The organism is Alcanivorax sp. MD8A (assembly GCF_002888555.1).
Classification (GTDB): Bacteria; Pseudomonadota; Gammaproteobacteria; order Pseudomonadales; family Alcanivoracaceae; genus Alcanivorax.
Window position 1 is genome coordinate 1 of sequence record NZ_AQOQ01000007.1, and the last position, 57,671, is coordinate 57,671.

Annotated in this window: 48 protein-coding genes; 15 read left to right on the forward strand and 33 right to left on the reverse strand. The window is 56.3% G+C overall.

From position 1 onward, the window contains the following. Nucleotides 1–273: 273 nt before the first annotated feature. Complete coding sequence (locus A15D_RS05155; protein WP_102791048.1) at nucleotides 274–1,293, reverse strand: porin; 1,020 nt, start codon at nucleotides 1,291–1,293, stop codon at nucleotides 274–276. Between the two features lie 380 nt (nucleotides 1,294–1,673). Continuing rightward, nucleotides 1,674–2,594, reverse strand: a complete 921-nt coding sequence (locus A15D_RS05160; RefSeq protein ID WP_102791049.1) for a sterol desaturase family protein — start codon at nucleotides 2,592–2,594, stop codon at nucleotides 1,674–1,676. An 89-nt stretch (nucleotides 2,595–2,683) separates the two neighbouring features. Between A15D_RS05160 and A15D_RS05165 the strand changes: the two genes are divergently transcribed. From A15D_RS05165 to A15D_RS05175, 3 genes are all read left to right on the forward strand, one after another. Next, nucleotides 2,684–3,607 carry a LysR substrate-binding domain-containing protein gene (locus A15D_RS05165; protein WP_102791050.1) on the forward strand — a complete coding sequence of 308 codons (924 nt, stop codon included), beginning with the start codon at nucleotides 2,684–2,686 and terminating at the stop codon, nucleotides 3,605–3,607. A 57-nt stretch (nucleotides 3,608–3,664) separates the two neighbouring features. After that, complete coding sequence (locus A15D_RS05170) at nucleotides 3,665–4,159, forward strand: FxsA family protein (protein WP_102791051.1); 495 nt, start codon at nucleotides 3,665–3,667, stop codon at nucleotides 4,157–4,159. Nucleotides 4,160–4,357: 198 nt separating this feature from the next. After that, a complete protein-coding gene (locus A15D_RS05175) occupies nucleotides 4,358–4,633 on the forward strand; it encodes a TonB-dependent receptor (RefSeq protein WP_369825821.1) in 276 nt (91 codons plus the stop codon). 252 nt (nucleotides 4,634–4,885) lie between these two features. Here A15D_RS05175 and A15D_RS05180 read toward each other — a convergent pair whose 3' ends face one another. The 18 genes from A15D_RS05180 to A15D_RS05260 all read right to left on the reverse strand — a co-directional run bounded on the left by A15D_RS05180 (nucleotide 4,886) and on the right by A15D_RS05260 (nucleotide 24,585). Next, nucleotides 4,886–5,800 (reverse strand): hypothetical protein, encoded by a 915-nt coding sequence (locus A15D_RS05180; protein ID WP_102791052.1) that lies wholly within the window; start codon nucleotides 5,798–5,800, stop codon nucleotides 4,886–4,888. Between the two features lie 11 nt (nucleotides 5,801–5,811). Next, complete coding sequence (locus A15D_RS05185) at nucleotides 5,812–6,573, reverse strand: TadE/TadG family type IV pilus assembly protein (RefSeq protein WP_102791053.1); 762 nt, start codon at nucleotides 6,571–6,573, stop codon at nucleotides 5,812–5,814. A 35-nt stretch (nucleotides 6,574–6,608) separates the two neighbouring features. Beyond that, a complete protein-coding gene (locus tag A15D_RS05190) occupies nucleotides 6,609–7,070 on the reverse strand; it encodes a tetratricopeptide repeat protein (RefSeq protein ID WP_158245779.1) in 462 nt (153 codons plus the stop codon). After that, entirely contained in the window at nucleotides 7,039–7,386 is a 348-nt protein-coding gene (locus tag A15D_RS05195; RefSeq protein ID WP_102791055.1) for a DUF192 domain-containing protein, read from the reverse strand. Before A15D_RS05195 ends, A15D_RS05190 begins: the two co-directional genes overlap by 32 nt. Continuing rightward, a complete protein-coding gene (locus A15D_RS05200) occupies nucleotides 7,383–8,270 on the reverse strand; it encodes a type II secretion system F family protein (protein ID WP_233192092.1) in 888 nt (295 codons plus the stop codon). The genes A15D_RS05195 and A15D_RS05200 overlap by 4 nt, the downstream gene beginning before the upstream one ends. Continuing rightward, nucleotides 8,263–9,117, reverse strand: coding sequence for a type II secretion system F family protein (locus A15D_RS05205; RefSeq protein ID WP_102791057.1), 855 nt, complete (start codon nucleotides 9,115–9,117; stop codon nucleotides 8,263–8,265). The genes A15D_RS05200 and A15D_RS05205 overlap by 8 nt, the downstream gene beginning before the upstream one ends. Then, nucleotides 9,107–10,786, reverse strand: coding sequence for an ATPase, T2SS/T4P/T4SS family (locus tag A15D_RS05210; protein ID WP_102791058.1), 1,680 nt, complete (start codon nucleotides 10,784–10,786; stop codon nucleotides 9,107–9,109). Before A15D_RS05210 ends, A15D_RS05205 begins: the two co-directional genes overlap by 11 nt. Before the next feature lie 3 nt (nucleotides 10,787–10,789). Then, nucleotides 10,790–12,103: a type II and III secretion system protein family protein gene (locus tag A15D_RS05215; protein ID WP_158245780.1), complete on the reverse strand. Its 1,314-nt coding sequence runs from the start codon at nucleotides 12,101–12,103 to the stop codon at nucleotides 10,790–10,792. Nucleotides 12,104–12,148: 45 nt separating this feature from the next. Next, nucleotides 12,149–13,051, reverse strand: coding sequence for a Flp pilus assembly protein CpaB (gene cpaB / locus A15D_RS05220; protein ID WP_102791060.1), 903 nt, complete (start codon nucleotides 13,049–13,051; stop codon nucleotides 12,149–12,151). A 49-nt stretch (nucleotides 13,052–13,100) separates the two neighbouring features. Then, nucleotides 13,101–13,307, reverse strand: a complete 207-nt coding sequence (locus tag A15D_RS17150) for a hypothetical protein (protein ID WP_146026847.1) — start codon at nucleotides 13,305–13,307, stop codon at nucleotides 13,101–13,103. 14 nt (nucleotides 13,308–13,321) lie between these two features. Next, nucleotides 13,322–14,062, reverse strand: a complete 741-nt coding sequence (locus tag A15D_RS05225; RefSeq protein ID WP_146026848.1) for a hypothetical protein — start codon at nucleotides 14,060–14,062, stop codon at nucleotides 13,322–13,324. Further along, a complete protein-coding gene (locus tag A15D_RS05230; protein ID WP_102791062.1) occupies nucleotides 14,008–14,814 on the reverse strand; it encodes a hypothetical protein in 807 nt (268 codons plus the stop codon). The genes A15D_RS05225 and A15D_RS05230 overlap by 55 nt, the downstream gene beginning before the upstream one ends. A 98-nt stretch (nucleotides 14,815–14,912) precedes the next feature. Beyond that, nucleotides 14,913–15,569, reverse strand: coding sequence for a hypothetical protein (locus A15D_RS17155; RefSeq protein WP_146026850.1), 657 nt, complete (start codon nucleotides 15,567–15,569; stop codon nucleotides 14,913–14,915). Between the two features lie 9 nt (nucleotides 15,570–15,578). Beyond that, nucleotides 15,579–20,639 (reverse strand): DUF6531 domain-containing protein, encoded by a 5,061-nt coding sequence (locus A15D_RS05240; RefSeq protein ID WP_102791064.1) that lies wholly within the window; start codon nucleotides 20,637–20,639, stop codon nucleotides 15,579–15,581. A 20-nt stretch (nucleotides 20,640–20,659) separates the two neighbouring features. After that, the gene (locus A15D_RS05245) at nucleotides 20,660–21,226 is read right to left on the reverse strand and encodes a hypothetical protein (protein WP_102791065.1); all 567 of its coding nucleotides are present in this window, start codon (nucleotides 21,224–21,226) and stop codon (nucleotides 20,660–20,662) included. A 52-nt stretch (nucleotides 21,227–21,278) separates the two neighbouring features. After that, nucleotides 21,279–22,466 (reverse strand): hypothetical protein, encoded by a 1,188-nt coding sequence (locus A15D_RS17160; RefSeq protein WP_146026851.1) that lies wholly within the window; start codon nucleotides 22,464–22,466, stop codon nucleotides 21,279–21,281. A gap of 35 nt (nucleotides 22,467–22,501) precedes the next feature. Further along, nucleotides 22,502–24,226: a pilus assembly protein TadG-related protein gene (locus A15D_RS05255; RefSeq protein ID WP_146026852.1), complete on the reverse strand. Its 1,725-nt coding sequence runs from the start codon at nucleotides 24,224–24,226 to the stop codon at nucleotides 22,502–22,504. A 104-nt stretch (nucleotides 24,227–24,330) separates the two neighbouring features. Next, nucleotides 24,331–24,585 (reverse strand): hypothetical protein, encoded by a 255-nt coding sequence (locus A15D_RS05260; protein ID WP_102791068.1) that lies wholly within the window; start codon nucleotides 24,583–24,585, stop codon nucleotides 24,331–24,333. A 298-nt stretch (nucleotides 24,586–24,883) separates the two neighbouring features. On the opposite strand from A15D_RS05260, the gene A15D_RS05265 reads away from it, so the two are divergent. Further along, nucleotides 24,884–25,459 carry a hypothetical protein gene (locus tag A15D_RS05265; protein ID WP_102791069.1) on the forward strand — a complete coding sequence of 192 codons (576 nt, stop codon included), beginning with the start codon at nucleotides 24,884–24,886 and terminating at the stop codon, nucleotides 25,457–25,459. A 341-nt stretch (nucleotides 25,460–25,800) separates the two neighbouring features. On the opposite strand, the gene A15D_RS05270 is transcribed toward A15D_RS05265, so the two are convergent. Further along, entirely contained in the window at nucleotides 25,801–27,819 is a 2,019-nt protein-coding gene (locus A15D_RS05270) for an NADPH-dependent 2,4-dienoyl-CoA reductase (RefSeq protein ID WP_102791070.1), read from the reverse strand. A 141-nt stretch (nucleotides 27,820–27,960) separates the two neighbouring features. On the opposite strand from A15D_RS05270, the gene A15D_RS05275 reads away from it, so the two are divergent. The 4 genes from A15D_RS05275 (at nucleotide 27,961) to A15D_RS05290 (ending at nucleotide 35,447) form a co-directional block, all read left to right on the forward strand. After that, the gene (locus A15D_RS05275) at nucleotides 27,961–28,554 is read left to right on the forward strand and encodes a TetR/AcrR family transcriptional regulator (RefSeq protein WP_102791071.1); all 594 of its coding nucleotides are present in this window, start codon (nucleotides 27,961–27,963) and stop codon (nucleotides 28,552–28,554) included. A 130-nt stretch (nucleotides 28,555–28,684) separates the two neighbouring features. After that, nucleotides 28,685–30,802 carry a molybdopterin-dependent oxidoreductase gene (locus tag A15D_RS05280; RefSeq protein WP_102791072.1) on the forward strand — a complete coding sequence of 706 codons (2,118 nt, stop codon included), beginning with the start codon at nucleotides 28,685–28,687 and terminating at the stop codon, nucleotides 30,800–30,802. A gap of 104 nt (nucleotides 30,803–30,906) precedes the next feature. Continuing rightward, on the forward strand, nucleotides 30,907–33,609 hold the full coding sequence (locus A15D_RS05285) for a response regulator (RefSeq protein ID WP_102791073.1): 2,703 nt from the start codon (nucleotides 30,907–30,909) through the stop codon (nucleotides 33,607–33,609). Between the two features lie 170 nt (nucleotides 33,610–33,779). Next, on the forward strand, nucleotides 33,780–35,447 hold the full coding sequence (locus A15D_RS05290) for a DEAD/DEAH box helicase (protein WP_022986190.1): 1,668 nt from the start codon (nucleotides 33,780–33,782) through the stop codon (nucleotides 35,445–35,447). Between the two features lie 139 nt (nucleotides 35,448–35,586). On the opposite strand, the gene A15D_RS05295 is transcribed toward A15D_RS05290, so the two are convergent. Next, on the reverse strand, nucleotides 35,587–35,802 hold the full coding sequence (locus A15D_RS05295; RefSeq protein ID WP_102791074.1) for a dodecin: 216 nt from the start codon (nucleotides 35,800–35,802) through the stop codon (nucleotides 35,587–35,589). Between the two features lie 175 nt (nucleotides 35,803–35,977). On the opposite strand from A15D_RS05295, the gene A15D_RS05300 reads away from it, so the two are divergent. Together A15D_RS05300 and A15D_RS05305 are read left to right on the forward strand one after the other, a co-directional pair. Continuing rightward, nucleotides 35,978–36,493 (forward strand): Hsp20/alpha crystallin family protein, encoded by a 516-nt coding sequence (locus tag A15D_RS05300; protein ID WP_102791075.1) that lies wholly within the window; start codon nucleotides 35,978–35,980, stop codon nucleotides 36,491–36,493. A 200-nt stretch (nucleotides 36,494–36,693) separates the two neighbouring features. After that, a complete protein-coding gene (locus tag A15D_RS05305; RefSeq protein WP_102791076.1) occupies nucleotides 36,694–37,992 on the forward strand; it encodes a diguanylate cyclase in 1,299 nt (432 codons plus the stop codon). 9 nt (nucleotides 37,993–38,001) lie between these two features. Here A15D_RS05305 and recJ read toward each other — a convergent pair whose 3' ends face one another. Continuing rightward, nucleotides 38,002–39,726: a single-stranded-DNA-specific exonuclease RecJ gene (gene recJ / locus A15D_RS05310; RefSeq protein ID WP_102791077.1), complete on the reverse strand. Its 1,725-nt coding sequence runs from the start codon at nucleotides 39,724–39,726 to the stop codon at nucleotides 38,002–38,004. Between the two features lie 398 nt (nucleotides 39,727–40,124). Here recJ and fadB point away from each other — a divergent pair, with 398 nt between their 5' ends. Together fadB and fadA are read left to right on the forward strand one after the other, a co-directional pair. Continuing rightward, complete coding sequence (fadB, locus tag A15D_RS05315; RefSeq protein WP_102791078.1) at nucleotides 40,125–42,272, forward strand: fatty acid oxidation complex subunit alpha FadB; 2,148 nt, start codon at nucleotides 40,125–40,127, stop codon at nucleotides 42,270–42,272. A 24-nt stretch (nucleotides 42,273–42,296) separates the two neighbouring features. Then, complete coding sequence (gene fadA / locus A15D_RS05320) at nucleotides 42,297–43,472, forward strand: acetyl-CoA C-acyltransferase FadA (protein ID WP_102791079.1); 1,176 nt, start codon at nucleotides 42,297–42,299, stop codon at nucleotides 43,470–43,472. A 279-nt stretch (nucleotides 43,473–43,751) separates the two neighbouring features. Here fadA and A15D_RS17290 read toward each other — a convergent pair whose 3' ends face one another. Further along, on the reverse strand, nucleotides 43,752–44,039 hold the full coding sequence (locus A15D_RS17290) for a type II toxin-antitoxin system RelE/ParE family toxin (protein WP_199175775.1): 288 nt from the start codon (nucleotides 44,037–44,039) through the stop codon (nucleotides 43,752–43,754). A 399-nt stretch (nucleotides 44,040–44,438) separates the two neighbouring features. Here A15D_RS17290 and A15D_RS05330 point away from each other — a divergent pair, with 399 nt between their 5' ends. Then, the gene (locus A15D_RS05330) at nucleotides 44,439–44,858 is read left to right on the forward strand and encodes a CBS domain-containing protein (RefSeq protein WP_102791080.1); all 420 of its coding nucleotides are present in this window, start codon (nucleotides 44,439–44,441) and stop codon (nucleotides 44,856–44,858) included. Nucleotides 44,859–44,969: 111 nt separating this feature from the next. On the opposite strand, the gene A15D_RS05335 is transcribed toward A15D_RS05330, so the two are convergent. The 3 genes from A15D_RS05335 to A15D_RS05345 all read right to left on the reverse strand — a co-directional run bounded on the left by A15D_RS05335 (nucleotide 44,970) and on the right by A15D_RS05345 (nucleotide 47,028). Continuing rightward, nucleotides 44,970–45,383 (reverse strand): hypothetical protein, encoded by a 414-nt coding sequence (locus tag A15D_RS05335; protein WP_102791081.1) that lies wholly within the window; start codon nucleotides 45,381–45,383, stop codon nucleotides 44,970–44,972. Nucleotides 45,384–45,434: 51 nt separating this feature from the next. Further along, complete coding sequence (locus A15D_RS05340; protein WP_146026853.1) at nucleotides 45,435–45,902, reverse strand: hypothetical protein; 468 nt, start codon at nucleotides 45,900–45,902, stop codon at nucleotides 45,435–45,437. A 163-nt stretch (nucleotides 45,903–46,065) separates the two neighbouring features. Next, nucleotides 46,066–47,028: an NAD-dependent epimerase/dehydratase family protein gene (locus tag A15D_RS05345; protein ID WP_233192094.1), complete on the reverse strand. Its 963-nt coding sequence runs from the start codon at nucleotides 47,026–47,028 to the stop codon at nucleotides 46,066–46,068. 633 nt (nucleotides 47,029–47,661) lie between these two features. Between A15D_RS05345 and A15D_RS05350 the strand changes: the two genes are divergently transcribed. Both A15D_RS05350 and A15D_RS05355 read left to right on the forward strand, forming a co-directional pair. After that, nucleotides 47,662–48,780: a ferredoxin reductase gene (locus A15D_RS05350; protein WP_102791083.1), complete on the forward strand. Its 1,119-nt coding sequence runs from the start codon at nucleotides 47,662–47,664 to the stop codon at nucleotides 48,778–48,780. A gap of 10 nt (nucleotides 48,781–48,790) precedes the next feature. Next, nucleotides 48,791–49,990, forward strand: a complete 1,200-nt coding sequence (locus A15D_RS05355; protein ID WP_102791084.1) for an acyl-CoA desaturase — start codon at nucleotides 48,791–48,793, stop codon at nucleotides 49,988–49,990. Nucleotides 49,991–50,055: 65 nt separating this feature from the next. On the opposite strand, the gene A15D_RS05360 is transcribed toward A15D_RS05355, so the two are convergent. From A15D_RS05360 to A15D_RS05385, 6 genes are all read right to left on the reverse strand, one after another. Beyond that, entirely contained in the window at nucleotides 50,056–51,447 is a 1,392-nt protein-coding gene (locus A15D_RS05360) for a hypothetical protein (protein ID WP_102791085.1), read from the reverse strand. A 528-nt stretch (nucleotides 51,448–51,975) separates the two neighbouring features. Continuing rightward, nucleotides 51,976–53,166: an ABC transporter substrate-binding protein gene (locus A15D_RS05365; protein ID WP_102791086.1), complete on the reverse strand. Its 1,191-nt coding sequence runs from the start codon at nucleotides 53,164–53,166 to the stop codon at nucleotides 51,976–51,978. Nucleotides 53,167–53,188: 22 nt separating this feature from the next. Next, nucleotides 53,189–55,003 (reverse strand): long-chain fatty acid--CoA ligase, encoded by a 1,815-nt coding sequence (locus A15D_RS05370; protein ID WP_102791087.1) that lies wholly within the window; start codon nucleotides 55,001–55,003, stop codon nucleotides 53,189–53,191. Between the two features lie 2 nt (nucleotides 55,004–55,005). Next, complete coding sequence (locus A15D_RS05375) at nucleotides 55,006–55,809, reverse strand: ABC transporter ATP-binding protein (RefSeq protein ID WP_102791088.1); 804 nt, start codon at nucleotides 55,807–55,809, stop codon at nucleotides 55,006–55,008. Then, the gene (locus A15D_RS05380) at nucleotides 55,806–56,576 is read right to left on the reverse strand and encodes an ABC transporter ATP-binding protein (protein ID WP_022984377.1); all 771 of its coding nucleotides are present in this window, start codon (nucleotides 56,574–56,576) and stop codon (nucleotides 55,806–55,808) included. Before A15D_RS05380 ends, A15D_RS05375 begins: the two co-directional genes overlap by 4 nt. After that, nucleotides 56,573–57,670 (reverse strand): branched-chain amino acid ABC transporter permease, encoded by a 1,098-nt coding sequence (locus A15D_RS05385; RefSeq protein WP_022984378.1) that lies wholly within the window; start codon nucleotides 57,668–57,670, stop codon nucleotides 56,573–56,575. Before A15D_RS05385 ends, A15D_RS05380 begins: the two co-directional genes overlap by 4 nt. Between the last annotated feature and the right edge of the window lies 1 nt (nucleotide 57,671).

Sequence of the window (57,671 nt, forward strand, 5' to 3'; positions counted from 1 at the left end):
GTGATCAAATACGGCTGGCCAACAAGGGACTGGGCCCCCTTAACGACAGAATCGCCATCCTACAGGGAGAGGCAGAGCAGCTGTAGGAGCCTTGCTCGCAAGGCGATCATTCGTCATGCGAACATGGTTTCCTACAGCATTAATATAGATGCGCACTTTAATCACTAGCTTGTGGATTCCCCTCCTCCCAAATAAAAAAAGCCCGCCGAAAGGCGGGCAGCTGTCACTTGCGTCGAGGAAATCGTGGCCGGGGTGGGCCCCGGCCTTATTATTTTAGAACTTGTGTTCCATACCGATACCGATGGTCTGAACTTCTTCGTCAGCGATGTCGGCTTCCAGGTTGTTGAAGTACACGTAGGTCTTGGTAGCTTTGGCCAGCTTATAGTCGGCACCCAGGCTGTACTGAGTGATTTCTTCGTCGTTGCTGTCGCCTTCAGCCATTCCGTACTGTGCTTTCAGCTTGATGCGGTCGATTTTGAAGGCCGCGCTGACAACAACAGCAGCATCTTCACCGTCACCTTCTGATTCTTCAGCCATCTGGTAGATTGCACCCAGTTCGAAGTTGCCCGGCTTGATGCCAGCTGCTACGCGGGTGATATCCAGAGTGGAGGTACCTGCGAAGGTCTGGGTATCAGCCACCAGGTCGTCTTCGATGCTGGTGTCGTGAGACAGAGCGGCGAAGAACATGTCTTTTTCCAGCACCAGAGAGATGGAGGTAGAATCCGCCAGGCCGTTTTCGTTCTCACCGTCACCGTCGAAGTCATCGCTGTCTTCGTTCGGGATGAAGGCGGCGTTCAGGGTGATCATGTCAGCCAGCTTCGGAGTGCTGTACTGGATGATGTTGGAAGCACGGTTCTCACCCGGCATAACGTTCTTGATATCGCCGTCCAGATCGTTGAACTGGTCGATCTTGCCTTGAGCCAGCTTGGTCGGGGTATCGAATTTACCCGCTTTCAGGGTACCGAAACCGCCCTGCAGACCACCGAAGATGTTACGTTGGGTGAAAGTCTGACCGCTCTTGTCACCGTCATCGACGCTGATTTCGAATTCGGCCTGGTAGATGGCTTTCAGGTTGGCCACGTCCAGATCCAGGTCACCCTTCACGCCCAGGCGGGAAGCATTGCTCTGCAGTTCAAACTCGTCGTCGTTGTTCGGCGCAGCCGGAGACGGGTCATAGCTCATCTGCTCCAGGGAGATGTTCACTTTACCGTAAACAGTCGGACCGTCAGCCAGTACAACGCCCGGCATGGCAACGGCAGCCCCCACAGCGATCGCAAGCAAATTCTTCTTCATTCCAACACTCCTTCAATCAGGCAATATGTAATAAGCAGGGATCAGCAAATGCTGATGCCCTGTTTTTAAGCATCGCTTTCTGCTTGGGGGGGCAGTATGGGGAGGGGTGGTGACGGAAAAGTTGCTCTTATGTGAAGTTTTTATTTCACTGGGAACTTTGTGAGGCTAGGCAGGGTTTTGCAGGGGTTGCAGCCGTCGACCTCTCGCAGCGCAGGGGCAAGCCTGAAAGCCGATTTTGCCTCCTGAGCCCGGGCCGCCATGCAAGCATGGCTCCCAAAACGGCAGGCAAGAATCTCTGTTCAAGACGTACAAACCGCCGGCTACCCGGCGGTTGGGCATGCCCCACTCTACCAAGCAAGGGCTTTCAGGCTAGCGTTTTATCATGCCGCCTCGGCAACACTTTTCGCAGCTTTCTTCGCCTTTGCTTTGGCAGCACCGCCGGGCATGTACTGGCGCACATCCCAGAAGAAATATCGCTTGAGCACGCTGTTGGCTTCTTCGTCATTCTGGCGCCAGCCGTACATCTTCGGTTTTTCCTTCTCAATGGCCAGCGTGCCAAAAATCAGCCAGTCGTAAATCGCCAGAGTCGCAGTGACGTTCTTGGCGGAATTAGGTCCGCGCGCATGATGATGATGATGCTGGGTCGGGAAGGTAATCACATGCGCCAGCGCCCACATGGTCTTACGCACCCAAGCCCACTTGTGATTGTGGAAATACAGGTCCCAGTTCCAGTTCACGTGAGTCTGAGCCGCCCACAGGCCCTTGAATGCTGTCGCCACCAGAAAGACTTCCACCAGCCCCAGATACAGGCACACCAGCTGAAAGGTGTAGTTCGGCATGATGAACCACCAGGCCCAGCCATTCACAAACGTCTGAGTGACGGACAACTGCCCCTTGTTGTCCTGACCACCGGCCAAATGGTGGGGACGATGACTCATCTTGTAGAACGCCTGTATCCACTGCAGCACCTTGTTGTTGGGACGGCGACGATGGGCAAACAGGTGGAAAGCACCGTGCAGGAATTCTTCGATACAGAAGAAAGCGATCAGCGTCGGCACGAAATACTCAGCCTCCAGCCAGGCCAGCGAACCGGCACTGCCCGGAAACAGCTTGGTCAGCCCAAGGGTAATGAGCAACAGCACCAGCGGGCGCTGGATCGCGACCATCATGAAAGTGGCAAGAAAAGCCACTTTCCAGTCCTGGCGGGTTTTACGCCCATCACGGGTGCGGCCTGCAAAAACTTCCCACACCGCAGTGAGGATAATGAAAGTAGTGACCGATAGGGTCAGGATCTGGTCCATTGTTATTCTCCAGTTTGGGTTGTGCGCAACGCCAAAACTAGAGAGGGCCTACTTATTTTCCAAATCGATATTTGATATAAGTAATATCCATGAAACTGAATTTGCGCGGCATCGACCTGAATCTGCTCCCTGTGTTTGTTGCCATCATGGAGCACGGCCAACTCTCCAGAGCAGCAGACACGCTCGGCATGAGTCAACCTGCAATCAGCGCCGCCCTACAGCGCCTGCGCCACACTCTCGGCGACGCGCTCTTTGTCCGAACCCGCTCAGGTATGGAGCCCACCCCCCGTGCCCGCGAACTGCATGAGCAACTCGCCCCCCAGCTCAATACCTTGCGTGACATCCTTGATCCGGGAAACCGGTTCGACCCCGCCAGTAGCCAACGCCACTTTCGCATCATCAGCGTGGATTACTTCGAGATGGTTCTGCTGCCGCCCTTGCTGGCCAGAATCCGCCAGCAGGCCCCCGATGTGATACTGGAAGTCACCTCGGCCGGAGATGACATGACAGAAGACCTGCACAAGACCCGGGCAGATCTGGCCATCGACGCCTTCGTACATGATGACGACCGCCTGCACCGAGACACCCTTCTGGAAGAAAACCTGGTCGTGGTTGCACGCCGCCAGCACCCCACACTGCAGGGCAAATGCAGCAAACATGCTTTCCTGCAGGCCGAGCATGTGGTTTTGCCTGACCGCAACCGCCGACTGCCTCTGGACCAGATTCTTGACGCCCCCGGCTGGCAACGTCGCACCGGAGCACGGGTTACCCAATTTGCCAGCATGCTGGCAACCGCCGCAGGCTCGGACATGATTGCCACAGTCCCTGAGCGACTGGCCCGCCTCTATGCCGATGCCATGGACCTGCAAGTACTCGCCTTTCCAGTGCCTATCCCCCCTGTCCCCATCTATATGGTGTGGTCACCCGCCGTGGAACAGGACCCCGCCCACCGTTGGCTACGCCACCAGCTCCAGGCCACCCTGGCAGACCTTGGCCACCTTTCGCCCCCTTGAATCCTGGCCAAGTCATCGCCATCTCCTTATTCAGGCCCCCAACCAACAGGATCCCCCATGAGTTTTGGCCGCATCTTCTTCTTTATCTTTGGCTTTGCACTACTGGAAGTCATCGTCCTGGCCCAGGTAGCCGGCATGATCGGTTGGCCGGTGACTATTATTGCAACCGTCACCACGGCGCTGCTTGGCAGCTTTCTCTTTCGCCGTCAGGGCCTCGACACCTGGATACGCCTCAACCAGAAAATGCAGCAAGGAGACATGCCCGGCCAAGAAATGGTGGAAGGCATCATGCTACTGCTCGGCGGCGCCCTACTGATCACCCCCGGGTTTATTACCGACGCAGTCGGTTTTGCCCTGCTGTTGCCAACCTCCCGCCGGCTGATGGCCCGCCGGATCATCGCCAAAGGCACACTTCAGGGGTTTGCCACCCAGCGTCAGGGCGGTTTCACCTATACCGCCTACACACAACATAGCGGCCAGCCCTTCCAGCAGCCCGCAGACAGAAACGACGGCCACGTGACCATTGATGGCGAATCGCAACGCACTGACTAGATTCCCGTCCAGTACACAGCGAAGGATTACTGAATGCGAAAACACCGTGACGGAGGCTATGTGTACAACGCCTGGCCCACAGAGAGCCCCCGACAAGTAAACGCGTTCTCTCCCAAAGCCACCGCGCTATCCACCCTCTGACTACTGGCTCACCGTGATCTCAGTCGGGCAAGCCCACCGCTTCTCCACTGTTGCGAGCTGTATCAAGGCACACTGGACTGTGCCGGTAATTTTAATGCGACATTTACCCCTGACCTGAAAACCGAATCCGGGCTTAGCAAAAACCTGATGTTCAAGAGGCTTAACCCGCAAGCCACGCTCACGCTCAGCTTCTGGCAAAACGACATGGACGATGCCATCTTTCGGCAAACCAATGTCTTCACCCTGGTCACCAATTACCAGAACATCGACCGGGTTCGCTCACGGGGCATTGAGTTCATCGGCCCGTGCCAAGGTTACTGGTCCCTGCCCTGAGTATGGACGCCCCCTCTCCTGGACGGGCGTAATCACCGAGAAAACCGCGCCACCCCGACTCAGAAGGAAAACGTTTCCTCCAGGTCCCGACTGGCGAGCCAACCTGCAGGGCCACTACCGGATCAACACACACATAAGCCTGGCCATAGGCATCGACAACGTTAACGTTAACGTTAACGGTGACCCCATCACCCCCTACCCCAGCCACACCTATTTCGCCGAACTGCACTGGGATCTGTAATCACCTGTCAACTAACCTTCTTGGCGTGAAGACGCACCGTCACGCTGAACAACCGCTTCATCAGGTAAAATCACCGTCAGATCCACACGGCGATTCGCCTGGGATCGGTTACCCCCCTGCCCCACAAGGCCACCACCGTTGGAGACGTCGGCATAGCTGCTGTTCAGCCTGCTCAATAATTCACGGTAAACCGTATCTGCTCTGCCCGACGCCAACATCGCATTGCGCTCCGACGGCTCTCCGTCTGCATAGCCCTTGATCACGACACGTCCACCAGAAGAACGATTGAGCGCCTGGGCAATTGCTTCAACAACAATGAGCCCCTTCAGCCCGATCTCAATTTCCCCTACGGGGTAAAACAATGAGACCTCTCCTGCCGATTGCGGCAAAGAGCGCACCGTAGCGACAGTACCCCCAGTAACGACTTTCACCAGACTTCTTGGTTGGTCATCCACTTCGTTGACATAGACCGAGACGTACTCGCCTCTTAGGCCACCTACGCCCTTGTAAGCAAGCAGGTAAAGCTGGTTTTCAGTGTGACCGGCAAGCTCTCGCCCCAATAGCAGACGCCAGCCAGCGCTATCACCACAAGCCATTCCCTCGCAGTCAAAAGCAATTTCATAGCCATTTTTGGTAAGAGCGTCATGATAATGGGCATAAATGCTCATGTTGCTATCCGCGGCTTGGTGATCCAAAACATACTGAAATGCTTTACCCACAACACTGATTTCCCCACCGCTGGCATAACCTGAAAGCTCTCGTTCTTTGTCCAGGTAACGTACCGGCGCAGTCTGGAGACTTACCTTATCCATGACCTCATAATCACGGGATACCAGAATTTCGTTTTTGAAGAGACCACCAGGATCGAACGCGAGGGATAAGGTGGAGATACTGCATAACACAGCCACCAGTAGAATACGAAACATCAGACAACTCCCTATTTAAGATTTTTACAGTTGCGGTTACCGGTGACATTCCCTTCGCAGCGGATCGGAGTCTGCATGCGAATCACCGAGTGGGCGGATAATGGCAGGTGGTAGCCTCCGTGCAGGGCGCCATAGGCCTTGCAGCGCAACCAGTCGCCCGGCCCACCCAAGCCACCAAACAGATCCAGGCTCTCCCAGACCAGCGCATTAATTACGGGTACAGTCATTTCCTGACACCACAGGGTTCTTACGGACAACAGATTGGCATCCTGCACATTCATGGCCGTACCCCCGGCATTGATTACCGTAGTCGGACGCTGCTTCAGGTTGTCATTGGGAATCTGATAAGGACGATTGCGGCTGGACACTTCACGGTGCTTACCCTCATGAGGGCATGCCGAGCCGGCACAGGGCTCCAGCACCCAGGCCCTTTTGGCCAAACGGGTAAAAACTGCCTGGGTTGGCGAGGTCACCTCTACCTTGGCGCCCAGCGCATGGGTCGTCTGATACGCCAGCACATGCTTGAGCATTTCCGCTTCATAATCCATCAGGCCTGGGGTTTCACCCGGAGCGACACGGTAATTGTCCGGCATCATTCCCCTGACCAAAGCGGATTTCATCTCCACGGAGTAGGCATGATTGACACTGCCTGCACGGGCGGCTCGAAATGTCGCGTCATTGAGCGTGGCCTTGGTCCGGTAGAGCATGCCGAACTGAAGAATCGCAAAGATCAGCGGCACCCCCCAGGCAAAGGTAATCAGGAATTCTGTCATCGCCTGGCCTCGCTGGCCCCGTAACCTGCGATGCATTACCGCGTACCCTGGCCGCTGTTTCCGGTTAAAGCAGACGCTATCCGGTCACGAAAATCAGAGAACTGCTGTGCCGCTTCAGGAGAACTGCCCACAAAGCGTTGTTGCGCCTGCATGGCAAGCTGTAACGACTGCCGAGCTCTGACTACGGAAAGGTTATACCAGCCGCGAGCCTGCTCAGGATCCAGCTCCAGACAGCGCTCATACATGGTGACCGCGGCATCCAGCTGGCCACTTCGGGCATAAATGTTACCCAGCCGGAACCAGGCCTGATACAACTCGGGGTTCTCATCTACCAGTTCCTGATAGTAAGACTCCGCTTCCGACCACAAGCCATGCCGATAGCTTTCCTCAGCCATAAGCAGCGTATTCGCCGTCTCCTCCTGATACCTCGAATCCGATGGGCTGGACGCACAGCCCACCAGTAAACTAACAGCCAGCAGCATCAACAATCTGTACATAACATCCCTCATTAAAACCTTTAGCCCGAGCCATGTTGGCCGCAAGCTCAATCACTGTGTCAGCCTTTGCTGAAAAGGCCATGGACCAAGGCTTCAGCGACTCACAAATCCGCACCACCCCTCCCGACCGGTCGAGAAAAACCACATCAATAGGAAACCTCATAAAGAACATATGAATGGAACGGCAGCGACGAAAAATCAGGCCTCTATCGGCAGGTAAATGACTGAACACGGTCAGCCCCAGGAACCGTTGGGAAAAGCGCTTTGCTTCTGTCAGCTCCAGCTCCGCGGGGTCTCCATTGATGAGCACCTTCATTGCAAGGTCTCCCAGAGTTTCATGCCAATCGGGAAACCGATGACTATAAAGGTGGCGGGAAAAATGAACGCCACCAGGGGGAAGATCAGTTTCACCGGTGCTTCCATGGCTTTTTTCTCGGCCAACTGGAAGCGCTCAATACGCCGCTGGTTAGCCTGAATCTTTAGCGTCTCGCCGATACTAGCCCCGGTTTTCTCTGCCTGAACCACCGCATTGACGAAGGTATTGACTGAGTCGATATCAATCCGGTCTGCCATCAGTCGGAGCGCATCAAAGCGCCCCATACCGGCTCTCAGATCACGAACCACCTTGGACAGTTCCTCCTTGAACGGGCCATCAGGACCCTTCTCAACGGCATGGTTGATGGCCCCGGTAAAGTTGGTGCCGGCCTGAATACTCATGGACAGATAATCAAGATAGGTGGGGAGCTGGCGAACGATTCGTTCCCTGCGCTTATTGGCCAACTCCCGCGTCTTGAGCAAGGGCAGAAAGAAACCCACCACCAGCGCACACAACACCCAAAACCCGTCAAACGCATCGAGCAACAGGGCGGCAATCACACACCCAGCGGCGGCCAGAATTCCTGTCACCATCTGCAGCCCCAGAAATTGCTGAGCATTGAACATGAAAGACTGACCTGACTGGGCAAGCATCCGGTTACGTCTGGCAACCTGCTCCGCTTTCATGGCACCACCAAAGTAGTGAGCAGAAAAGGTAATCAGCGGCCATATCAACCTCAGCATGGGCGGAAGGGGATCCATGAACTCCCGTTCATCCTGTTCCACCTCCCTGAACACACGCCGGAACGCCACAAACAGCACCACCAGCGAACAAGCAAGCAACACCAGGGCTGCTACCGCATAGACACTCTGCATCTCAGACATCGATCGCCACTATCTTCCGGATAAACCAGAAGCCCATCAGTTCCATCACCACAATCACGGCACAGGCGCCCCACCCCACGTAGGTAGTGAAGAACTTGTCCACCGCATCCGGTTCGATCTGGGCAATCGCGAAACCCACCACGAAAGGTAACAGTGCCATTACCACTCCCTGCGCCTTGCCCATGGCCGTCAGTGAGCGGATCTTGCCCTCAATCTCGATCTTTCTGCGGATCGTATCGGAAAGCCGCTCCAGCACTTCCGCCAGGCTGCCGCCCACATCCCGGGCGATCTTCATCCCGGCGACGGTCATCTGCAGTTCGTCACTGGAAATCCGCTGCAGCATGTTGTCCAGGGAAACACTGAAATCCACGCCCATCTTCACTTCGCGAAGCAGCAGGCCAAATTCTTGCTGGATCGGCCCCCTGGATTCCTGAACCATCAATTCCAGCGCGGATGAAAGGTTGGAGCCAGCCCGTAGCATAGCGGCAATGGACGACAAACCGTCAGGGAGGGCGAGATTGAATTTCTCCCGCCGTTTGGCGTGTAGAACGGAATACACCACCCGTGGCGACGCGGCGAGAAATGCGGCCAGAAACACACTGAAGAACAGGTTTCCGCTGATCAGCCAAACCAACAGTGACGACACCAACAACACCCAGAAGCCAATCAGCAGCAGCCGGGAAGGATCAATGAAGATGAACATGTCAGCCAAGTTGGTCTCGGCATTCATCTTGAAATGGTCCTGATACTTGTGCAGTGCCGTGGTGAAGATCTTGTACGTCACAAGCGACAGCGCAAACACACTGACACAGAGCAGGAGCAGCACCACCGCCAGACTAGAATCCATGGCCAGGATCCTGAGGCTTATGAACGTTATTGAACAGGCGCATGTCTATCTTCACATTGCGCTGCCGCAACCCTTCAACGAAGTCGGGCACATTCCCGGTGGAAACGAACTCACCGCTAACCTTGCCATCGGGACCATAGCCGGAATGGGCAAACCGGAAGATTTCTGACAGCTGGATCACCCCGGCCTCAATGCCGTTCACTTCGGTGATGCTGGTGACTTTTCTTGAGCCACAGGAGAAGCGTGTCTGCTGGACAATAATATCGATGGCAGAGGTTATCTGCTCACGGATAGCCTGAACCGGCAGCTCCATACCGGACATCAGCACCAAGACCTCAATCCGCGACAGGCAGTCGCGGGGAGTGTTGGCATGAATGGTTGTCAGGGAGCCATCATGACCAGTGTTCATGGCCTGCAGCATGTCCAGCGCCTCACCGCCACGACACTCACCGACCACAATGCGGTCAGGACGCATACGCAAACAGTTCTTCACCAGATCCCGGATGGTCACCTCGCCCTTTCCTTCCTGATTGGAAGGACGCGCCTCCAGTGATATCAGGTTGGGCTGATACAGCTTGAGTTCCGCTGCATCTTCCACTGTGATGATACGTTCACCGTCGGGAATAAAATTGGACAGCACATTCAGCAGCGTGGTTTTACCAGAGCCGGTTCCCCCGGAAATCAGAATGTTCTTCTTCTGTTCCACCGCCAGCTCAAGAAATCCCACCATCTTTTCGTCCATGGAGCCAAAACGCAGCAAGTGGTCCGACGTGAGCCTTTCTTTCATGAATTTGCGGATGGTGATATTAGGTCCCTTCAGCGCAAGAGGAGGAATCACTGCATTGACACGGGATCCATCTTTGAGGCGCGCATCCACCATGGGGGAACTCTCATCGATACGCCGCCCCAATGGTGAGACGATCCGCTCAATGGCAGAAACCACCGCAGAATCATCGGTGAAGGTTACCTCGGATTTCTGCAGCACCCCGGACTTCTCGTAGAAAATCTCATCACGGGAATTGACCATAATCTCAGAGATACTGTCGTCCGCAATCAGCGGCTCCAGAGGGCCAAGCCCTACCGCTTCTGCCAGTACCTGGCGGGCCAGTTCTTCCCTGTCGATGTCGGCATCCAGATCCGCCTGATCCTGAATGATTCTGTCGATGGCTTCCGATGTCAGTACCCGCAGTGCACTGTCATCCATCTCCGCCACATTGATACGGCGTAGGTCCATGTAGGTGACCAGAGAGCGACGGATAGTGGCACGCCAGAACGCCATCCTAGGCGCCTGGGCACTACCAGCCGTGCTGATATCCGCATCATGAAGTTCGGGCACGCTGTCTCCTGCACTGCTAGTGCTGGTAGCGACCTCGACCCCCTCGGCATGGCACTGCAAACGATAATCCCCAATGGAGATCGTATCCTCACGCTTAAGAGGACCATACTCAGCGACTCTGGCATCGTTGACATAGGTTCCGGCCTTGTGGCCCCTGTCTACGATGAAGACACCGCCCTCACGAATTTCCAGGCTGGCATGATCCAGCCCAATCTTGCGACCTACCATTGGCACCAGGCTGGCATCACTACGGCCCAGCACATGCAGACAGCTTTCGCTCCGATAACTACCGACCAGAGTCCCCTTGCGGGTTTTTACCAAGACATACAGCATGATTTATTCCAGCAGCAGGGTGTCGAGTTCGGTATCGAGTTTGACGTCCTCGACATAGCTCTGTACCCGGCTGACCAAGGCCTGATTGTCGCCGTCTTCGGCCTGAACAATGTGCGGCGTCACCATGATCAGCACTTCCGCTTCTTCCACGCGGTCATCCTTGCTACTGAAAAGCTTGCCAATAATTGGGATATCACCCAGAAAAGGCACTTTCTGGGTCTGGGATGAGCTGACATTGGAAATCAGGCCCGAAACAACCAGCGAGTCATGGTTCTTCAGGTTGATGGTGGTGGAGGTACTACGATTGAGAAGGCCCGGAATACCATTGACCTGAACCGCAGGGTCGATATTGCTAACCTCGGCAGCAAGGGAAATCATGATGTCATCCCCCTGCACCAGGGGCGCGATACTCAGCAGAACACCGTAATCACGAAAATCCACATTGGTAAAACCATCCTGATTGATCACAGGAATGGGGAATTCACCACCCGCCTGAAACTCCGCCGTCGCACCACTACGTGCAATCAATCTTGGCGCGGTCAGAATCCGTGCATTACCCGCCTCAGCCATGGCATCAATGGTAGACGTAATACCTGTAGTGGCACCAAAGTACTGCAAGGTGTCATAGCTGTTCACCGGATAGTTGGCATTTTGCAGGGCATTTCGGATTTCACCAGACAGGCCATTTTGTGCCGGGCTGATCACACCAAATACCGGATTTGTGGTCACCGGCGCATGCAGGCCATAGGCTGGGCCACCAATCTCGCTATCCCACCTCACTCCAAGCTTCTGGATATCCTGACGTTTAAGCTCAACAATTTTTACATCAAGGCGAACCAGTTCTGCTTTCTCAAAACCGTCGTCGCGTACCAGATTAATCGCCCCCGGAAGCTGACCGATTATACGATTGATAGTTTGGGTAAATTCGCTGGAAACCCGCCCCTTAAAAACCAGGTTCTGGCCCATGGTCTCTACAGTAAGACCATCCACATGACTGGCGAGCTGTTCAGCCACCTTCATCTGACGATCCACAGGCAATGGGGTAACCGATACCTCCAGAGACACCTGCCGATCCGCTTCTTTCCACACTGAAACGGTAGAAATACCGGGCTGAACCCCTATCAACAATAGGTTACCGTCATCCAGCACCTTGTAATTCACTACATCCGGATTACCCACGGCAACTCGTGTGACCGTTCCCAACGCAAAGGTTCTCGCCTGACCCGCAAACAGGTCCACGTTCCAGTTTGCCGCCTGAGGCAGCCCCGGTGTCAGCACCCCAAAAACCAGAGACAACAACAGCAATGCTTTGTGCACTGGAAAAAATCTGGTTATTTCATCCATGAATAATCTACCCACTTTTTAATTAGCGCTGCGCTCGGCGTCGTCCCACTGATGCCTCGTAAGGCTGTAGACACGTCCACTCTCAGCGGCCTTCTCCTGCCAGATACCGTCTTCATGACTGGAAATCACCTGGCTGCTGGAACTTAACACCCCACCGTTGGAGCGCCCTCCGGCAATGATCTCGACCCCCTTACCGTTACCCACTTCATCACCAAATCTCGCTACGCCCATGTCATCCGGGTGCCGCAGAAGAAAGAACACCTCGCCCTTCTCATCTGCCGTCAGCACGGACTGGATTTTATCGACCGGAATACCCAGGGTGATCGAGTTGTAAAGCGTGCCGTTATCCTGGTGGCCCACATCCGCAAGAGTGCGAACCCCGGTGGCAAGAACCGTGGCGTTATCGAGCAAATTGATAATGGGAGGGCTATCCGAGGTTTCGGACTCTTCGCCATCCAGCAGCAACACCAGATCGACGCTGTCCCCGGAGTTGATCATGCCTTCGATGGACTTCAGAGGGTCTGCTTCCAGAGTGACAGCACGCTCACCAGGCCTAAGTAGCTCGGCAAAGCTACCTGTTCCCGGAGATCCGGCGACAAAAGCCTGAATCAGGGGGGATCCTGAACGCATGGGCACCTTTAACCGGAGCCCTTCAACGGAGCCAAAGGCATCTACCACAATGACACCGGAGGGCAGATACTGACCCGGCATATCCATCACCGCCATATTGTGGGAACCAATCACGTCCCCCGGATACAAATCCGACTTGGCAACCACTACGGTGACCGGCCGTTCCATCTGGTTTAACTCCTGCCTCAAAGCAGTTTCGCGCTGTTCCAGGTAGCTAAAACCCAACCAACCGGCCAACGCGGAAAGCCCCACAGCTACAACCAGCATGATAAGGGCTGCGTACTTTTTCATTTGACATACCTTGCTATTAAGAATGGCGAACTAATCGAGAGGCTCAGCTTCAATCCGGCACGGACATGGCCCACACGTAGGATTCCTGATTCGCCTGAAAAGCGGCGATCAGCAAACTCATGGCACTTTCACCGTTGAACACCGGTGCAAAAAGAGCGGCAATCAGGAAGACTGTCGCGACGATATATTCCACATAGGCCTGCCCACGCAGATGGCGTCTCAAACCCGATGCTGTTGTGATGTTCCTGTGACTCATCGTTTCATCCATGATTAATGAGTAATTTCGACAGCGAAGATGTGAGATCTGCGCCCCTGCTCCGTGAGGACAATCTCCATTTCACGGTCATCCCTGGCTACCGTGATCGCAGCAGCGCCTTTCTTCACATCCAGATTGCTCCTGACCAAATTCCAGTGCTGACGCTGGAAATGCCCCATGTAATAGCGGTAGTTACTGGCGATGGAATGGCCGTTCTCGACCAGCAGTGTCCGGGATCGACGACCTGAATCAGAGGCACGGATATCATTCACCACCAGCGAATCAGGCAGGCGTGGGAACCCTGTTCCCGGGTCGGGAGATTTCTTGCTGACGGCCCCCCAGTTACTGATACCAATCTGCGCATAACCCGTGTTACCGAGTTGGGACACCTGAACCGTCACGTAGAACTTGTCGTGGGGCGCACTCAGAATGACCCACTGACCCTGCTCATGCTCCTTGAACTCAACTTCTTCCTCGCGCCAGGAATTCCGGTAGAAATCAAGCAGCTTTTGTCTTCCGGGAAGGTATTCAAAACTGAATATCTTCATAGGCACGCCATTGAATACCATATCCTCAGAAACCTGGGTGACGCTGACGCCCTCAGGCACGGGAACGTCTGGCCAGCCTGAAGAATGGGCAATACTGGAAAGCAGCAAGCCAGCACAAATGAGCAAACGATTGACTAGTATCATGTTGTCACTCAACGACAGGCCGAAGGCGCTGTAGAACCAGAATAAGTGGATAACCGCTGACATGGCGCCACTTCCACATCCACCTTGCCAAACTCGAGGTTATCGCTTCTGATCTCAGGAAAGATGGACCCCACAAGGTTTAAACCTGTTCTGATTACCCCGTTATCCAGCAGATCCGTGGGGACCATATTCTTTACACGGGATTTCGCCTGACTTGGGCTTGCCGCATTCCAGGCGTTATCGAGCAGCACATAATGATGTTTCATGGACAAGTTACTGGCCGGAATCCAGGCCTGATCAGGGTCCTCAAGCGGCATCTCCACAGCAGCCTTGCGATAACCCGTGGTATCCAGATCCAACCCTTCCACCACCAGCTTCATTCCCCCCGAACCAAGAATCCCACCAAGATCAGCTTTGACGGTGCTGGAGGCTACGGCTGCACCGGTCGAAGACGTCTTAGCACCTTTCGCTACAGTGATATATCCGGGTTGATTCAGATAAGCGCTATACAACATGGGATCGAGCATTGCCTGGTCTGCAGAACCCGGCGCTCTGTGATCCGTGAGGCTGTTGAATACATGATCCGGCTTACCCATAACCCGGTAACGGGCTTCCCATGCCAAATGTTGATCACTCTTGCTATGGCCAGCGCCGCCACCTGGCCAGGCCACTTTCTCCCAGGCGCTGTAGCGGGCAGCTTCATAGGTCTTGTGACGTAACTCACCGGCCTTGGCGAGATAGGAAACACCGATAAACGCAGGGACAAGCACAAATATCGTGGCCACAAGAAATCCGACGAGGGATTGGCCACGCATATTCCTGTATGAAAAACAATTATTTCTCATCCTTGAGAACCCATAACGGATTTTAGATATAAAGGTCAGACATCATTGACTGTGCCAAGTGAAAAAAGTCACTGACTCACCACGGCCTCGTAGAAAAACCGAGACATTTTCCTGTAAACATCTTCCCACTTGACACCAGGATCACCATGAACCGTCAAGTAATACGAGAATGGAAATTTGTTATCCGCAGCAACAAAAAGGCACCTTTGCTTATCGGTATTTTCTCGAACACACGAGACAACATATCTCTCTTCGTTATCGACATAGTAAGTTTGATTGCCTGCCTTCCCATCATTTCTGGAGGAAATCTTCTGATAGACGTCAACACCTGATTGTGAATTCCTGAATTCCTTGCTTCGCGCAATATTCAACCAGTTACGAAGACTGATCTTTGTATCTTCTTTAAATACCGTCATGTAAGAGTTGGGACGCTCACCACACTCGTCACCGTAAGGAAGACAAAAAAGCATATTCATTCCATCACTATTTCGGTATGGGTTTGTATAGGGATCAATCTTAGATACGGGATCAAGGCAAGAAGAGTCGACCCTGAGTTTAATCTCTCCCACAGGAATCACATTAGGGATTGTGAACCGGTCTTTAATTTTCACTAGATCAGCATCACCATCAACACACCATCTATTTTTTGAATCTGTAACCGGATCACTGTCAGTAAAGCAACCAGACGCCATTATAATTATTAAGAAAACCATGAAAAAACGCATAACCTGACCCTACTCAACCTTTATCATCGTTGACGTACCGTATATATTTCCTGCGAGATCCAGGTAAATTTTCTTCATCGAATCTCGCAGCTCCTGCCTCTCCGTCATTGGCATAAACACAGAAAACTCAACACCTGTCTCACCGGAATCTGAATAGTAAACATACTCATTATTCAACAGTACTGAAGCTTCAGTTTCCGCCGTTGCAGCAAGCTTCTCTTGATGCTCTGCCTGCCAGTATTCATTCAATGCCAAAACTGAACGTGTATTTAAATTTTCCAGCCTGACCGGATCATAGCCCCCTTCGTTATTATTATAATAATCGTCATACTCCTCATCCGCGTTTTCACTGGCCTCTCTTGCAGGACCAACACGCTCTTTAGCATGTTCCTCCAGCTCTCTTATCTTAGTCAGGTAATAAAGGGTTTCATCTGCATAAAGCTTTGACAGATCTTCCTTGGCTGCATCCTGACCTTTTCCGTAATATTGCTGTCTGTACGCTTCAGATCTTTCAAAGTCGTCGCGATAACTCCGATAGTATTTATTTTGTATCTCAATCGCTCTTGTTACTAATTCAGCCTGAATACCCGCAAGGACCTTAAAAACATCATCCAGACTCATATCAAGATTATCTGTTGTCAAAGCATCCTCAAGGTCATTTATTCCATGATTTGAATACACCGTGTTAACCGCCTCACCCACATGCCCAAACCGATCAGTTAATGCAAGCATACCCAAGGTCATATCCATAAACTCGAGATTGATTATTTTCTGGGTAATGTCGACAGCTTTAATGGCAAACTCAACACCCTTATGAAGCTTTTTAGCCTGAGCCGCTGCCTCCGCCAACTTTTGTAGCAATCCAGCATTACTATCAACGGACTCAGAAAAATCAAGCAATCTTCCAATTGAATCAATACTGTTTTTCAGGGTCAGAAACTCATATGCCCTAATTGGATCAACCCATCGGGATTTATCAAGTTTATCCGGAGGGATAACATCTTCAGCACACCTTGGTTCGTAGCTGCCATAAGCAGCATAGATAAGTGCATCTTCACGCCAATGCTGAGAGTTTTGAATGAGCAGCTGGCCTATCGCGTTCAGCACCACATCACCACTATTATTTGTTGATGATGAGTGCAGCCACACCCTTGGCAGCGCTGATCTACTCTCTACATTTGACGCAGGCTTCACGACCTCAACACTGTGCGGCTCATCCGTCTCAACAACTTCACTGTCTGGGGCAGGAGCTCTACCATCCAGATCTACGAACCTGTGTGGTTGACCAAGCGCAAACAAGTAGAGGTCCGGACCGACTTCCAACCCTTTAGGGTCTGTACTTAAATATCGTCCTACAACCGGATCCATGTACCTATTCAGGTTATAATGCAATCCCGTCTCTGCATCGTGATACTGATTCGATCCTCGTAACGGCATTACCATCCAGGCTCCACTATTTCTTTGACTAGCGCCGTTATCCCCTACCCTTGCTTTCCATATGACTCTTCTTTTCTTGTCAGTGACGGCAAGTGGGGCAAATCGATGATCAGTATGAATCGGATAATATTGCTTGCTTTCCTGCATCAGGACAGGCCGGTTCCCCAAGTATAGATACTGACGTTGAACCCCATTTACTCCAGCCTCCGCAGCAATGTGGTTACCGTCATAGAGAAATAATGTTGTTTCTCCATCCATCTCACCAGGATGATGCCCCCTGGCATTTTTATGGATAGTTTTGGAGATGCGCTCACCAAAGAAGTTGTATTTGTAACTCGCAACCAGGGTTCGAGAACCATCACCCTCTTCCTTATAGACCGCGGTCAACCGACCAAAAACATCCCATTGGTAGTGATGACTACCATCATTAACCATTTCACCACGTTGGCTGTACTTGGCAGAGCCCCACTTAACCGGCTCTGGATGCCAGCCATTACCGTCTGAATCAGCAAAGTGGTTGGCAAGCCCTATCATTTCCATTGACTTGCGAACCAACCCTCGGTCGTCATATAGAGTTGGTTCAGCTGGGTAGTGATATTCGACATCCGGGTTATAGGGTATGTCATAGTTGGGATGGCTGAATGGGAGAATAGAGAGTGTGTTGTTTGGCGAAGAGACAGCACCGATCTCTTCCATATTCGAGGATACCTGATCTGAAATAGCAGGCTTGAATTGAACCCCAAGCTGACCTTTTCGCCACTTAATACTGCTGAAGGCAGTCTGTGCTCCGCCCGCAAACGTGATATTGCCGTCAACATCGAGCGACCGTCTCTGACTGAGCCCATTGAAGAAATCGAATCCGCGATCATTGATCGCCTCCCCTGCCCGGTTGATACCGGTAATCAGAGGCTTGTTGCCGAATGCCCCCTTTCTCTCAACAGCAGACAAAGACCCGACTTTAGGGTGATTTCCATCATGGTATCGGTATTGTATAACCTCCCCATCGGGTAACGTCTTGATTTCAAGCCGCCCGAAACGGTCGTACTGATAGCCCGTTTCAAATTCGGCATCATCAAAGATTCGCTTGTGCAGAGACAGCTTCCCAATACTGTTGTAGTGGAATGACTCTGTATATATACCATGGCCATCTGTTTCATGCCGCACAAGTGACAGGCGGCTATTGTCGTCCCACTCAAGCTCAACCACTTCTGATTCGCTGGAGCGCCTGATTAGCCTTCCGGCCATATCATATTGTTTCTTTATCTCAGAACCATCACTGTAACGGGTTATTGTTCGATTATCTGCCACATCATAACGATGACTTGTTGTACCCGTGACAGGACTTCGTGTTCTGACAAGACGGCCAAAATCATCGTAGTGATATGAGGTAATCCTCCCCTGCGAATCAAATCTAATGCTTCTTTTATCATTACGGTGTTGAAAAACTTCTGATCTATCATTATCGGTAAACAGCACAGCTAGATTTTTCTTATCAGTTGAGTTTTTCAGGGACAGTACCCCCTCAGCATCAAAGAAGCTTTTCTGATTCAGCCTGCCGTCGAGGCCATACTCCAAGGTTATCCTTTGGCCTTCCTGATCCGTAATAGCAACAAGATCACCAGATGCATCATGCTCGAGCATGAAAGACTGACCGAGCAGGTTCTTGATAGTGCTGATCTTGCCCTGATCATCGTAGGTGAGTGTGATGGTCTGCCCTGCCCGTGAAAGGGTAGACAGGCGCCCACGCACGTCGTACTGCATCGTGGATACAATCCCGTCTTTTTTCCTTGACTTGATGACCCTGCCGGCCTGGTCGTACTCGAAGGACTCCGTCAGCCCCATGGGAAGGTTTTTTTCTATCAGCCACCCTTTGTCATTGTAGTGATACTGGGTGATGTCGGAGTCTTCAGGGGTGCCTTTGGGGCCATTTTCCAGCGGCCCATCGTGCTCCAGCAGTCGCCCCTTATCCCACTTGTATTGTGAGGTACGTACTATTTTCTTGTACTTGCCGATTTCGACGGGTGACCAGCCTGCCTCAGTGACGGTGACAGGAAGCCCCAGCTTGTTACGGGTGATCTCAAGGACATACCTTCCGTCCGGGTTAACACTATCCCTTTCAATACGACTGTGAGCCCCCTGGACGGACCGCGCTTCGCCCTCAGAGGTATCGGTGACGAGATCGAAGCCGGCACGGTAGACATATTCAGTGTCTCCCCGCTGACAGGGGCCACACCCTGGCCCTGTCACTTTAGTGACATGCGGCACACCACCGAGCATCGAGGTAACGTATCGGCTAGTCATACCATCCTGATCGGTGACCAAGGTTTCGCCATCACCATATTCAAGAGCGACATTCTGGCGGGCTCGGCCCTGGCGAGTGGACGATATTGCCCGCCCCTTTTCATCGTAAGACCAGGTGGAAATCCGTGTTGTCTTGCCCTTATTACCACTTGCCACAGCAACTGACCCGGCAAAGCCACTGCTTATCCCGGTCAAGTGATTAGGAAAGGCATCATTCTCGTAGTGATAGTGGCGTTCTGCACCATCGTCATAACGGACCCGGTAAAGGCGCCCACTACTGTCATAGTCATAGTGGACATGCTGCCCGCCTACGACATTAGCTTCAGCCAGGTTGCCATCGTCATTGTAGGAAAAGCTGATCTGTCGAATGGGCTGGTTACGGTTGTAGGAATCCAGATCTCTTCTGGTCATTTTCGCAGGCTGATCACTATCGTGCTCCGCTTTCAATTGCTCCCTGACACCCGTCAACCGCCATTGACGGTCATATTCCAGTAGGATTTCGGGGCCGCTTTTGTTAGTCACTTTGGTCAGGCGGCCACCTTTCTTGTTCAACAGCAGCAATTCTGTGCCATTCTCCCAGCGCCAGAGATACTGTTCACTAGTGATAACTAGCTCGCCATCGCCCTTCTGCACCGGTGCCATATGGCGCTCTGAGTTCTCCCCATATCCCGTCAGCGAAAAATCAATACGTCGGCCATCCGCCTGCCAGAGATAAACCTTGTTGCCATGATCGACAAAACGGACATCAAAGCCGTGGCGCCAGTTGTTACCGAAGGGCCCACGAAACGTGGACAAGCTATTGTAGTGACGAACAAAATTTAGCCCCGGTAGATCGATATCCTTTTCAGCCTGATATTTATTACCGGTGACCACATGGATTGGATTGCCCACATGGGTGGCACTGATACCAGTCTGTACGGAAGCCCCCGCATCAGACAGCCCATTTCGTGGTGTGATGTTAAGGGTGCTGGCTGAAGTCTGGACCGCGCTTGAATTGAATAAATCATTTTGACTGGCGCCCGGGAAAAGCGAATTATCTGGCGCAGAACAGGTTTTAGGGGCACCGTTACCCGGGCCATCGGCTCCATCTCCCGTCAGATCATTACCAAGCCCATCCGCATCGTCACCGAAACCACACTGATTCTGGTCTGCCCAGGCCTGTTTAGATACCTGGTTAGCAAAACACACACCCGGATCTTCGCATTGCTCCAGAGAGAACCCAATTGATGGCATGCACAGACTCAACATTAGAATGGCGCTACACCATAAGGACTCTGTAACGACATTATCGCGCATCCATGCGCTGTGCTGATTTACAGCAACCTTGTTCACGGAAATTCCTTTTCCACGTTTTATTTCAGGTTGTTATCCACGAATTCCAGGAAGGCTTCTTCCTTGCCTTCATTGTGGATAGCACCGAAGAACATTCTTGTGGTTCCACCATTGCTACGAACCAGCGTTATCGGTGTTGCCCCCACCCATGACTGCCATCTGGCCTTGAACTCTTTCTGGTTCACAGTGATCACGTCATTCTGATCATCTATCGGCCATGCTCCCTGCTGATGTTCGTAGTCATAGGAGGAGAAGTTTTCGTCCAGAGCCTCCGCAGGATCATCCGCTTCAATTATGGCCCGATTTCTGGCATTGCTGTTGTTCTTGTAATAGGAAACCGCGACCCATCGGGCGGAGAATTCCGGGATGAGTTTCTTCAGCCTGGTGTAATGAATAGCACTGTAGGGACAGTTTGGGTCATAGATGATCAGGACCTGGGTATTGCTGTCGTTACCCACCAGAATATTTTCCTGCTGTGCAGTCTCCGTCCATATTCCGGCAGGGGCTGCCATATCATTTGCCAGCCCTGTTGCTGGTATGGCGACAATGAATATCCAGACAGCCAACCACCTATATCCCTGGTGCATTGCTATTCCTTTTTTGTTCCCTGATGACTGAATTAGGCAGACGATTGCCAGACTAGAAGCCCAATGCGGGCTTGTAGCAGCGATTAGATCGCAGATCTTCTACCTGCTGGAGGGTATAAACCTTTGGGGTGCCACTATCGAGTGAAATGGTGATGGTTTCCGCTGCGCCGTTATAGACAACCGTGGCAGTCTTACCGCTTTCGTCCTTCATCTGCAGGGAGCCACTACTGATCCGGTAGCTGTCGTCTGAATACTTGGGGTCTTCATCTTCCTTGCCGACATACAGGTCTGATACGGTCTTCACTTCGAAGTGCCCTTGTGGGCAACTTGCTGGTACCTGACCGCCCTGAAAAGCAAGGAACTCCATTCCATAGATCCCTTCGTACCGCTCGATATGGGATTCTTCCACCGGGTTATCGCCTTGTGGTTCGTATTCAAGCCACAGATTATTTTCTTCATCACCCAACTGGGTAAGAGTGACTGTTTTCTTATCCTCAAAATTAGACGACATCCTTACAACTGAATACTGACTGGTCCCCCCCCCAGTAGCACCATATGCTTCTTTTCCAGTATCCGCCCTTTCAAGAAGCATATGGGCACTCAAGTATCTTGACTGATCAATATTTCCACCCAGTACCCCTTTCGCTGACAAGGGCTCATCAAGACTGATTCCTGATTTCTCGTAGCCAATAAAGCTGGTTTCGTTGGCAAATTCTCCGCTCCCGGGTCCGGATACGGGATAGCCAATTTTCCGAAAGCCACTAAAAGTTGCTGGACTTCCGCCAGAGGTTACCGTGCTCTCCACGCAACTTTTATAGACTGATGAGATCATGTCGAAGTTGCCACCGCTATAAGGAGAATTTGTCGCCTCCAGTTTTTGCTCCAGCACCTGGAAGCTTCCACTTGTCTCACACGAATAGCTGGAGGAAGCCCTTCCTGACCCGGTGAGGTCTACCCCAAGTGCCAGATTCAAATTCGTTGCCATACGGGTTAGTGGCAACATGGTGTCATCTATTACTGACCCTGGTGCCAATATCGCTACAGCGTCTTCATCCACAAAGGAAGCCGCTACCACCATACGCAACGGATCATTTGGCGTGACATCCTGGTCTGCCGGATTCGACGAGGCAGAGGTAGTACTACTACTGCCACCACTTCCTCCCCCTCCACAAGCCGTAATTAGCCCAATAGAACAGGTGATGCCAACAATTCTGATAATGTCCTTTCTTGTTGATGTCATGCTTGATCCTGCCAATTCGATCACTATCCGTATTACTAAACGGTAACGTTCAGATCACACACCGGTGGCTGTTCGTTGCCATCTCCATTGCTTTCTTCTTCAGTACCTGAATCAGGGGACTCATTACCTATTCCGTTGCCAGATTCAGGCAAACCATCACCCTGGTTGCTAGAGCCATCATCACCGCCTCCGGCGGGACCTCCCGCTTTCTTGCAGGCTTCCCCTACCGCACCAGCGCTGTTTCCAGTGACACCAAGCTCTGCTCGTATTCCCAGCTTTTCTACGGATGTAAGATCAGCCAATGCGGGCTGCCAATACGGGCTATAGAGACTTCCATACTCTCTTCTGCCACTTGATCGAGGATGGAGATCATGGGGATAGCGGAAAACAACCCGGCTTTTGGCGATGCTGACCATTCGCCCATCCATGAAGTCATCTTGTCGAGCCTGCTCGGTGCACCCACTTGCTCCTGTGAGCTCTGTGGCAGTTTGCAGCCCTTTCGCACTCGCCGGTTTTGTGACAGCGACAATCACACCCGGTCCCTCATCCAGCAGCCCAGTCTCAGCCAGAGCGCGAAAATCACGCATCCCTACATACGAGGTAACAGGTTGCTCCTGGCCAAATTCCCATCGGGCCAACCCTGATGCCATACCGTTCGTTTTCCAGTAGGACTTGTCAGCATGGGTTTCCCTGTAATCAATTCTGTCGTTGCTGTTTTTACCGCTCTGCGCAGCTCCCCAGCCCACCGGTAGCATTTCACCCTTGTCGTCATAACCCTGAAAAACGCCCCAATCCCACTCTCCCAATGCATAATGCATCGAAAGCGTATCCACTGAGGACCACTTGAAATAAGGTCCGCAGTTTTCGGTATTCCTAATCAGTTCTGTTCCACCATCGCGTTCCATCCAGAACCGTGAAACAAGCGGTACAGTGACTTTGGTTTTCATCACCCCGGCTAATTGGTTTCTTCTGGTCGTAAATCTGTCCCGGCTTTTCAGCAAGATATTCCGAAACTCATCACTATATTGACGATCAATCTTGCTTCCTGGAGCTGTCCACTTAGGAGGACTCCACTCCCACCCAAGAAATCCAGAACCCGTATTGGTCCAGCCACCAGAAGTCCAGCTTCCACAATCGTCATATGCCTTTTCAGGGCTGTATTGATTGCTGAAATCAAAATGGGCTTTTCTAAAACTATCCAGTGAAGTAAGGGTGTAAAGCGCATCCACTTCGCTATCGTTTTCTTTAACAACGTCCGAGTAGGCTTCCCTTGCCATCATGACGGTATTGGCATGCATGATCTGTTGGCTTGCAGAAATAGCCAGAATCAACTTGTCTAAGGCCGAGTTAGCCACCCTCATGACTTGATCTATCGCGGAATTTAGGGTGCTGGCCGCCTGGGATATAATCGTAGTGACAGGTATCAGTGGAATTATCCACCGGGTTGCTGTGGCAATATTCTCAGCCGTTCGATCAAGCCATCGCGACCAGCTCACCAGAGTGGTGGCCTGAGCCACTGCCACATGATTCGCGATCATTGCCCGGTTGGTGTACGCCTGGAAATTGAGATTTCTGGCTTCGACAGCCGCGACACTGTAAGCCGCGGCATCAGCGGTGCCCTGAAGCCGGGTTTTTTCGCCGCTGATGGTATAGCCATCAAACACATAGAAAATGGCGCCAACGATCACCAGCAACATCACCGTGACGTAGACCATCATCTGGCCTTTCTGTTGACGCTTTCCGTTCAGCACAGCGCTCACTCCCTGAGCATTCCTCTGTTAGAGACAATCCATTCCATGGATGCTTTTCGTCTTTGACAGCCCGCCTCAAAGCAAGCTTTGAGGCGGGTGGAGGGGTGCAGTGATTAGTTGTTACCGGTGTAGTTGCTCAGGTTACGGGCGGTGTTGGCATCCGTTTCTGCGGCAGAGGCCTGGGCCGCGGCGCGGCCTTGCGCCGTACCCCCATCCTGACCCGACAACTCCATGGCCATACCAGCGGTCTGGTTTCGCACGGTGTCGCCAAACAGGCGATAAACGCCAATAGCGGCGATAGCAATAAGCGCGACAATAATGATGTACTCAGTCATTCCCTGGCCAAGCTGCTTTTGTTTCATACCCATGATCTTCCCTTTATATAAACCAACGCCCTATTGCCCCTGATCGAGAGACTTCACCTCTACAGGGAAATGAGTCCTAATATTAAGGTTCTTTACCGGGCAGGGATTCAATCACCACATGAGCAGCTCAACAAACGATAAGTCTGACTTTCATGTAAGCCTTTTGCCATTCGTATGCGGATTTTTGATCCTGTTCACACAAACTATAATTGCCTTCTTTATTACTATTGCATCTATTTGCTAACCACCTAAGCATGATCAGAGATTGCTCTTCATCACCCTCTTAAACCAAAGGAATGAAATGACAAGGAACCTAGCATTATCGGTATCATTGATATTTATTATTATCTCGCCTGCCAAGGCCGAACCTTATGAAGATTTGCCGCCTGAAATCAGAGCAAAAATAATGCAAAATATGTCTGAGTTGGAGGCTGACATGAAGGATTACTCCGACGGAAAACCGATACATTTTTCAGGGAATGGCGGCGATTACTCCACTCAAACCCTTCCCGATCATAACGATATTGATTGGGCTATTTCTCCTGATCCACAATCAAAATTCTTAGGCTATACAACCCGGGATGATGGCACGTCTAGCGTTGGCACCTTCGGCAGTGAAAAAAGTATTTCGCAGCTGGATAAGTACTATATGAACCAGCTCCCAAAAGGCTGGAAAAGGCATGTCATGACAGGAGGAACGATCATTTTTGTTAAGGGTGGCCCAGACAAGATTTCAGATAATAATATCGTGGAATTTTTTCGTTTCTACCCAAAGAGCCAGTATGTAGAAATCAGCAAACTCAAAAAAAATGCCCTAAATTTTAATGGCTTGTATGATGAAAGCCATATAAGCACAGTGCAAATCACCTCAGAATAATTAAGGAGCCTCTGAATAACTCCTTGCATGCTCAGTCTTTCAGGCTGGCTCACAATCTAGGCGCGGTTTTGAAGGTGTATGTCCATCCATCGAAAAAGCGCAACAACGAGTGTGGGCCAGCCTGGAAGACCCGAAGGGCGCGGCCTGGAGCGTGCAGCTGTTGCGCCTTGCCTCTCGGAAAGGGAACCACCCTGACCATCGAGACAAGACACAACAGCTGCACGCTCCAGGCCACGCTGAGTACGCAAGGAGTTATTCAGAGGCTCCTTAAAAACAAGCCCCGCAATGCGGGGCTTTCAGGTTTTCCTGACAGCTCAAAGCTGATATCTGACAGCTACTTTTTACAGCTTCGCCGCCACCTCTGCCCCCTGGCGAATCGCGCGTTTGGCGTCTAGTTCTGCCGCCAGTTCGGCGCCGCCGATCAGGTGGAAGTTCTCTTTTCCTTCCTGATAGAGCTCTTTCAGGGATTCCTGGCCAGCGCAGAGAATGACGTGGTCTACATCGAGGATGCGGGTCTCTTCACCGATCTTGATGTGCAGGCCGGCGTCGTCGATTTTTTCGTAGCTGCACCCTGCCAGCATTTCTACGTTGCGGGATTTAAGTGTGGCGCGGTGAACCCAGCCGGATGTCTTGCCCAGGTCTTTACCGAGCGAGGTGGTTTTACGTTGCAGCAGTGTGAGCTGGCGTACGGGTTTTTCCACGTCGGGTTCTACCAGGCCACCACGGGTGTCGCTGTCCATGTCTACGCCCCACTCTTTCATCCACTCGGGCAGCGGCTGCTCGCCTTCACGGGGGGCTTCGGCCAGGAATTCGCACACATCGAAGCCAATACCGCCGGCACCGATCACGGCCACCTTTTCGCCGACGTCGGCTTTGCCGCGCAGCACATCCACGTAGGAAAGCACTTTCGAATGATCGACGCCGGGGATGCCAGGGGTGCGCGGGGTCACACCAGTGGCGATGACGATTTCGTCAAAGCCCTGCTTTTCCAGGTCGGCGATTTCCACACGGGTATTGAGCTGCAGGCTAACCCCGGTGCTCTCGATACGTTTGGTGAAGTAACGAATGGTGTTGTGGAATTCTTCTTTGCCGGGAATCACCTTGGCCATGTTGAACTGGCCACCGATCTCTGCTGACTGATCGAACAGGGTGACGCTGTGGCCACGTTCTGCCGCGACGGTTGCGCAGGACAACCCGGCAGGCCCTGCCCCCACCACCGCGACTTTTTTCGGGTTAGCGGTTTTCAGGTACAGCAACTCGGTTTCATGACAGGCTCGCGGGTTCACCAGGCAGGAGGCCCGCTTGAGCGAAAAGGTATGATCCAGGCATGCCTGGTTACAGGCGATGCAGGTGTTGATCTCGTCGGCACGGCCTTCAGCCGCCTTGTTCACGAACTCGGCATCGGCCAACAGTGGGCGGGCCATGGACACCGCATCGGCATCGCCATCGACCAGAATGGCTTCTGCCAGATCAGGATCATTGATGCGGTTGGAGGCAACCACCGGAATGGAGACAACGTCTTTCACCTGACGGGTGGCTTTCACGAAAGCCGCACGGGGAACGGAAGTAACGATGGTCGGTACCCGCGCTTCGTGCCAGCCGATACCGGAATTCAGAATGTTGGCGCCAGCGGCTTCCAGTTCACGGGCCAGATCCAGCACCTCTTCGTGGGTACAGCCTTCCGGCACCAGATCAATCACGGAGAGACGGAACATGATGATGAAATCGTCACCACAGCGCTTGCGAGCTTCGCGCACGATTTCCACCGGGAAACGGCGACGGTTTTCGGCGCTGCCACCGTACTTGTCTGTGCGTTTATTGGTGCGCGGCGCGGTGAACTGATTAATCAGGTACCCCTCAGAGCCCATGATTTCCACACCGTCATAACCGGCCTGCTTGGCCAGCCAGGCAGTATGGGCAAAATCCTTGACCGTCTGTTCCACTTCCTTGGTGGACATGGCCTTGGGTTTGAACGGGTTGATCGGGCTCTTGATGGCCGAGGCAGAACGAGAGAACGGGTGATAGCTGTAGCGGCCAGCATGGAGGATCTGCAGCGCAATCTTGCCGCCTTCCTGGTGCACGGCGTCGGTCACCTTGCGGTGATTACGCACATCCAGTCGGCTGTTGAACAAACCGGAGAAGGGATAGAACCAGCCTTTCTTGTTGGGGTTAAAGCCGCCAGTGACAATCAAGCCAACGCCACCACGGGCCCGCTCGGCGAAATAGGCAGCCAGTTTGGGGAATTGCCAGAAGCGATCTTCCAGCCCGGTATGCATGGACCCCATGATCACCCGGTTCTTGAGTTGGGTGTGCCCCAGATCGAGAGGGGCAAGCAGGTTCGGGTAGTGTTTGGCTGTCATGATGGCTCTCCGAAGCGCAACAACGATGGCTATTTTGTATCTGGACAGCGTCAAGTTAGGGCGTTATGTTGACGGTGTCAAGATAACAAGGATTCCCCGCTGGCCAATCGCGATGGCCCTGCGGCCAACCCGGAAACCGCCATGCCGAAAACCGAGCGCTACCATCACGGAGACCTGCACGATACGTTGCTGCAGGAGGCCAATGCCCTGCTGAACGAGCAAGGGGTGGAGGGCCTGTCGCTGCGCAAGCTGGCCGAGCGTGCCGGGGTGTCGCGTACTGCGCCCTACCACCACTTCCGGGACAAGAACGCCCTGCTTTGTGCTCTGGCCACCCAGGCTTTTGCCAGGCTGGATAGCATTATCGAGCGGCAGCTGGAAAGCGCCGGAGACCACCCCGACATCCAGGACTTCGTGATTGAGTATCTGGAATTCGCCACCGAAAACCCGGAACAGTACGAACTGATGTTCGGCCGCACCATTTGGAAAAGTGGCACCCCGACCGAAGAGCTCAAGCGCGTCGCTTACCGCAGCTTCCGCCGTTATGCAGAAGGCCTGGGTGCGCTGGTGCAGGGCCGCCTGCCTGCCGCAACTGACCCGTTACGGGTGGCGCAAGCCAGCTGGGCGACCATTCACGGCCTGTGCCGGCTGGTCATCGACGGCGTGTATGTGGACCGCGAGGACATGCAAGCCGTCAGCCAGCAGGCGGTCGCCTTGATTATGGCAGCATTGAAGTAGACACCCTCCGCCAGGCCAGCCAAACACGACAGATACACCGCCATTAACGACTGCTTGAGTGCTCTGGTCATGTCCCTCAGGCGCCCCTTCGGGCAGCCTCAAGGAAAGGGAGAGACAGAAGACGAGAGCCATGAAAACTGTATCTACGTTCTGCCGCGTCTGCGAACCATCCTGTGGCCTGGTGGCCGAGGTCGACAATAATACGATCCAGCGTCTGCAGCCGGACAAGACCCACCCGGTGAGCCAGGGCTTTGCCTGCCACAAGGGGGTGAACTATCTGGCCATTCACCAGGACCCGGATCGACTGGACACCCCATTGCAACGCCTGGGCTCCCGCCAGCCCGGCGAAGGCCAGTGGCAATCGCAAGACTGGGACTCCAGCCTCGCGGAGGTCGGCAGCAAACTCAATGCCATTCGTGATCAGTACGGCCCGGATGCCATCGCCGGCTATATCGGCAACCCCACTGCCTTCAATGCACTGGGCAGCCAGGGAATTGGCGACTTTTTCATGGGTATTGGCAGCCGCCGCATTTTCAACTCCGGCACCCAGGATTGCTCGAACAAGTTTGCCGCCGGTGAAGCTGTGTTTGGCACCAGCACCCTGCACCCGCTGCCGGATATCGAGAACACCGACTGCCTGCTGATTTTCGGCGAGAACCCCAAAGTCTCGCACATGAGTTTTATCTCCATCGCCGACCCGATGGCCAAGATCCGCACGGCCTGCCAGCGCGGTGCCAGCGTCTATTACATCAACCCCCGCCAGATTGAATCCGCCAGCCCGAAAACCGGTGAGGTGGTGCAAATCTTGCCGGACACTGACCTGTATCTGATGGCTGCCCTGCTCCATGAAATCGATGCGCTGGAGCGTTTCGACGAAGCGGTGCTTGCGCAGCACGGCAATCATGTGGCTGAACTGCGTGCCTTTATTGCGCCCTACTCCGCCGACGCGGTGGCAGAAGTGGTCGGACTCGATGCAGGGCAAATTCGATCATTGGCTGAGGAATTCAGTGGCGCTGAACGCGCAGCCGTGCACATGTCTACCGGCGTCAACATGGGACGCCATGGCACGCTCTGCTACTGGCTGTTGCAGATGCTCAGCTTTGTCACCGGCAACCTGGACAAGGTTGGCGGCAACTTTTACAGCGAAGGGTTTTACCCGGCCGCCAAGGCCGGCCGGGCACGTCTGGACAAGCTGTTCTTCTCTACCCGCTACGGCGAGATGCGACACATCCGCGGCGCCCTGCCGGGCAACCTGCTGCCGGACATGATTCTCGATGATGACAACCCGGTCCGTGCGCTGGTGGTAATTGCCGGCAACCCACTGCTCAGCGTCGGCGGTGAAGCCCGTTGGCGCGCCGCGTTGGAGAAACTGGATCTTCTGATCGTCATTGACCTGTTCCGCAATGCCACCGGGGAATACGCGCACTACCTGCTGCCCGCCGCCGACATGCTGGAGCGCCCGGACCTGAACATTTGCGGGCTGGGCATGCAGTACCAGCCCCATGTGCAATATACCGATGCGGTGGTTCCAGCTGCCGGAGAGCGCAAGGAAGAGTGGTGGATACTGTCTTCCCTGTTGCAACACATGGGCATGAAAGCTCCCTTGCTGGACCAGCCCAACCCCTTTGGCCGACTGGAACACATGATGGCGCGCCACCAGCTTTCCGTAGACAGCCTTAAGGCCGCTCCGTCCGGCACCGTGGTGCTGGATACCCAGTCCATTGGTCGTTTCTATTCGGATTTTGTCCAGACCGATGACAGGCGGGTGGATTGTTGCCCCCCCTTGTTTGCCGACGCCATTGCCCTCGCCCGCGAACAATTTCAGGCACTCAAGGATCAGGCCCCGGACTACCGGCTAATCAACCTGCGTACCAACTACATGCACAACAGCTGGTACCAGAACGTGGCCAAACTGAAACGGGGCAAGCACGACCATAACCCCTTGCACATGCATCCACAGGACATGGCGACTTTGGGGCTCACTGACGGAGACCCACTGGAAGTCAGCAATGAGTATGGCGAGGTCACCGCACTGGCTCGCAGTGACAACAGTCTGCGCCCTGGGGTCGTGGCCATGACCCATGGCTGGGGAAACCAGAAAACGCCAGGGCTACGGGTGGCCAACCGCTATCCCGGGGTGAACATCAATGCGCTGCTGCCGAACGGCCCCGGCAGTTACGAAAAGCTGAGCAACCAGGCCTTCATGAGTGGCGTACCGGTGTCCATCCGCCTCCCTGACCGCCCCTAACAGGCTGTTAAAGGCGGCAACACGGGCGCAGGCAACGCGACGGGATTCATGGCAGTTAACGGCAACTTCGGCATAATGGAGAAAAACAAGGATGCCGGGGATTCATGAGTACACCCAGTCTGCGCTCACGCTTGATGTACATGGCCATGCTGCCCTCCATGCTGGCGGCCCTGCTGGTGGGCGGCTATGCGCTGGTGGATCACATCATGGAGCTTCGCGACACCAACGCGCAGCGCCAACAGCTCATCACCGACAGCTTCGCCGCCCGACTGGAAAGCCTGCCCGCCAGCAACCGCAGCGGGCAGGAACGCCTGCTGCGTAACATCCTGGAAGAACACAATGTTCGCGCCGCGGTTCTCACCTTTGCCGATGGTCGCGACCCGATTCATGCTGGCCCCCGCTTGCGCCCTGCGGCCCAACAACAAAACACCGTCACCGGTCCGCGTATGCAGACCGACAGCAGCTGGCAACTCAGCCGCGAAATTCACCCGGGTGTGACTGCCACCCTGACGGTGGAGTTCTCCCGCGACGGGCAATACATCGCGACTCTGGAAGGGGTGATTACCCTCATTCTGATCATGGTCGCCGTGATCCTGATTGCCATGGTGCCCGCCCTGCGGTTCAGTCGACAGCTCACGCAGCCCCTTAGCGAGCTGGCGGTGGCCGTTCGCCGCATACGCGATGGCGATCTGGAAACCGACTTCCGGACCGGAGCCACCGGCGAGTTGGGAGAACTGGAAACCGCCCTGCGGCAAATGGTGCTGGCTCTGGATGATGCCCAGACCGAACTGCAGCAAAACGTGGATCAGGCCACCCAGGATCTTCGCGAGACCTTGGAAACCATCGAGATTCAGAACATCGAGCTGGATATGGCCCGCAAGGAAGCCCTGAAAGCCAGCCAGATCAAATCCGAGTTCCTGGCCAACATGAGCCACGAAATCCGCACCCCGCTGAATGGCATCCTCGGCTTCACCAAGCTGCTGGAAAAATCCAGCATGAGCCCGCGCCAGCAGGACTACCTCAACACCATTCACAAGAGCGCCAAATCCCTGCTGGCGATCATTAACGACATTCTGGATTTCTCGAAGATTGAAGCGGGCAAACTGTCGCTGGAGCACACCCCCCTCAACCTGCACGACCTGATTGAAGACGTGCAGACCATGCTGGCGCCCATGGCGCAGGAGCGGGGCCTGGAACAGGCGGCGATCATTTATTCCGACGTACCGGTTAACCTGTTAGGCGACGCCCAACGCATACGCCAGGTGCTCACCAATCTGGTCAGCAATGCCATCAAATTCACGGAAAAAGGCTCCGTGGTAGTGCGTGCCATGCTGGAAGAAGACCGTGGCGCCGAGGCCATCATCAAACTCACCGTCACTGACACAGGCAACGGGCTCAGCACGGAAGACCAGAAAAGCCTGTTCCAGGCTTTCACTCAAGCCGACCAGAGTGCCCAGCGCCATGAAGGCGGCACCGGTCTGGGCCTCGCGATCAGCAAACGGCTGGTGGAAGGCATGGGTGGGGAAATCGGGATTGAAAGCACCCCGGGTAGCGGCTCCACCTTCTGGTTTACCCTGCGCACCGAACGCGATCCGAAGCAACGTCCCGCCCTGTTCAGTCAGGATCTGGCCGGGCGCTCCGTCACCCTGGTGGAAACCGACGAATATGGCCGCCTGGGCCTATACCACATGCTAAGCCACTGGCAGATGTCGATTCGTGAATACCACGAACTACACGTCATGATGGATGCCGTGGACCGCGGCGAGCTGACCCACAGTGACTTCCTGGTTGTCGGCCTGCCCGCCGTGGCCAACGAGCCCAATCTGCGCCAGATCGTCGACAACCTGGCAGCACTGGGCCAACCGATGCTGGCCCTGAGCAACAACCCGGAAACCGTCTCTCGCTGGCTGGAGGACTACCCCCACTGTCAGGTGCAGGGCAAACCGGCTACCCGTCAACGGCTGCTCAATGCCCTGCTGGCGATTCACGGTGAGGGCAGCAGTCTGCCGGTGCTGGACGACTCCCACAGCGAACCACTGGATTACCCGGTTAAGGTGATGGTGGTGGATGACCACCCAGGCAACCTGAAACTCGCCAAGGTTTTTCTGGAAGAGCTGGGCGCCACCGTGACCGCCTGTGACAGCGGCGAAGCTGCCCTGAAAGCCTTTCGCGATGATCCCTTTGATCTGGTGTTTATGGATATCCAGATGCCCGGCATGGATGGCAAGGCCACCACCACCCGGCTGCGTGAGCTGGAAACCGACGGCCGCCATACGCCGATTGTCGCGCTGACTGCCCACGCGCTGGAAAGCGAGCGGCGGGAGCTGCTGGATAGCGGCCTGGATGACTACCTGAGTAAACCGATCAGTGAGAACCAGCTACGTCATACCCTGGAAAAGTGGGTACTGAAAACCAACCACGACGACCTGACACCCACCGCAGAAACCGCCCCAAGCGAGGATCAGCCGGTCTTCGATGCCCAGCTGGCCCACCGACGGGCAGGGGGCCGCGAAGAACTGGCGGGTGAAATGCTGGAGATGCTACTCACCAGCCTGAACACTGATCGGCCGGCCATCTCGGCGGCGTTTGACAGTGAAGACAACGACGCCCTGCTGGAGAAAGTCCACAAACTCCACGGCGCCACCCGCTACTGCGGCACCCCGCGACTGGAAGCGGCGGCAAAAGTGTTGGAGGAATCCCTCAAAACCGGCACCGACCGGGACAAGATCGGTACCCTGGTCTCTGATCTGTGCGACGAAATTGTCGCGCTGGAGCATTATTGCCAGTCCCCGGAGATGGCCGGCTGACCCCGCGATCCCTTTAAACACCAGGCCCGCAGGGTAAACTGCCCCCACCAGACACCTTGGCACTCGTGGGCCAACTGGTGAAATATCGTGCAATTTCACCCTGACGCGCGTACAATCCGCGCTCCTCGCCGGCCTGTGCCCGGCCCATCCCTCCTATACATAGGTAAATCATGTCAGATTCCCGTGCCGGGTTCGCCAGTCTTGGCCTACCCGAGGTATTGCTCTCTGCGATCGCCCGTCAGGGCTTCGAAGAGCCGTCGCCGATTCAGGCGCAAGCCATCCCGCTGTTGCTCGATGGCCACGATTTGCTGGGTCAGGCCCAGACAGGTACCGGTAAAACCGCTGCCTTCGCCCTGCCCCTGCTTGCCCGCCTGGACGCCAACCTGCGTGAACCGCAGATGCTGATCCTGGCACCCACCCGCGAGCTGGCTATCCAGGTCGCCACTGCCTGTGAAGAATTTGCTGCCGATATCAAAGGCCTGCAGGTGCTGCCCATTTACGGTGGCGGTGAATACCGCACCCAGCTGAAAGGCTTGCGTGGCGGCGCCCAGGTAATTGTCGGCACCCCCGGCCGCGTCATGGATCACATGGAACGCGGCTCCCTGAAACTGGACCACCTGAAAGCCCTGGTGCTGGATGAAGCCGACGAAATGCTGCGCATGGGCTTTATTGATGACGTGAAGTGGGTACTCGAGCGCACTCCGTCTGACTGCCAGCTGGCCCTGTTCTCCGCCACCATGCCGCCGGTGATTCGCAAGGTTGCTGACCAGCACCTGAAAAACCCGCAAAAGGTACAGATCGACAGCGGTTCCGCGACCACCTCTACCACCATTCGCCAGCGTTTCTGGCCGGTGGCCGGCCTCAACAAGCTGGACGCCCTGAGCCGTATTCTGGAAGCGGAAGACCACGATGCCGTGATCGTATTCGTGCGCACCAAGCAGGCGACCCTGGAGCTGGCAGAACAGCTCAACCGTCGCAACCTGCGCGCCGACGCCCTGAATGGCGACATGCAGCAACAGCAGCGTGAAAAAACCGTACAGCGTCTGAAAGACAAGCGTTTCGATCTGCTGGTCGCCACCGATGTGGTCGCCCGGGGTCTGGACGTGCCGCGCATCACCCACGTGATCAACTACGACATGCCCGGCGACCCGGAAGCCTACGTGCACCGTATCGGCCGTACCGGTCGTGCCGGCCGTGAAGGCGATGCGATTCTGTTCGTGAGCCGCCGTGAGCAGCACGTGCTGCGCCAGATCGAGCGTGTAACCCGTCAACGCATCGAGAAAATGGCGCTGCCGTCGGTGGATGACCTGAACGCCAAGCGTATCGCGGGCTTCCAGGAGCAGCTGGCCACCCGCCTGCAGGATGGCAACATCGACGAAACCCGTGCGCTGGTGAAACAGCTCATGGACAGCATGGACCTGGCCGGCGAAGACATGGCTGTGGCGCTGGCGTCTGCCATGTTCCACCGCGAGCCGCTGATCCTGAAAGAACCCAAGTTCGTGAAGGAACCGCGCGAGTCTCGTGAACCCCGTGAGCGTCGCGAACGCCGTGCCAATGGTCGTGATGACCGCGGTGGCCCTCGTGGCGCCAAGCGTCGCAACGACAAGCCCATGCGTCGTTACCGCATTCAGGTCGGTCACGACCACGGTGTGAAGCCGGGCAACATCGTGGGCGCCATCGCCAACGAAGCCAAGCTGCCCAGCCGCCTGATCGGCCCGATCAAGATCCACCAGGACCACAGCACCGTGGAACTGCCGGATGATCTGTCGCCCAAGCAGCTGCACACCATCCGTACCGCACGGGTATGCCAGCGCTCGCTGGGGCTGGAAGTGGTTTAAAAAGCAGCTGCGAGCTATGAGCTGTGAGCTGTGAGCTGTGAGCTGTGAGGAAAACCCTTAAAGCCTTAAAAAACCGCACCCTTTCGGGTGCGGTTTTTTTTACTCATAGCTCATAGCTGACAACTGATAGCTGATCCCCTCAGGATCCCGAGATCCGGAAGCCCACTTTCAGGCACACCTGATAGTGGCCTACCTTGCCATCCACGATATGCCCGCGGGTTTCTGTCACCTCGAACCATTCGGTAAGCTCCAGGCTTTGGCTGGCGGTGGACAGGGCGTTTTCGATGGCATCCTCGATGCTCTTTTTTGAGGACCCTACCAGTTCCACTTTCTTGTACACATGATGATCGGACATGACAGCTCTCCTTATCGGTCATGAAAGTGTTCCCCTCTATCTGTGACAGCCCCAACCGTCGGATACAAGGGGACCGGCCGTGAAATCGGTTAAAATTTCATCAAAACACCATTGAAAGCCCCCGTCTCATGCCTCACAAAGACAGTGTCACCCTGACACAACAGGAGGTTATGCGATGGATATGCACAAGATGACACCCTGGAACTGGCTGCGGCAGGAAAGCAGCCGTGAACGCCCGCTCCCCCAACGTCAGCCCGGGCACCCGCTGCTGCGCTGGGAACGGGAATTCGATAACTGGTTTGAGCAAATGCTGGGCGACATGGCATGGACCACCCCCGCCCCCCACGCAGAGCCCAACATTCCTTTCCGCCCCAACCTGGATATTCTCGAACGTGACGATCACTACCTGATCACCGCCGAACTTCCCGGTGTGGACAAACAGGCGGTCACGGTCACTCTGGATAACGACCGGCTGCAGATTGCCGGTCATAAACAAGCCATTGAGGAAACGGATAGCGACGGCTACCACTACAGCGAACGCCGGTACGGGCAGTTTCAACGCATGCTGTCGCTGCCCGCCGATGCCGATGGCGAACAGATGGAAGCCGTCTTCCACAACGGTGTGCTGACCCTCACTCTGCCCCGCCGTGAGCAGCATGGCCACGGCCGTCGACGCATCGAAATTCATTAACCCGGCAAGACTTGGCGCCGGTGTCCATTGCCCCGGCGCCACCTTTCCCGCCTCACGGCTGGGCGCGCGCTACGCTCGGCTATCCGAAAATACCGCCATTCGTACCCTGATCTTTTCGGTCACCCCTCTCTGTGATGGTAGTTTGATACCATAACGGCCAGGGATGCCTTGCCGTAAACGGATAATTACAACAAGAAGCCATGTCTCAACCTCCGCAGACCACATCGTCGGTGTCACCCAAAACCGCCGCCCAAGGCACTGTGGCGACGGCAATGGACTCTGCTCGCGATAGCCATAGCGAACAGCACAAGGCGCAGCTGCGGGCACTACTGGATGACCCGCGTGGCACCCGCTCCCGCTTCCCCGCCCCCCTGGAAGCACGCTACCGCGAACAGGCGCAAACACTGACGCTAACCATGCAGCGTGCCTATTGGCCCTGGGTCGCCCTGACCGTTACCGCCTTTTGTGTCCTTGGCTTCTTTATGGCCGGGGAATACCACACGCTGATCAACCAACTCAACGTAGTCATTTTCGTGGCGGTCATGTTGCCCGTCTGTGTATTGCGCCTGCCTCGCCTTGAGCACCATATCAACAAGTTCAACGGGCTCGCGGCAGCCGTGACTCTGCTGTCGATGCATTTTGTCAGCCTGGCGGTGCCCGATAGTGCCCGGCAAAAAAGCGTCTCTGAGTACGCCATCATTTTTATCACCATTGCCGCATTCACCATCGCCCGGTTACCCGTAAAGCAGGCGGCCGCCTGGGTGATCGCCACCCTTGCCGCCACCCCGATCATGGCCTGGCTATTCGGCCTGAGCATGGACCTGGACCGGCAGATCTATTTTGCCGGCGGCTCTCTGGTCATCGGTTACTTGCTCGGGTTTATCCAGGACAGTCGCGAGCGGACGGTATTCCTGCAATCGCAATTGCTGGAGCAGGAAAAAGAGCAACTGGAAACCTTGTCCGAAACCCTGGCCCAGGCGTCGCGCAGCGACAAACTGACCGGGCTGCCCAATCGCCGCCACTTCGACGAGATGCTGGACATGCAGTGGAAGCTGGCCATGCGCGAAGGCAAGCCCGTGAACCTGATGTTCATGGATATCGACGACTTCAAGGCTTTCAATGATTACTACGGGCACCAGGTTGGCGACGATTGCCTGCTGCGGGTCGCTAAAGCCCTGGGCAGCCAGGCCCTGCGTGGATCGGATTTTATCGCCCGGTATGGGGGCGAGGAGTTCGTCGCCCTGTTCCCCGGCACCGACGCCGAGGGGCTAAGCGCCATTGCCCACCGCCTGATTGCCGCCGTGGATGCCCTGCAGATTCCCCATGCCCGAGCCCGGGCAGCCGAACATGTCACCCTGTCCGTTGGCATCGCCACCGTGACACCCACCCCGGAGAATCATCACAGCGATCTGGTGAGAATGGCCGACGAGGCACTGTATACCGCCAAGGGCACCGGCCGGCATCGCTTTGTGGTCGCCGCCAACGGCAGCGAGGAATAGCCCGGCGGGTCAGACCGGGATCAGGTGCTCAAACAAGAGTTGCGGATTACGCTGACCCCGGAATTCATTCACTTCCAGGCGATAGACACCGCGCACCCGGGTGATACGGCTCGGCAGGGCCTCCACCGGCACATTGAAATGGATAGCATCAATCACGCCACGCACGCCGGGCAGGCCCAGGGTCAGTTTCAGGTGACGCTCCCCCACGATGCGGTGCTTCAACACCTCGAACTCGCCGTCAAAGCACGGCGCCGGGAATCCCTGGCCCCAGGGGAAGCGGTGGCTCAGTAATTCCGCATTGCTCAGGGTCAGGTCCTGGTCGCTCAGCGGCCCGTCGGTTTCCACTACCCGCTCCAGTGCTTTGGGAGAGAGCAAGTCCGCCACCGCCTTATCGAACGCCACCTTGAAATCCTCCAGCCGGTCACGCTCCAGCGACAGCCCCGCCGCCATGGCATGGCCACCGAACTTGCTCAGCAAACCGGGGTTGGCGGTGGCCACCGCGTCCAGCGCATCACGCAGATGCAAGCCGGGAATCGACCGGCCAGAGCCTTTCAACGTGCCCTGCTGCTGAGCCGGGGCGAAGGCAATCACGGGCCGATGAATCGCCTCTTTTACGCGGGAGGCCAGGATCCCCACCACCCCTTCGTGCCATTCCTTACCGTACAGGCACAGGCCCGCGGGCAGGTTGTCGGCATCCAGTCGGTTCACTTCTTCCATGGCCGCATCACGCATGCCCTGCTCAATGGAGCGGCGTTCGCGGTTGATGGTGTCCAGCTCCTGGGCCATCTCCATGGCTTCAGCGTCGGTCTCGGCCAACAGGCAGGCGATCCCGTGGGTCATGTCCGATAGCCGTCCCGCCGCATTCAGGCGCGGGCCCACGGCAAAGCCCATGTCGGCGGCCAGCACCCGGGCGGGATCACGTCCGGCCACCTGCAACAGCGCCCGAATCCCTGCACAGCCCTTGCCGGCACGAATGCGGCGCAGGCCCTGCTCCACCAGCACGCGGTTGGCGTCATCCAGCACCACCACGTCGGCCACGGTGCCCAGCGCCACCAGATCCAGCAGGTCGGTGATCGGCGGCTGCGGCTGCACGCCCTGCTCCCGCAGGGCACGCTGTAGATCCATCAATAGATAAAAGGCCACCCCGACCCCGGCCAGGTTTGCCGCCGGGAAATCTTCACAGCCGGGCAAGCGCGGGTTCACCAGGGCATCGGCCTCGGGCAGTGTGTCGCCGGGCAGGTGGTGATCAGTAATCAGCACGCGCATGCCCCGGGCGCGGGCGGCGGCCACGCCATCCACACTGGCAATGCCGTTATCCACGGTGATGATCAGGTCGGGCTGAAATTGCTGCTCGGCGAGTTCCACGATGGCAGGCGACAGGCCATAGCCGTATTCAAACCGGTCCGGCACCAGAAAATCCGGACGCGGAAACCCCAGCGCCTGCAGCCCGCGCACCATCAAGGTGGTGGCAGTGGCGCCGTCGGCGTCGTAGTCGCCCACAATACAGATACGCCAGTTATCGGTTCGCCCTTGTAACAGCAACGCCACGGCCCCACGCAACCCGTTGAAGGCTTGCGGATGGGGCAGGCGCTTGAGCGCCAGCTCCAGCTGCGACGGGTCGTCCACCCCTCGCCCGGCCAGAATCCGCGCCAGCAGCGGCGGCACATCCGGCCAGTCCGGCGTGTACTGCGGCCGGCGAGTGATATTGGGCAAGGCAAGTTTGTCGATGGGCATGGACGCGCTCGGAGACCTGGGAGAACCGCCCCTCCCTTCCCCTGCAGGTGAGGGGGAGCGGCATGAATGATGTTTGGCGCAGTCTGCCATGGTTGGGACAAGACGGCACTAACGCACCGCCATTCCTCGCTATCACAAGGAGCAAGTGATGCTTTTTTCATCAACCACTGCAGGCCGGGAAGCACCCCGACTAATTAGTCACAAATTAGGGCTAAAAAAGTCATTCACCTTCCCTATACTTGCGGGCCTACAAGTTCGTTGATTTATGTAAGCAAACACTCACATGAATCGCGTCGCCTCTCCCATTTGCGGGGACCTTTACCGGTAAACAGGGGCAGAAGAGGCACTACCAAAGCGGCCGATTGTGTCGCGTACTTTGGGACTGGAGAGCAAACGCTATGATCTATCAAGGCAACGCCGTAAGCGTACAACTGCTTGACGACGGCATCGCCGAACTGAAGTTCGATCTTCAGGGCGAATCCGTCAACAAGTTCAACCAGGAAACCGTGGAAGATCTCGGTAAGGCTGTCGACGCCATTGCAGGCAACAACGACATCAAAGGCCTGATCGTGACCTCCGGCAAAGGGGTTTTCATCGTTGGCGCCGACATCACCGAATTCACAGACATGTTCAAACTGCCGGAAGACGAAATCGCCGGCTGGTGTCTGAAATCCAACAAGGTCTTCAATGCCTTTGAAGATCTGGACATTCCCAAAGTGGTTGCCGTGAATGGCATCGCCCTGGGTGGCGGCCTGGAAATGTGTCTGGCTGCGGACTTCCGCGTACTGAGCGAGAAGGCCCTGGTCGGTCTGCCGGAAGTGAAGCTGGGCCTGTTCCCGGGCTTCGGCGGCACCGTGCGTCTGCCGCGTCTAGTAGGCGTGGACAACGCCGTTGAGTGGATCGCCGCTGGCGGTCAGCACCGTGCCGACAAGGCCCTGAAAGTGGGTGTTGCCGATGCCGTTGTCGCTCACGACAAACTGAACGATGCCGCCATCGCGCTGGTCAAGCAGTGCCTGGAAGGCAAGATCGACTTCCGCGCCAAGCGTCAGGAAAAGCTCGAGCCCCTGAAGCTGCCGCCCATGGAAAACATGATGGCCTTCCAGACCTGCATGGCCATGGTCATGGGTCAGGCTGGCAAGAACTACCCGGCTCCGGTTGCCGCCGTGAAAGCCATGCAGACCGCTGCTGGCATGAACCGCGACCAGGCCCTGGAAGTGGAAGCCAAAGGCTTCGCCAAAATCGCCAAGACCCCGCAAGCCACCGCGCTGGTAGGTCTGTTCCTGGCCGATCAGGCCGTGAAAAAAGTGAACGGCAAGACCGCCAAAGGCGCTGGTGAAATCAACCAGGCCGCCGTTCTGGGCGCCGGCATCATGGGTGGCGGTATCGCCTTCCAGTCTGCCCTCAAAGGCACCCCGATCATCATGAAGGACATCGCCGACAAGGCGCTGGACCTGGGCATGAACGAAGCCTCCAAGCTGCTCGCCAAGCGTGTCAGCAAAGGCAAGATGGATGCCGCCAAGATGGGCAAAGTCCTGTCTGCCATCCGTCCGACCCTGAACTACGGCGACTTTGACGACGTCAACGTGATCGTTGAAGCCGTTGTTGAGAACCAGAAGATCAAGCAGTCCGTACTGGCCGAAACCGAAGGCAAAGTGAAGGAAGGCACCGTTCTGGCCTCTAACACCTCCACCATCTCCATCACCAAGCTGGCTGAAGCGCTGGAGCGTCCGCAGGACTTCGCCGGTATGCACTTCTTCAACCCGGTACACATGATGCCGCTGGTAGAAGTGATCCGTGGTGAGAAGACCTCTGACGAAACCGTCGCGAGCCTGGTGGCCTACGCCCAGAAAATGGGCAAGAACCCGATCGTCGTTAACGATTGCCCCGGGTTCCTGGTTAACCGCGTTCTGTTCCCGTACTTCGGCGGCTTCGGCATGCTGATGCGTGACGGTGCAGACTTCGAAGCCGTGGATAAAGTCATGCAGAAGTTCGGCTGGCCCATGGGCCCGGCCTACCTGATGGACGTGGTCGGTATCGACACCGGCGTACACGCCGCCCAGGTGATGGCAGAAGGCTTCCCGGAGCGTATGCAGTACGACTTCAAGGATGTCTCCACGGTAATGTTCGAAAACGAGCGTTATGGCCAGAAGAACGGTGTCGGCTTCTACCGCTACGAAACCGACAAGAAAGGCAAGCCGAAGAAGGTTGTCGACGAGAAGACCTGGGAACTGATCAAGCCGCACGTGGCCGAGACCCGGGAATTCGACGCCGAGGAAATCATCGCCCGCATGATGATTCCGATGTGCACCGAAACCGTTCGCTGCCTGGAAGACAACATCGTAGGTTCCGCTGCCGAGGCCGACATGGCCATGATCTACGGCATCGGCTTCCCTCCCTTCCGTGGTGGTCCGCTGCGCTACATCGACAGCATCGGCGCGAAAGCGTTTGTTGAGCTGTGCGACAAGTACGCGCACCTGGGTGGCATCTACGAAGCACCGCAGATGCTCAAAGACATGGCCGCCAAGGGCGAGTCTTTCTTCGCCTAAGCCACGGACACTGGAGATATAGATATGAGCTTGAATCCGAATGACGTAGTCATCGTCGACGCGGTCCGTACTCCCATGGGCAAGAGCCGTAATGGCCAGTTCCGTCACGTGCGTGCCGAGAAACTGTCTGCCCAGCTGGTACAAGCGCTGATGGCGCGTAACCCCAACTGGGACACCCAGCTGACTGAAGATGTGATCTGGGGCTGTGTAAACCAGACCAAAGAACAGGGCATGAACATCGCCCGTAACATCGCCATGCTGGCCGGCCTGCCGCGCACCAGCGCTGCCCAGACCGTGAACCGTCTGTGTGGTTCTTCCATGCAGGCGCTGCACACTGCCGCCCAGGCCATCATGACCGGTAACGGCGACACCTTCGTGATCGGTGGTGTTGAGCACATGGGTCACGTAGCCATGGATCACGGGGTCGACATCAACCCGGAGATCTCCAAGGTTACCGCCAAGGCATCCAACATGATGGGCCTGACCGCAGAAATGCTGGGCAAAATGCACGGCATCAGCCGTGAGCAGCAGGACGCGTTCGGCGTGCGTTCCCACCGTCTGGCCTGGGAAGCTACCCAGGAAGGTCGCTGGAAGAACGAGATCGTGCCGATCGAAGGTCATGATCAGGAAGGCAACAAGGTCCTGTGTGAAATCGACGAAGTGATCCGTCCCGGTGCCAGCATCGAAGACATGCAGAAACTGCGTCCGGTATTCGATCCGGCCAACGGTACCGTCACTGCCGGTACTTCCTCTGCCCTGTCTGACGGTGCGTCCGCCATGCTGGTCATGAGCGCCGAGCGTGCCCAGGCCCTGGGCCTGAAGCCCCGCGCCAAGATCCGCTCCATGGCCGTTGCCGGCTGTGATGCCGCCATCATGGGTTACGGTCCGGTACCGGCCACCCAGAAGGCGCTGGCTCGCGCAGGCCTGACCATCGACGACATTGACTACGTGGAGCTGAACGAAGCGTTCGCTGCCCAGTCACTGCCGGTGGCCAAGGACCTGAAGCTGCTGGACAAGATGGAAGAGAAAGTGAACCTGAACGGTGGCGCCATCGCCCTGGGTCACCCGCTGGGTTGCTCCGGCGCGCGTATCACCGGCACCCTGCTGAACGTCATGGAATGGAAAGATGGCCAACTGGGTCTCGCCACCATGTGTATCGGCCTGGGTCAGGGTATCGCTACCGTCATTGAACGTGTATAAAGCCTGACACCCGCCGCCTGACGCCGGACTCGCTCCGGCCTCAGGCCCGGATGCCAATTTCCGGCCCCGCCTCACAAGGGCAGGACTGGAAACAAAAAACCCCGGCTTATCCGCCGGGGTTTTTCTTTATCAGGACAACACCCCATCGCTCCCCCTGTAGGAGCCATGCTCGCATGGCGATCCCGCGAAGCGGGTTTTGGGAAGGCTCAGCCAAAAGAGCACCGGGCAAGACCGGATTCTCGGGTTCCTTTCCGCATGGTAGAGGGTAGATCCTGGACGTTATAAATTCTTATCAATATCCTGACGACCAAGCACCCGCATAATCTCAACCGTTCCGCCATTTAGCCTGTAGTAAATGCTGTCTACACCGCAGACACTACGCCGATACCCCTTAATCACCGGGTGGGCGGATTGCAGGATAAATGCCTGGGGCAACATCAGGTGAAACAGGTAGGAACCGAAGTCTTTCCACATTAAAGAACCGGGCAACAATGGAACCGGGTCTTTCTCGTGGGGCTGGCTGGCACGGGTATTATTGTTCTTCACTGCACTCGCGGCGTCAGTCATGGCCATTCTCCTGTCTGGGCACGCTTCACGCGCCTGCCAAATCGCCGGGGCCAGCCCGGCTGAGACAAGATTCATTCTGTGTGCCCACGTTGGCCGATTCAACAAGGCAAGCCCGTAACTAAACGAATAATGCATTCCTGTTACGGGAAGGCGCCACGCATAGATCTGCACACCGCTTAACGCGCTAAATCCGTCTGACGTGAAATAGGTGGGTGTCCCCGATTGGAGGGGGCTTGTTTAGTCCCACGCCCTGCTCCTCTTGCAACGCCCCCTCCCCCAAAGAGGACATCACCGGCACCGACAGGCGCCCGCAAAGTTGGCACGGTTCCCGCACTAACAAGGGTATCTGCTGCCTTGCCGGCAGCCTGGCTCAACACCCGACAGACAAAGAGGTGCCTTATGGATTCGGTATCAATTAAAGACCTGATGTGTACCCGTTACGCCACTATCCGCCCGGAGATGCCGGTGGTAGAGGCCTCGGGCAACCTGATCAAGCACGATATGCTGGGCAGCCCGGTCACCGACGAGGCCCGAACATTGCTGGGCTGGATCAGTGAGCGCGAATGCCTGCAGGCCGCACTGCAGGTGGTGTATCACAACCAGCGGGTCGCCACGGTAAAGGACCTGATGCAGACCGACGTTCTCACGGTATCTGTTAGTGACGACGTGCTGACCCTGGCCCAGCAGATGCTGAATGCCAAGCCGAAGATCTACCCGGTGGTGGATGCCAGCAACAAGGTGCTGGGAGTGATCAGCCGCCGCCATATTCTGAACATGCTGGACCAGAAACTGGCAGAGCTAAGCAAAAAGGCGGGCTAGGCGGTGCGCATAATCGGTGCAATTTTGCACCCTAAAAGCGCACCACAATGGATCATCGATTATTGGGGGGCGGTGATAACGCCCTGCCAACACACCTGATCGTCAACGTGTTTAGCGTGAGCGGGTGAGCTGCATCCACACGGCCAACCCCAGCCCCCAGGCCCCATTGACGATGAGGCCGCCGATCACTTTGCTGGCGTTCACGTCCAGGCCTTTCATGGGAAACACCACCAGCATGGCCACTGCGGTGGGGCCCAGCGCGCCGATGACCGCTGCACCCAGCCAGTAGCCAGCGCCTTTCCAGCGGCGGATCAGCCACCACACGGGCAGCCCCCACACCCCACCCCAAAACGCCAGGGAAATGACCTGCGGAACGCCAAGAGGCGGTACCGGGTTCATATTCCAGGGGAAGGCCGGAATCATCCCGCCCAACCAGAACAGGGCCAAGACGCCCTGATGAAAGATCAGCGTGGCGAGAAAACCACCGGTAAAGGCTTGTAGCCACTGTTGTCGGGAATGGGCCATGGGGACTCCTGTGGACGGATCATTGCCGCCCCGAGTCTACCGGCAATGGCACTATTTCGATAACGGCAATGTGACGATCTGGGTGATCTTGAGCCCGGCAACCCCCTCGCTCACGAGGCTGTCAGTGTCCTGCGGATCCACGGCGACGGCCACGCCTTGCGCGGGCCGCTCGCCGGGATAATGCAGCAGCCCCATGCAGGCCCACAAGACGGCCCGCTGGCCACCGACCTGCCGGATCTGTTGCAGCTCCTGCCCGGAACAAGGGGCCAGGTCGCGCAGGCTGCTGTAGCGAATCAGCTCAAGCTGCGCTGCGGTGCCGGGGCGCGAGATCAGCGGTTCGGTCATGACCCCTTGCAGGCATTCTGAGCGGATCGCCGAGGCCTGTGTGGCACAGTTTTGTACTGCGCTTACACGAAAGGCGGTGGCGTACAGCAGGTTAACGTCCTGGGGCCAACCACCACAGGCGAGCGCCAGCACCGGCAGGCCGCCCAGCATCCAGGTGATCCATGGTTTCCGCATGGTCTTTCTCATTGGTTCGCGAGGTACCCAGCTTGTCATGGGCCAGCCAGTGCGGCATCCCCCTGTTGGGGGATGCGCTGGCCGTATTAGCGGCGGCGAACCAGGCCGTCTTCCAGCACCTGTTCGAAGTGGTCCCGAAGGGTGTCATCTACCGGGCGATAGGCTACGCCCAGGGTCTGGCTGCGGCGGTTATCAAAACGCAGCGGGTAGCCCAGAACTTGCGGGTCACCGGGCCCATGAACGGCCCCACGGCCCATACCACCGGCTTGGGGACTTTCATCATCGGGAATGGGTACTGCTTGCCGAACTGGCGACGCAGGCTGGCAGCGATATCCAGCATGGAGACCGATTCGCTGACCAGAATGTAGCGGCCTTCGGCCTCGGCGGTGAAGGCACCCAGCAAATGCGCTTGCGCCACTTCGCGCACATCCACCATGCCGTACACCAGATCCGGCACCCCGGTGCGCAGTTTGCCGCGTCCCATGTCGAGCAGGGTGCCGATACTGGCGGAATGGCTGGCATTGGTCAGGGACGGCCCATACACCATACCCGGGTTGATGGTCACCAGATCCCAGCGGCTGCCTGGCTCACCGGTCTGGGCATCGTGGATCTTCCAGGCTTCCCGCTCGGCGGCCACCTTGGAGTACTGGTACGGGTTGTGATCCACGGTGCTGGTGGTATTCCAGTCGGCTTCGGTGAAGGCGCTCTTGCCCTTCATGTCGGTGGCGTCGCCATACACAGACGCCACGCTGCTGGTCAGTACCACCCGCTTGAGGGCCTCGCAACGGTTGGCGGCGTTAAGCACATTGCGGGTGCCTTCTACTGCCGGGCGTACCAGCGCTTCGTTGGCATCGGTAAAGCCATCGAGCACAAACGGAGACGCGGTGTGCATGAGCACATCGCACCCTGCCATGGGGGCATCAAAACTGTCGGCATCCAGCAGATCCGCCTTGAACAGTTTCAGGGTCCCGGGGGTGACATCGGCGATGGCATGCAGGTGATCGACACTGGCAGCCTTGTGGGGATCACGCACGGTGGCGTGGACCGTGTGGCCGGCTTCCAGCAAGTAGCGGACGATCCAGCCCGCGATATACCCGGACGCGCCGGTGACCATGACAGTAGACATTTATCGCTCCTCCATTTCGCGAGGGGCAGACACCAGGGCCTGTTAACGCTACCGGGATGGCTCCTGCTGAATGCATTTTTTCGTCCAGTAGTGCCAGCTGGTGTGCAGTGTAGTCATTCTGCATAAACAGCGGATGGCGCTGCTGGGCGGAAAAAGGGATCAGCCCTCCGGGTTGAGCCCCAAAAGCCGCCACTCGTCGTTATTCGTCACTCATTTGGAGAAACCAAACTTCACTCCTCATGCCTAGATTGGCGGCTTTTGGGGCTCAACAGGTGCCATCCCGGTAGCGTTAACAGGCCCTAGCACGCCTCCATCGCTTTACTGACAGCAGATCATGCCAATTTCCCCGACCCCGTTGGCCCGTTCGAAACCCCTCAGGGGGTAGACAGGCAGCGGGGATTCATTCTAGCCTTGTAAACACTTGTTCACATAAGGCGTGTTGTGTATTCGCGCCGTGGTGTTACGTACAGATTCGTACAAACCTTGGATTCATTGCCTGCACCGGGAGGATACTCAAGAACGGGCCTGCGCCCGCATTAACACAAGACTACAACGGAACATGGCAGCCTGCTGCCCCGCCCGGCCCACCGGGCAAGCGACACCTCAGATAATGACAACGAAAGAGGAACCGTTATGCGTCAACCCACCCAGCCTGTGCCAGGGGGTTCTCCCTCCATCTGGTCTCGACTGAGTACCCTGACCGATTATTTCGCCTGGCCGTTGCGTACCTCCCATTACCTGGAGCTGGTGAATCCGTTATGGACCACCCACAAGATGCAGGCCCGCGTGGTCAAGGTATGGGATGAAACCCGCGATGCCCGCACCCTGACCTTGCGCCCCGGCCTCAACTGGCGTGGCCACCGGGCCGGGCAACATGTGCGGGTGGGGATTCCTGCCAACGGCAAGCACTACACCCGCACCTATACGATTTCCTCTGCGCCGGAGCGCTACGACGACTGCTTTACCATTACGGTTAAGGCCATCGACAAGGGCACCATATCCCACCACATCGTTCGCAATATCAAGGTGGGCGACTACCTACCTATCGGGCTGCCCCAGGGGGATTTTTACCTGCCCGACGCGCAGCATATTCATCCGTTGTTCATTACCGCCGGCAGTGGCATTACCCCGGCCTTCAGCATGGTGAACAGCCTGATTGCCCAGGAACGTCTGCCAGACACCTGCCACCTGCACTACGCGCCCCATGAATTCGATGTGGTGCTGGGCAAACAGCTGCGCGAGATGGCCGCGCAATACGATCGCTATCATCTGCACCTGTTGTACACCCGCGAGGAAAATCATCCTGGCAACGCGCGCTTTTCCGCCGCCCAGCTGGACGCCCTGTGCCCGGACTGGAAAGAGCGGGATGTCTATGCCTGCGGCCCGCCTTCCCTGCTGGAAGCCGTGGAGCAGTGTTTCGAACAGGCCGGTTGCAGCCGCAACCTGCACATTGAACGCTTCCGCGCGCCCTTTACCGAGATTCCCGCCGATGCCGTGGGCGGCAAGGTGCGCTTTGCCCAAAGCGGTGTGGATGCCGAGGGCGACAGCGAAACCCCGCTACTGAAAGTCGCCGAGGAGGCGGGCATGAATCCGCCCCACGGTTGCCGCATGGGTATCTGCCATACCTGTAACACCACGCTGGTGTCTGGCTGCGTGCGCGATCTGCGTACCGGCGAGGTATTGAACGAAGCGGGCAGCATTGTGCAGACCTGTATCTGTGCCGCTGCAGGCGATTGCGAACTGGATTTGTGAGGGAAGAATAATGCGAACCCACCAATACCCGGTCGACCTGACCGACGAACAAATCGAGGAATTTGGCCGCGAGCTGGATGCCATTCGCGATGAGGTATTCGATGACCGCGGCGAACGGGACCGGGCCTATATTCTCAAGGTCATCAAGACCCAGCGCACTCTGGCAGTGAGCGCCCGTTTCGTGATTTATGCCTCGCTGTTTTTCCTGCCGGCCTGGGGGCATGCGCTGGCGCTCTGGCCGATCATGCTGTCCCTGCTTGGGCTGGGTACCTTCATGCTCGGCATTGCCAAGATTCTGGAAAACATGGAGATCGCCCATAACGTGCTGCACGCCCAATGGGACTGGATGAAAGACCCGGAGATCCAGTCCAACACCTGGGAGTGGGACACCATGAGCCCGTCGGACCGCTGGATGCATTCACACAATGTGGTGCACCACACCTGGACCAATGTGCTGGAGAAGGATCTGGATGTGGGCTACGGCATCATGCGGGTCACCCCCATGCAACCGTGGAAACCCGCCTACCTGCTGCAACCGGTGTACTTCATTCTGTTGATGTTGCTGTTTGAAGAAGGGGTGGCGCTGCACGAACAGGCCATTGATGATCACCTGAAAGGCAAAAACACCTTGTCGGATTTCAAACCCCTGCTGAAGCGGATCGGCTACAAGATCTGGCGACAGGTGGCGAAGGACTATATTGCCTGGCCGCTGGCGGCCGCGCTGGTGGCCATTCCGATTTCGTTTTATGTGCCGTTTTCACCGCTGGCGGTGTTCGGCATTGTGGCGGGGGCCAATGCCGTGGCCAACCTGATTCGCAATATCTGGGCCTTCGTGATCATTTTCTGTGGGCACTTTCCCGCCGGCGCGCATAACTTCACTCTGGAACAGGTGGAAGGAGAAACCCGCGGGCGTTGGTACCTGCGTCAGCTGTTGGGCTCGTGCAATATCGAAGGGGGCCGGTTGTTCCACATTCTTTCCGGCAACCTGTCGCACCAGATCGAGCATCATCTGTTTCCGGACATGTGCAGCAATCGCTACAAGGAAGTCTCGCCCCGGGTGCGGGCACTGGCCGACCGGTATGGCCTGCCTTATAACAGCGCCTCACTGTTCCGGCAGTTTGGTACCACCTGGCTGAAAAATATTCGCCTGGCGTTTCCCGGTGGTGGAGATCCCTACCCGCCTCAACAGCAGGTAAAGGCATCGTCGTGACGCTTGCTACCACAACGAAAAAAGGCGCCAATGGCGCCTTTTTCGGAGGGAACAGAGTATAACGACTAGTGCCAGTAACCTGAGCTCGCTTCGGCTTTCTGTTTGAACCCGGAAGCTCCGCTTTTCACCGGTGCATTTAGGAGCACAGGCTCTTCAACTGGCTCAGAGTCAGACTCCTCATCGGGGTATTCATAGTTAGCGATATAGGAAGAAGTGCTGCCACTATCGCCTTCGTGAAGCTGGCGCCAATCACTGGTGATGACTGGCTCTTCACCAGTGAAATCTGCAGTCACTTCCACCAGATACCCATTGGTAGAAAGTGCAATGAGCTTGAGAACACCGTCTTTGGCACTCACCACATCCGCATAATTGATAAACCAGTACGTCGTGTGCTTGCTCGGATCTTCTGCGTTGGGAGTACTACCCTCCCATGCACCATAAAACATGCCGCCAATAGCATCATTATCTAAAACAAAGTAGTCCTCGTTACCTTTCAGGTCGATAGCCACCGGCAACAGTTCATTGAATGCCTCCAGCAGGGCAACATTCATCAAGGGGTCATAACTGATTTGCCGGGTTGCGGTGAAGTTCGGATATTCATCTTCACCCACGCTAACAACCTGGCCGTTGCCTACAGAGACATCCAACAGCAGGGTTGCACCGGTATCGCCATCAATCTTGAAATAATCCGTATCTTCAAACAGCTCATACGCACCCGATCCTTCATCAAATGCGGCCGCCGCATACATGCCCTCTGCACTCAAGTTCACGCCATAGGCCGCACCAAATCGGGAGACGAGGAAAGCCATTTTCGAGGTAACGCCAGGGGCACGATTGATGACACCTTCATAGTATCCGGCATTGGCCAAATACAGGCCGAAGACAAGGTGCTCTTCAGCATCATCCGCAGACACGAGGGTAAATGGTCCGGAGTCGAGACCCTGAGTGAGAGCCGTCAACACAGGTGAAACTGCCGTCTCGAAGCTTGCGCTGTCGAGCGTAAAATCCAGAGTCAGGCCCGTATCCAGATGCGTAGCTGGATCGATCTGAATACCGTTATCCGGGTCTTGATCAACATCAATGCTGATCAAAAGGCGCGCAATGTTGGCCACCATGTTTTCATCAATACCGGCTGCCGAAGTTGCCAAGCTCAACGGGGTCACGAAACTCGTTCCCGCAGCCATGGTAACTTCACCCAACAACAAATCACCGACATAGAACGAAACCGTTTCTCCGGCAGCGCAAGAGAGGATCCCTTGTTCACCAGTCAACTGAAAATCAGCGTCTGCCCCACATTTGTAACGCAGGCCGATAACGGCGTTGTCTACGAAATAGGCAGTCGATTTGTTGTTTGCTGTACCACCGGCCTGTTTGGAATCACTTGAGCCACCGCCCCCGCACGCCGTTAACACCAAGGTGCTGGCGATCGTAGCGCCAGCCAGGATTTTCCCCCACATACGTCTCTTCCTTTTCTGTCTGAATTATTCCTTATCCCCTCCCTCAAGGGGGCTTAATTTATACCACGTATTGCATATCTGTTAGAAGTGGGGTCTAGCGCCCCCGCAGCTCAAGGCGCCAGGGAGCTTTTGAATAACTCCTTGCATGCTCAGTCTTTCAGGCTGGTCGCCCCCTCGGCCAACGTAAAGAGGGGCGCGATTTTGAACGTGTATGGCCATCCATCGGCTCTTCACCTTCGAAGGAAGCGCAACAACGAGTGCGGGCCAGCCTGGAAGACCCTACGTATCCTGACGAGCATAAGGGCGCGGCCTGAAGCACACATCTGCTGCGCCTTGCCTCCAGGAAAGGGAACCACCCTTACCGTCGAGACAAGACACAACAGCTGCACGCTTCAGGTCACGCTGTGCACGCGAGGAGTTATTCAGAGGCACCTAAACAGAGAAACCCGCCGGCTTGCCAGCCGGGCGGGGTTCGGACTTCGCTAAGTCAAGCTGTGGGACAGCATTGGCCATTGGCGCCTTTTTGGGTTATTCCATTTCAGCTACAGGGCGCCAGATCCCGTCTTTCACCCGGGACAGGACAATGCCGTCCCCGGCACGGTGGTTGGTGGTGCTCATCTGGGTATCCACGCCGGTCACCACGTCGGTGAACTTCAACGACTCCATGGCATCGAGGAACGATTCGGTGGTCAGATCCGGGCCTGCGTTGCGCAGCGCGTTGATCGTGACCATGGCGCCAACCCGCCCCAGGACCGCGCCACCGCTGGGTGTTTCGCCATACTTTTCCTTGTACTCATCAGCCCATGCCTGGGTTTCCGGCACGTGCTGCATGCGGCTGACAATGTCTTCCCAGGAGGCCACCCCATACAGACCTTCGGTCACCCCGCCCGGCGCAGCGGCCACGGCAGAATGGAAGCCCGCCTGGGAGACGATAAATTTCACGTCATCCCAGCCCATCTGCTTGGCCGTGGCCACCACGGTGATGATCGGGCGTACCGGCAGTGCGACGGCTACCAGCTCACAACCGGCATCACGCAGGCGTGCCAGGGTGCCGGTGAAATCGCTTTCATCAGGACGGTGCGAAGAGCTTTCCACCAGCGTCAGGGCAGCGTTACTCGCGGCCGCATCGGTGGCGGCCTGATTCACCTCTTCACCAAAGTCAGACGGGATATACATGACACAGAGGTTTTCGATGCCGTCCTGCTCGACCAGTTTGTTGACGCCCTTGAGCACGCCATCGTAATAGCTGGGGCCGAACACATAGCGGTAACGGAAGTCACCCTGTTCTTCCATGGGCTTGGACAACGCCAGCGGCAGAATGCTGGGGACGCTGTTGCGGTCCATGATCGGGAACGCGGCCAGGTTATGGGGCGTGCCCAGGCTCATGACCATGGCAAACACTTCATCACGGCTGACCAGTTTGTTAATGGCCTGGGTTGCCTTGGGCACCTGGTAGGCATGGTCTTCCACGATGTACCGAATCTTGCGGCCGTGGATACCGCCCTGGGCATTCACTTCGGCGAACATGTCATTGGCGACCTGCACGGCCGGGGATGAGAACGCTGCGAACACACCGGACAAGTCATGCATGCCGCCCAGCCGGATTTCGGTGTCCGTCACACCGCGTACCGCATCAGCCGCGGCGCTTTCTTCTTCCTTGTTATCACTGCAAGCCACAAGGGCCATGGCGGCCAGGGCCGTCAGACAAAGCTTCTTCATGATGCACTCTCCTCTCGTACCATCAATACATGGAATCAATCAGGTGCTTGTGTTTTTTCTCTACGAACGAACGCTTGAGCTTCATGGTGGCAGTCAGCTCCTCATCCTCGGCGGTGAGCAGCACATCGATCAGGCGGAAATATTTGATCTGTTCCACCTGGGCAAATTGTTTGTTCACGTCCTGGACAATGCCATCAACCAGGTCCAGGACTTCCTTGGCCCGGCACAGGGAAGCGAAATTGGAAAATGGCACCTGGCGATCCTGGGCGTACTTCTCTACGTTTTCCTGATCGATCATGATCAGGCAGGTCAGGTATTTCCGCTTGTCCCCAATCACCACCGCATCGGAAATATAGGGTGAAAACTTCATCTTGCTTTCGATTTCCGAAGGCGTGATGTTCTTGCCCCCGGCGGTGATGATGATGTCCTTGAGACGACCGGTGATGGTCAGCATGCCGTCTTCCATGCGCCCGACATCGCCAGTGTGCAACCAGCCATCGCGAATATCTTCGGCGGTTTTTTCCGGCTTGCGCCAATACCCGGCAAAGACATGCCCACCCCGCACCAGCACTTCGCCATTGTCGGCAATGCGTACTTGCGTCCCGGGCAAAGGCTCACCCACGGTGCCAACCTGCTCACGGGTTTTGCTGTTGAGCGACGCTACACCGGTGGTTTCTGTCATGCCGTACCCTTCGAACAGGGGCACCCCGAGGGACTGAAACCAGCGAATCTGGTCCGGCGCGATGGGGGCCGCGCCAGTGGTGCCACGACGCAGGCGATTCATGCCGATCATGTCGCGTACGTTGCGCAGCACCAACAGGTTCCAGAATTGATAGTGCAGCGCCGACAGCGGTGAACGCTTGCCGTCGCAATGCCAGGCCTCGCCGGCAGCAAGGGCGCGGTCGAAACACCAACGCCCGAACGGCGTCGCTTCGTCACGCAGGGTCATCAGTGAGCTGTAAATTTTTTCCCACAGACGCGGTACCGCTGCGAACGTATTGGGTGAGACTTCGCGCAGGTTTTCGAACACGGTTTCCGGGCTTTCCGCAAAGTTGACGGTGCAACCCTTGTAGATGGGCAACTCCACGGAAACCAGCCGTTCGAGAATGTGACACAACGGCAGAAAGCACAGCTGGTCATCGTCCTCGTGGGCATCCAGCACCTGTTCCCCCGCGGCCAACTGGAACAGAACATTGCGGTGACTGATCATGGCGCCCTTGGGGGCGCCCGTGGTGCCGGAGGTGTAGATCAGCATGCGAATATCGTCGGGCTGGCTCTGGGCAATGCTGGCGCTGAACTGTTCTTCCGCATCGGGAATCTGCTCGCCCAGGGCGTACAACTCATCCAGAAACATGACCATGGGATCGCTGAAATCGCGCAGCCCCTTGCGGTCATAGACGATAACCTTTTTCAGCGTAGGGACCTGGTCGCGCACCGTCAGGTACTTGTCCAGTTGCTCGTCGTTTTCCACGAACAGGAAGGCCGAGCCACTGTCGTTAATCAGGTACGCCAGCTGTTCGGCGCTGTCGGTGGTGTAGACCCCGTTACTGATGCCCCCTGCCCCGGCAATGCCGAGGTCGCAGTACAGCCATTCCTTGTTGTCTTCGCTGAGGATGGAAACCGGCTGTCCGCGCTCCAGCCCAAGGGACAACAGCGCCACACCAATGGCACGGGCTTTCTGGTAGTAATCGAGCCAGCTGTGGCTTTGCCAGATGCCCAGTTCCTTTTCGCGATGGGCGATGGTATCGCCCCGCTCCAGGCATTGCTGACGCCAGAGTTTGACCACGGTGTCGCAACCGTGGAGCTGAGTGGGTGAGGTGTTGTTATTGTCAGTCATGATCAGCGCCAGGTCTTCTTTCGTTTCCAGCGTTTTTCCGGTCGGTCATCCCCCGCCGACTGGCCCAGATAAAATTCGCGAATGTCATCGCTGGCGAGCAAATCTTTCGCACTGCCGTCCATCACGATTCGGCCGGTTTCCAGCACGTAACCATGGTCGGCGGTGTTCAGTGCGACCTGGGCGTTCTGTTCGACCAGCAACAGGGTCACCCCCTGCTCTTTGTTAAGGCGACGAATAATGGTGAAGATTTCCTGCACCAATAAGGGCGACAACCCCAGCGACGGTTCATCCAGCAGCATGACCGAAGGCCGGGACATAAGGCCGCGACCGATGGCCAGCATCTGTTGCTGACCGCCAGACAGGGTGCCGGCAGGTTGCTGGCGACGCTCGTGAAGAATGGGAAAGTAGTCGTACACCATAGCCATGTCCTGGCGGATGCCCGCCTTGTCGCGGCGGGTGTAGGCGCCCATGGTCAGGTTCTCTTCCACACTCAGGAACGGGAACACTTCCCGACCTTCGGGCACATGGGCAATGCCCTTGTGCACCAGCCGGTCCGGCTCGCTGCCCTGAATGTTTTCTCCGCCCAGGGTCACTGTGCCCTTGCGCGGGGCCAAGGCGCCGGAAATGGTTTTCATCAGGGTGGTCTTGCCCGCCCCGTTGGCGCCCAGGATGGTCACCACCGTGCCTTCATTCACGTCGATCGAGACACCCCGCAGGGCCATGACCGGACCGTAAAAGGCTTCCAGATTCTTGACCTGCAGTAACGGCTCGGCGCGGTTCGGGGTCGTGTCTGCTGCGTGGTTCATGCGCTCGCCTCCGTGCCCAGATAGGCTTCGATGACCTTCGGATCGGCCTGCACGTCGGCCGCGGTTCCCATGGCCAGCGGGCGGCCTTCCGCCACCGCCAGCACCCGGTCGGACACCCGCGATACCAGACTCATGTCGTGCTCCACCATCAACACCGTGAGGCCCAGATCTTTCTGCATGTCTTCGATCCACCACGCCATGTTCTGGGTTTCTTCCACGCTCAGGCCGGATGCCGGTTCGTCGAGCAGGATCAGTTTCGGCTCGCTGGCCAGAGCACGGGCGATTTCTACCACCTTGCGCACCCCGTAGGGCAACCCGGCAATCAGCTTGTCGCGGTACGCAGCCAGATCGAGAAAGTCGATCACTTCTTCCACCAGCAGACGATGTTCCCGCTCGCTACGGCGGACTTTGGGCAGAAACAGCAGCTCTTCAAACCAGCGGGTATTGCGGCGGCAATGCCGGCCAATCAGCAGGTTCTGCAGCACGGATGAATGGTCGAACAACTCGATATTCTGGAAGGTGCGGGCAATCCCCAGCCCGGCTACCTTGTGGGCCGGCAGGCGGGTGATGTCCTCACCGTCGAACAGGATCTGCCCGGCACTGGGTTCATAGAGACGGCTGATCAGATTGAAAATGGTCGACTTGCCTGCCCCGTTGGGGCCGACCAGCGTGAACACTTCACCGGGTTCCACCGAGAAGCTGACACCATCGACCGCCTTGACGCCGCCGAAGGCAATGGACAAATCTTTTACCTGTAGCAGACTCATCGTTGGCGCTCCGTTTTCAGGTAGGTACGGGTACGGCGGAACATGCCCTTGCGGTAGAGCGGGAACAGCTGCAACCAGGTGCGCACCTTGAACCAGACGCCATACAGGCCCCGGGGCTCATAGATCACCATCAACAAAATCAACAACGCAAACAGCGCGGTGTCCATGCCGGGATACGCCGCAATCTTGATGCCCGCCGCGTTATCCAGATAGTCGCGGGCAATAGCAATCAACTGCGGCAAGACCACCACCACAATGGCGCCAAAGAAGGCCCCGTGCACCGAGCCCAGGCCGCCGATCACCACCTGCAACAACAGCGTGATGGAAATCAGCACCAGGAAACTTTCGTAGTTCACGGCCTGGGCCAGGTGGGCATACAGCGCCCCGGCCAGGCCAGTGATGGCACAGGACAGGCTGAACGACAGGGTCTTGGCACGAGTCACGTTGACCCCCAGCGCCCGGGCCGACACCTCACTGTCACGCACCGCCAGGAAGGAACGCCCGGAGGCACTGCGTAGCAGGTTCAGGTAGCCCAGTGTGACCAACACCAGCACCGTCAGGCAGATGTAGTAGAACGCCTTGGGCGTGGCATACCGGTCGACCTCCAGGCCAAAGAGCTGAATCGGTGGCGCAAATAATCCGGCCACCCCGCCGGTGACCGGTTCAGCCATGATCGCCACATCTTCCAGAATGATGCTCAGCGCCAGGGTCGCGATCGCCAGATAAATGCCACTCATGCGCAGAATCGGCCGGGCGATGATGGCACCGGCCAGGCCCGCGGTTACCGCACTGGCCAACAGCGAAGGAATGAAGTGCCAGCCGCGCTGCATCAGGGCCAGGTTGGTGAAGGCACCAATGGCCATGAACGCGGCATGCCCCAGGCTGACCTGCCCGGTATGCCCGCTCACCAGCATCAGCCCGAGCCCGGCCAGCGACCACACCAGCACCGCCGTCAGTTCGCCCAGGTAGTAATCGCCCAGCACCCAGGGCGCCCCCAGTAACAAGGCAATCAGGATGGCGTACTGGGTCAGGTGCCAGCGCCCCTCAAAGAGATTGATATCGTCGTCGTAGCGACTTTTGAATCGGTTGCTCATG

Bases quoted from the DNA above. Each gene is read 5' to 3' on its own strand.
- A15D_RS05155 (WP_102791048.1), bottom strand. From the start codon at position 1,293: ATGAAGAAGAATTTGCTTGCGATCGCTGTGGGGGCTGCCGTTGCCATG.
- A15D_RS05160 (WP_102791049.1), bottom strand. From the start codon at position 2,594: ATGGACCAGATCCTGACCCTATCGGTCACTACTTTCATTATCCTCACT.
- A15D_RS05165 (WP_102791050.1), top strand. From the start codon at position 2,684: ATGAAACTGAATTTGCGCGGCATCGACCTGAATCTGCTCCCTGTGTTT.
- A15D_RS05170 (WP_102791051.1), top strand. From the start codon at position 3,665: ATGAGTTTTGGCCGCATCTTCTTCTTTATCTTTGGCTTTGCACTACTG.
- A15D_RS05180 (WP_102791052.1), bottom strand. From the start codon at position 5,800: ATGTTTCGTATTCTACTGGTGGCTGTGTTATGCAGTATCTCCACCTTA.
- A15D_RS05185 (WP_102791053.1), bottom strand. From the start codon at position 6,573: ATGACAGAATTCCTGATTACCTTTGCCTGGGGGGTGCCGCTGATCTTT.
- A15D_RS05190 (WP_158245779.1), bottom strand. From the start codon at position 7,070: ATGTACAGATTGTTGATGCTGCTGGCTGTTAGTTTACTGGTGGGCTGT.
- A15D_RS05195 (WP_102791055.1), bottom strand. From the start codon at position 7,386: ATGAAGGTGCTCATCAATGGAGACCCCGCGGAGCTGGAGCTGACAGAA.
- A15D_RS05200 (WP_233192092.1), bottom strand. From the start codon at position 8,270: ATGTCTGAGATGCAGAGTGTCTATGCGGTAGCAGCCCTGGTGTTGCTT.
- A15D_RS05205 (WP_102791057.1), bottom strand. From the start codon at position 9,117: ATGGATTCTAGTCTGGCGGTGGTGCTGCTCCTGCTCTGTGTCAGTGTG.
- A15D_RS05210 (WP_102791058.1), bottom strand. From the start codon at position 10,786: ATGCTGTATGTCTTGGTAAAAACCCGCAAGGGGACTCTGGTCGGTAGT.
- cpaB (WP_102791060.1), bottom strand. From the start codon at position 13,051: ATGAAAAAGTACGCAGCCCTTATCATGCTGGTTGTAGCTGTGGGGCTT.
- A15D_RS17150 (WP_146026847.1), bottom strand. From the start codon at position 13,307: ATGAGTCACAGGAACATCACAACAGCATCGGGTTTGAGACGCCATCTG.
- A15D_RS05225 (WP_146026848.1), bottom strand. From the start codon at position 14,062: ATGTCAGCGGTTATCCACTTATTCTGGTTCTACAGCGCCTTCGGCCTG.
- A15D_RS05230 (WP_102791062.1), bottom strand. From the start codon at position 14,814: ATGCGTGGCCAATCCCTCGTCGGATTTCTTGTGGCCACGATATTTGTG.
- A15D_RS17155 (WP_146026850.1), bottom strand. From the start codon at position 15,569: ATGCGTTTTTTCATGGTTTTCTTAATAATTATAATGGCGTCTGGTTGC.
- A15D_RS05245 (WP_102791065.1), bottom strand. From the start codon at position 21,226: ATGCACCAGGGATATAGGTGGTTGGCTGTCTGGATATTCATTGTCGCC.
- A15D_RS17160 (WP_146026851.1), bottom strand. From the start codon at position 22,466: ATGACATCAACAAGAAAGGACATTATCAGAATTGTTGGCATCACCTGT.
- A15D_RS05260 (WP_102791068.1), bottom strand. From the start codon at position 24,585: ATGGGTATGAAACAAAAGCAGCTTGGCCAGGGAATGACTGAGTACATC.
- A15D_RS05265 (WP_102791069.1), top strand. From the start codon at position 24,884: ATGACAAGGAACCTAGCATTATCGGTATCATTGATATTTATTATTATC.
- A15D_RS05270 (WP_102791070.1), bottom strand. From the start codon at position 27,819: ATGACAGCCAAACACTACCCGAACCTGCTTGCCCCTCTCGATCTGGGG.
- A15D_RS05275 (WP_102791071.1), top strand. From the start codon at position 27,961: ATGCCGAAAACCGAGCGCTACCATCACGGAGACCTGCACGATACGTTG.
- A15D_RS05280 (WP_102791072.1), top strand. From the start codon at position 28,685: ATGAAAACTGTATCTACGTTCTGCCGCGTCTGCGAACCATCCTGTGGC.
- A15D_RS05285 (WP_102791073.1), top strand. From the start codon at position 30,907: ATGAGTACACCCAGTCTGCGCTCACGCTTGATGTACATGGCCATGCTG.
- A15D_RS05290 (WP_022986190.1), top strand. From the start codon at position 33,780: ATGTCAGATTCCCGTGCCGGGTTCGCCAGTCTTGGCCTACCCGAGGTA.
- A15D_RS05295 (WP_102791074.1), bottom strand. From the start codon at position 35,802: ATGTCCGATCATCATGTGTACAAGAAAGTGGAACTGGTAGGGTCCTCA.
- A15D_RS05300 (WP_102791075.1), top strand. From the start codon at position 35,978: ATGGATATGCACAAGATGACACCCTGGAACTGGCTGCGGCAGGAAAGC.
- A15D_RS05305 (WP_102791076.1), top strand. From the start codon at position 36,694: ATGTCTCAACCTCCGCAGACCACATCGTCGGTGTCACCCAAAACCGCC.
- recJ (WP_102791077.1), bottom strand. From the start codon at position 39,726: ATGCCCATCGACAAACTTGCCTTGCCCAATATCACTCGCCGGCCGCAG.
- fadB (WP_102791078.1), top strand. From the start codon at position 40,125: ATGATCTATCAAGGCAACGCCGTAAGCGTACAACTGCTTGACGACGGC.
- fadA (WP_102791079.1), top strand. From the start codon at position 42,297: ATGAGCTTGAATCCGAATGACGTAGTCATCGTCGACGCGGTCCGTACT.
- A15D_RS17290 (WP_199175775.1), bottom strand. From the start codon at position 44,039: ATGACTGACGCCGCGAGTGCAGTGAAGAACAATAATACCCGTGCCAGC.
- A15D_RS05330 (WP_102791080.1), top strand. From the start codon at position 44,439: ATGGATTCGGTATCAATTAAAGACCTGATGTGTACCCGTTACGCCACT.
- A15D_RS05335 (WP_102791081.1), bottom strand. From the start codon at position 45,383: ATGGCCCATTCCCGACAACAGTGGCTACAAGCCTTTACCGGTGGTTTT.
- A15D_RS05340 (WP_146026853.1), bottom strand. From the start codon at position 45,902: ATGCGGAAACCATGGATCACCTGGATGCTGGGCGGCCTGCCGGTGCTG.
- A15D_RS05345 (WP_233192094.1), bottom strand. From the start codon at position 47,028: ATGTCTACTGTCATGGTCACCGGCGCGTCCGGGTATATCGCGGGCTGG.
- A15D_RS05350 (WP_102791083.1), top strand. From the start codon at position 47,662: ATGCGTCAACCCACCCAGCCTGTGCCAGGGGGTTCTCCCTCCATCTGG.
- A15D_RS05355 (WP_102791084.1), top strand. From the start codon at position 48,791: ATGCGAACCCACCAATACCCGGTCGACCTGACCGACGAACAAATCGAG.
- A15D_RS05360 (WP_102791085.1), bottom strand. From the start codon at position 51,447: ATGTGGGGGAAAATCCTGGCTGGCGCTACGATCGCCAGCACCTTGGTG.
- A15D_RS05365 (WP_102791086.1), bottom strand. From the start codon at position 53,166: ATGAAGAAGCTTTGTCTGACGGCCCTGGCCGCCATGGCCCTTGTGGCT.
- A15D_RS05370 (WP_102791087.1), bottom strand. From the start codon at position 55,003: ATGACTGACAATAACAACACCTCACCCACTCAGCTCCACGGTTGCGAC.
- A15D_RS05375 (WP_102791088.1), bottom strand. From the start codon at position 55,809: ATGAACCACGCAGCAGACACGACCCCGAACCGCGCCGAGCCGTTACTG.
- A15D_RS05380 (WP_022984377.1), bottom strand. From the start codon at position 56,576: ATGAGTCTGCTACAGGTAAAAGATTTGTCCATTGCCTTCGGCGGCGTC.
- A15D_RS05385 (WP_022984378.1), bottom strand. From the start codon at position 57,670: ATGAGCAACCGATTCAAAAGTCGCTACGACGACGATATCAATCTCTTT.